Origin of the sequence: Streptomyces sp. NPDC053560 (assembly GCF_044544605.1) — a bacterium.
Classification (GTDB): domain Bacteria; phylum Actinomycetota; class Actinomycetes; order Streptomycetales; family Streptomycetaceae; genus Streptomyces.
On record NZ_JBITXI010000001.1, the window covers coordinates 706995 to 764119 of the forward strand.

Below are 57125 nucleotides of genomic sequence, written 5' to 3' on the forward strand. Positions count from 1 at the left end.
CCGGGTGGGCGGGGGGGGGGGGGGGGGGGGGGGGGGGGGGGGGGCGGGGGGGGGCGGCCCCCCCCCCCCGCCCCCGTAGGACCGCTCCCGCTCGGTACTCGTAACGCCGAACCCGCTCGGTACTCGTGCTCCACACCACCACAGACTCCGCACCACACACCTCGAGGTGAACATCCATGGCCACCGTGCTGTCCCTCTCCGGGAGCCCCTCCCCCACATCCCGTACGGCGCGACTGCTGCGCCACCTGGACGCCACACTCGTCTCACAGGGACACGAGGTGATCCCGCTGGACGTCCGGACGCTGCCCGCCGAGGCGCTGCTGGGCGCGGACTTCGGCCACCCGGCGATCGTCCGGGCGGCCCGGCTCGTCGAGGCCGCCGACGGCATCGTCGTCGGTACGCCCGTCTACAAGGCCGCGTACTCGGGGCTGCTGAAGTCCCTCCTCGACCTGCTGCCCCAGTACGCGCTTTCGGGGAAGACCGTGCTGCCGCTGGCCACCGGCGGTTCCACCGCGCACGTCCTCGCGATCGACTACGCGCTGCGGCCCGTGCTGTCCTCCATGGGCGCCTCGCACATCGTGCCGGGCTGGTTCGTCCTGGACCGAGACATCACCGTGCAGGAGGGCGGCGGGGTCCACGTGGCACCGGAGACACGTGAGGCGCTGGACGGTGTGCTCGGCCAATTCTCGACGGCGCTGGACCGCGCGCCCCTGCGAGTGGCGGCATGACCGGCACCGCTCATGTGATCGCCGACGACGCGGAGGCGCTGGCGGTAGCCGCCGAGCTGGCGGCGGAGTTCCGCACCGGCGCGGCCCGCCGGGACGCCGAGCGCCGGCTGCCGGGCCCCGAACTGGACCGGCTCTCCGACAGCGGCCTGCTGGGCATCACCGTGCCGCGTGAGCACGGTGGCGCCGAGGTGTCGGCCGAGACGCTCGCCGGGGTCTTCCGGCTGCTGGCCACCGCTGACGCGAGCCTGGCGCAGATCCCGCAGAGCCACTTCGTGTACGTCGCGGTGCTGCGCCGCCAGGGAGACGAGGAGCAGCGGAAGTTCTTCTTCCAGGAGGTGCTGGCCGGACGTCGGCTGGGCAACGCGCAGTCCGAGGCGGGCACCAAGCACGTGCAGGACATCCGTACCCGGCTCGTCCCGCAGCCGGACGGGTCGTACGTCCTGGAAGGCACCAAGCACTACTCCACGGGCGCGCTGTTCGCGGACTGGATCCCGGTGCTGGCCCGCGGGGCCGACGAGGAGCTGTACGTCGCCTACGTCCCCCGGCACGCACCCGGCGTGACCGTCGTGGACGACTGGGACGGCATGGGCCAGCGGACCACCGCCAGCGGCACGGTGCGCCTGGAATCCGTACTCGTCCCGCGGGACCGTGTGGTGCCGCACCACCTCACCTTCCGCGGCCCGCAGCTGCACGGTGCGCTGGCGCAGTTGCTGCACGCGGCCATCGACACCGGGATCGCCGAGGGGGCGCTCTCCGAAGCGGTGGAGTTTGTCCGGGTCAAGAGCCGCCCGTGGTTCGAGAGCGGGCTGGCAACCGCGGCGGAGGATCCGCTGCTCATCCAGCAGTTCGGTGAGCTGGCGCTGGCCGTACGGGCGGCGGGCGCGCTGCTCTCCGAGGCCGCGCGCGCGGTCGACACGGCGGCGGTCGGCCTCACCGACGACAGCGCGGCCGAGGCGTCGATCGCGGTGGCCGCCGCGAAGGTGCAGGCCGCCCGTGCCGCGGTGGAGGCCGGCAGCGCGCTCTTCGAAGCGGCCGGCACCCGCGCCGCACTGAACGGGCTGAACCTGCACCGGCACTGGCGCGACGCGCGTACCCACACGCTGCACGACCCGGTGCGCTGGAAGGTGCAGCACATCGGCCGGTACGTGCTGAACGGCACCCGACCGCCCCGGCACGGCCTCCTCTGAACGGCGGGCGCACCCCCGGTGAACACGCGGATGTGGTCGCAATCGGAGGACGCGCGTGCTTCGCTGGCGGCATGGTGTCGTACGAGGAAGACGTGCCGCGAGACGAAGCGCATTCCGAGGAAGACGTGCCGTACTACGAAGACGTGTCGCCGGGGAGCGGCACTCTGCCGCCCGCCGCGTGGCTGCCCGGGACGGACGCCCGGCGGCTGTCGCTGAACGGGACCTGGCGGTTCCGGCTGTCGCCGGCGGCGACCACGGAGGACGAGACCTTCGCCCGCCCCGAGTACGACGACTCGGCATGGGCCGGGCTGACCGTGCCGGGACACTGGGTGCTCCAGGGGCACGGCGCCCCGGCCTACACGAACACCGGCTACCCCTTCCCCGTGGATCCGCCGCGGGTGCCGGACGAGAACCCCACCGGTGACCAACGGTACGCATTCGACCTGCCGGAAGACTGGCCGGCGGGTTCCACCGTGCTGCGCTTCGGGGGCGTCGAGTCCTGCGCCCGGGTATGGCTGAACGGCGAGGAGCTGGGCCACTTCAAGGGCAGCAGGCTGCCCCACGAGTTCGAGGTGGGGGCGCTGCTGCGGCCCGGGCGCAACACCCTGGCCGTCCGTGTGCACCAGTGGTCGTCCGGCACGTACCTGGAGGACCAGGACCAGTGGTGGCTGCCCGGCGTCTTCCGGGAGGTGGACTTGCTGCAGCGTCCCGAAGGCGCGGTGCGGGACGTCTTCGTACACACCGAGTACGACCACCGCACCGGGAGCGGCAGCCTTCGGCTGGACTGCGCTCCGGCCGGACGGGTGACCGTGCCGGAACTGGGCATGGACCTGGCGACCGGCGAGAGCGTGACGGTTCCCGTCGAGCCGTGGACGGCGGAGACGCCGCGACTGTACGACGCGGAGCTGGCCACCCCCGGGGAGCGCGTGCGGCTGCGCATCGGGTTCCGCACGGTCGCCGTCGAGGACGGCCTGCTGAAGGTCAACGGGCGGCCACTGCTGCTGCGCGGCGTCAACCGGCACGAGTTCCACCCGGCGCACGGGCGCGCGCTGACCACGGACGTCATGCGGCGCGACCTGCTGCTGATGAAGCAGCACAACATCAACGCCGTGCGTACCAGCCACTACCCGCCCCACCCGGCCTTCCTGGAGCTCTGCGACGAGCTGGGGCTGTGGGTGGTCGACGAGTGCGATCTGGAGACGCACGGCTTCGCCCAGCAGGGCTGGCGGGGCAACCCCGTCGACGACGAGCGGTGGACGCCGGCCCTGCTCGACCGGGCCCGGCGGATGGTCGAGCGCGACAAGAACCACCCGTCCGTCATCATGTGGTCGCTCGGCAACGAATGCGGTACGGGCCGCGGGCTGTCCGCGATGGCCGCGTGGATGCGGGAGCGCGACCCGTCCCGGCCGCTGCACTACGAAGGCGACCCCAGCTGCGCCGACACCGATGTCTACTCCCGGATGTACGCCGACCACGCCGAGGTGGAACGCATCGGGCGGCGTACGGAGGAGCCGCTGGACGACGCGGCACTGGACGCCCGGCGCCGCAACCTGCCCTTCGTGCTGTGCGAGTACGCGCACGCCATGGGCAACGGGCCCGGCGGGCTGCGTGACTACCAGCGGCTGTTCGAGACCTATGAGCGCTGCCAGGGCGGCTTCGTGTGGGAATGGATCGACCACGGGCTGCGGCAGGAGACCGCGGGCGGCGTCCCTTACCACGCGTACGGGGGCGACTTCGGGGAGGAGCTGCACGACGGCAACTTCGTGTGCGACGGGCTCGTGTTCCCGGAGCGCACACCCTCGCCGGGGCTGATCGAGTACAAGAAGGTCATCGAGCCGGTGCGCATCGAGGCGGCCGGGCCGGACGCCGCCCCGGGAGCGGTGCGTGTCACCAACCTGCAGGACTTCGCGGACCTGTCGGCGCTCGTCTTCCCGTGGCGCTACGAGGTGGAGGGCCGCGCCGTCACGGAGGGGACGCTCGCGGTGCCGCCGCTGCTGCCCGGCGAGAGCGCCGAGCTGAAGCTGCCGCCGCCCGCCGACGGGGCTGCGGCCGGTGAAGCACTGTGGACGGTACGCGCGGTCCTGGCCGAGGACACCGCCTGGGCCGCCGCCGGGCACGAAGTCGCGTGGGGCCAGCTGCCCGCCGGGCCGCGCCCGGTACCGCGCCCGGTCGTGGCGGCCGTGGCACCGCGGTGGGGCGAGGACGGCACGATCGCGCTCGGCCCGGGTGTCTTCGACGCCGCCACCGGGGTTTTGAGCGGGCTCGGCGGCCGGCCGGTGTCCGGCCCGCGGCTGGACATCTGGCGGGCGCCCACGGACAACGACGAGGGCGCGCCCTGGCAGCCGGGGCAGCGCTGCGGTCCCGAGTGGCGGCGGATCGGCCTGCACCGGATGCGGCACCGCACGGACGCGGTGGTGGCGGACGGGGACACGCTGATCGTCCGCACCAGGGTCGCGCCGGCCGCCACGGCACTGGGCTTCGCGGTGGTGCATCGCTGGATCTCGGACGGCGTCGCGTTGCGGCTGGAGGTGGCCGTGACGCCGGAGGGCGACTGGCCGGTCGCGCTGCCCCGGCTAGGGCTGCGGATGGGCGTCGGCGGCGATCTGGGCGCCGTGCGGTGGTTCGGCGGCGGTCCGGGTGAGGCGTACCCGGACACGTCCGCAGCGGCCCGCGTGGGCCGTTGGGTGCTGTCGGTCGACGAGTGGCAGACCCCGTACGTGCGACCGCAGGAGAACGGTGCGCGCATCGGCGTGCGCTGGGCGGAGCTGACGCGCCCGGACGGGACCGGGCTGCGCGTCGAAGGGGAGCCGGACTTCTTCCTCACGGCCCGGAGGTGGACCACGGAGGAGCTGGACGCCGCCCGGCACGCGCCGGACCTCGTCCCGGGCGACCGCGTGTGGCTCCACCTGGACCACGCGCAGCACGGGATCGGCAGCCAGTCGTGCGGCCCCGGGGTGCTCCCCCGCTACCGCCTCGAAGCCGCTCCGGCCGCGTTCGCCTTCACTTTCCGGACGGTGGAATGACAGGCTTCACCGTATGAGCACTACCTCCCCCTCCTTCGTGGCCGCCCTGGCCGGCGGCCCCGTCGTCCTCGACGGCGGACTCTCCAACCAGCTGGAGTCGGCCGGGCACGACCTCAGTGACGAGCTGTGGTCGGCCCGGCTGCTCGCCGAGCAGCCGGAGGCGATCACCGCCGCGCACCAGGCGTACTACGAGGCGGGCGCCCGGGTCGCGATCACCTCCAGCTACCAGGCCACGTTCGAGGGCTTCGCGCGGCGCGGCGTCGACGGAGAGACGGCGGCCGGGCTGCTGCGCCGCAGTGTGGAGCTGGCCCGGGAGGCCGCCCGGCGCGCCATGAAGAACGGCGTGCCGGGCCCTCTGTACGTCGCGGCCTCCGCGGGCCCCTACGGCGCGATGCTCGCGGACGGTTCGGAGTACCGCGGCCGGTACGGACTGAGCGTCGGCGAACTGGAGCGGTTCCACCGGCCGCGGCTGGAGGTGCTGGCGGCGGCGGAGCCGGACGTACTGGCGCTGGAGACGGTGCCGGACGCGGACGAGGGGCGGGCGCTGGTGAGCGCGGTGCGCGGCCTCGGGGTACCGGCCTGGTTGTCGTACAGCGTCGAGGGCGGCCGGACGCGGGCCGGGCAGCCGCTGGAGGAGGCCTTCGCACTCGCCGCCGAGGCGCCGGAGATCGTGGCCGTAGGGGTCAACTGCTGCGTGCCGGAAGACGCGGACGCGGCGGTGGAGACGGCGGCGCGCATGACCGGCAAGCCCGTCGTGGTCTATCCGAACAGCGGTGAGGAGTGGGACGCGCAGGCGCGTGCGTGGCGCGGTCGCGCGACGTTCACGGCGGAACGGGTGACGGCGTGGGCGGCGGGCGGCGCACGCCTCATCGGTGGCTGCTGCCGCGTGGGCCCCGACTCCGTCTCCGCCCTCGCCGGCCTCCTCACGCCCTGACGCTCCCCCTGCAGAGCAGCGGCCCCGCCCGTGTACGGCGGGGCCGTTCCCCGTGCGTGGCGGATCAAGGTCGTTATGCAGACGCAACCCTCACGGCGGAGACAGCGGACACGGCCGGTGGCAGGATTCAGCGCAACTCGCCGTCAGCAGACTGCTGTTGATCTTCACCTTTCCCTGGAGGACCGGTGTCAGCTCGCTCGTCGCTGCCTGTCATAGCCGCCGTCGCGGCCGTCGCCCTGGCGGCCGGCTGCACCAGCACGAAGTCCGAGGGGAACCAGGGCTCCGGGTTGCAGCTGGTGTCCAAGGGGACGCTCAAGACCTGCACCCACCTGCCGTACGCGCCCTTCCAGGTCAAGAAGGGCGGCGAGATCGTCGGATTCGACGTGGACCTGATCGACCTCGTGGCCAAGGACATGAAGGTCGAGCAGGAGGTCGTGAACACGCCCTTCGAGGGCATCGAGACCGGCCAGGACTTCAATATTCGCAAGTGCGACCTGGCCGCGGCGGGCATGACGATCACGCCGGAGCGCAAGAAGGTCATGGACTTCTCCGACCCGTACTTCAACGCCACGCAGGCGCTGATCACGAAGAAGGGCGAGCCCTACAAGAGGATCGAGGACCTCAAGGGCCGGAAGCTCGGCTACCAGAAGGCCACGACCGGCGGCATCTACGCCAAGGAGCACGCCGGCAAGGACGTGGACCTCGTGGAGTACGAGGACCTCGGGCTGCTGCTCACGGCAGTGAAGACCCGCAAGGTGGACGCCGCCATCATGGACAACGGCGTGCTGCTCGACTACGTCAAGTCCAACCCCGACACCAAGGTCACCGCCGAGTTCGACACGGGTGAGCAGTACGGGGTCGCAGTGCGCAAGGGCAACGGCGCACTCCTGAAGCAGATCAACGCCTCCCTCAAGAAGGCCAGGTCGGACGGCAGTTACGACCGCATCTACAAGAAGTGGTTCGGTACCACCCCGCAGAGCTGATCCCCACCGCCCACCCTGAGGAGCTCTGCCCGCATGCCCCTGACCAAACGGCAGCGGACCCGCGCGGTCCGCGGGTCGCAGTACGCCCTTCTGGTCCTGGTCGTGGTCGTCGTGGCGCTGGTCGCCGACTGGGGCCAGCTGCAGCGGGCCTTCTTCGATGTCGGCATCGTGGCGGACCTGTTCCCCGACATCGTCACCACCGCGCTGGTCAACACGGTGCTCTACACCCTGCTCGGCTTCGGATTCGGGCTGGTGGTCGGGCTCGTCCTGGCGCTGATGCGGCTCTCTTCGGTGCCGCCGTACCGCTGGATCGCCGTCACGTACATCGAGTTCTTCCGGGGCGTGCCCGCCCTTCTGGTCTTCATCGCGCTGGGCTTCGGTGTGCCGCTCGCCTTCGAGGTCGCACTGGACCAGTACGTCACCGTGATGCTCTCCCTGGGACTGGTCGGCGCCGCCTACATGGCGGAGACCATCAGGGCGGGCATCCGGGCCGTGCCCAAGGGCCAGACCGAGGCGGCCCGCTCGCTCGGCATGTCGCACGGCCGGGCGATGGTCTCCATCGTCATCCCGCAGGCGTTCCGCATCGTCCTGCCGCCGCTCACCAACGAGCTGATCCTGCTGACCAAGGACTCCTCGCTGGTGTACCTGCTGGGGCTGTCGCTCGGCCAGTACGAGCTGGCCAACTTCGGACGGGACGCACTCAACGAGTACAAGAGCCTGACCCCGATCCTCGTGGCCGGCCTGCTCTACCTCGTCATCACCCTCCCGCTCGGCCACCTGGTCCGGCGGCTCGAAGCCCGTACCGCGAAGGCCAGGTGACCGGCATGACGACCGACTCGGCGGCGACGGGCCGGGCGCCCGCGGCCGGGAACCCGACCGCCATCGAGGTCACCGGGCTGCACAAGGCCTTCGGCGACCTCGAAGTGCTCAAGGGCATCGACTTCACGGTGCGGCGCGGCGAGGTGGTGTGTGTCATCGGCCCCTCGGGGTCGGGCAAGTCGACGCTGCTGCGCTGCGTCAACCTGCTGGAGGAGCCCACCTCGGGGACGGTCGTGGTGGCCGGCACCGAGGTGACCGACCCGGACGTGGACATCGACCGGGTGCGGCGCCGGATCGGGATGGTCTTCCAGTCCTTCAACCTCTTCCCGCACCTGACCGCGCTGGAGAACCTGACGATCGCCCAGCGGCGTGTGCTGCGCCGCGAGAAGGCCGAGGCGGAACGGGTCGCGCGGGCGAACCTGGCGCGCGTCGGACTGAGCGACAAGGAACGCTCCTACCCCGCCCAGCTCTCCGGGGGCCAGCAGCAACGGGTGGCCATCGCCCGCGCGCTCTCGATGGACCCGGAGCTGATGCTGTTCGACGAGCCGACCTCCGCGCTCGACCCGGAGCTGGTGGGCGACGTGCTCGCCGTCATGCGGTCGCTCGCCGACGAGGGCATGACCATGCTAGTCGTCACGCACGAGATGAGCTTCGCGCGGGAGGTCGCTGACCGGGTCGTCTTCATGGACGGCGGGGTGATCGTCGAGCAGGGGCCGCCGGACCGTGTGGTGGGTGCCCCGCAGCACGAGCGGACGCGTACCTTCCTGGCCCGCGTGCTGGACCCGGCGGCGGCCCAGGTCGGCGAGGTGGCCGACACCGGCCCGGAGGGCAAGCGCGTGGACCGCTGAGCCCCGCGGAAGGCCGGAGCGGCCCCCGGGCCGGTTGAGGGGCCGTACGGACGCCCCCGGCCCGTACGCGGCCGTACGGACGGGTGGCGCGCGGAGACGCGTGGCGCCCGCCCGTGGCCGTACCGGCCGCCCACCGGGCATGGTGTCCGGTGATCGGTTTTCCCCGAGCCTCAGGAGCCCGCCGGTGTTCGTCGACATGCCCCTCGAAGACCTGCGCACCTACCGTCCCGCCCGGCCCGAACCGGCCGGCTTCGACACCTTCTGGCAGCGCACCCTCAAAGAGGCGCGCGCCTTCCCCCTCGACGCACGCTTCACCCCCGTCGACGTGGGCCTGGACCTGCTCGACACCTACGACCTGGAGTTCTCCGGGTTCGGCGGGCACCGTGTCCGCGGCTGGTTCCTCGTCCCGAGGGGCGCTGGACGGCCGCTCCCCTGTGTCGTGCGGTACCTGGGCTACGGGGGCGGACGCAGCCTGCCGCACGACTGGCTGCTCTGGCCGGCCGCCGGGTACGCCACCCTCGTGATGGACCCCCGGGGCCAGACCGGCCCGAACCGGTCAGGCGACACCCCCGACCCGGTGGGCTCCGACAACCCGTCCGTCGGCGGCATGATGACGCGGGGCGTGCTCGACCCCGACGCGTACTACTTCCGCCGGCTCTACACGGACGCCGTACGGGCCGTGGAGGCCGCGCGGGAACACGCGGCGGTGGACCCGGACCGCATCGTCGTCGAGGGCAACAGCCAGGGCGGCGCGCAGGCGCTCGCGGTGGCGGGGCTGGTGCCGGGGCTCGCCGCCGCACTGGTGCGGGTGCCGTTCATGGCCCACATCCGGCGCGCCGTGGAGGTGGCCGAGACCGGCCCGTACACCGAACTGGCCGCGTACTTCGCCGGGGAGCGGCTGCACATCGACGCCGCGCTGGACACGCTGGACCACTTCGACGTGCTGAACTTCGCCGCCCGTGCGGAGGCTCCCGCGCTCTTCGGCACGGGCCTGGCCGACACCGTCACTCCGGCGTCCACCGGCTTCGCCGCGTACCACCACTACGCGGGCCCGAAGGACCTTCGGGTGTGGCGGTTCAACGGCCACGAGGGCGGCGGGACGCACCATCAGGCGGACGAGATCATGTTCGTACGGGAGCTGTTCGCATGAGGCCGCGTCCGCGGGCCCATGAAGTACCGGCGCAGGCCGGGCACCTGAGGGAGGAGTGGCGATGAGCGCGTGGGGAGCGGGACCTCTGGTGGTCGGCGTGGACAGTTCCACGCAGTCGACCAAGGTGCTGGTCGTGGACGCGTCGACGGGTGAGGTCGCGGCACGGGGCCAGGCGCCGCACACCGTCACCGCCGGCCCCGGCAAGGAGAGCGGCCCCGAAGAGTGGTGGGACGCGCTCGGGCAGGCGCTGGAGGCCTGCGGTGACGCGGCGCGGCAGGCGTCCGCCGTCTCCGTCGCGGGCCAGCAGCACGGACTGGTGACGCTGGACCCGGCCGGGCGTCCGGTGCGGCCTGCGCTGCTGTGGAACGACGTACGGCCGGCGCCGCAGAGCCGCCGCCTCATCGAGGAGCTGGGCGGCCCGGATGCCTGGGCTCAGCGGGTGGGCAGTCTGCCGGGCCCGTCGTTCACCGTGGCCAAGTGGGCCTGGCTGCGCGACCGGGAGCCGGCGGCGGCGCGGGCCACCGCCGCGGTACGGCTGCCGCACGACTACCTCACCGAGCGACTGACCGGCGAGGCCGTCACCGACCGCGGGGACGCTTCCGGGACGGGCTGGTGGTCCTCGGCCACCGGGAGCTACGACAAGGAGATCCTGGACCACGTGGGGCTGCGGTCGGAGATGCTGCCCCGTGTCGCGCGCCCCGGTGAGGCGGCCGGGACCGTACGGCCCGGCTCGTTGCCGCTGCCGCGCGGCGCACTCGTGGCGGCCGGTACGGGCGACAACATGGCGGCGGCGCTCGGCCTCGGGCTGCGCCCCGGCCACCCGGTGATCAGCCTCGGCACCTCGGGGACGGTGTACGCGGTGACCGGGCGGCGCCCGGCCGATCCGACCGGCACGGTCGCGGGGTTCGCGGACGCGCGCGGCGACTGGCTGCCGCTCGCCTGCACGCTGAACTGCACGCTCGCGGTGGACCGGATGGCGGCGCTGCTGGGCCGGGGCCGGGAGGCCGTGGAGCCGGGCGGCTCGGCGGTGGTGCTGCCGTTCCTCGACGGCGAGCGCACGCCGAACCTCCCGGAGGCGACGGGTCTGCTGCACGGCCTGCGGCACGACACCACGGGCGGGCAGGTGCTGCAGGCGGCGTACGACGGCGCGGTCTTCGCGTTGCTGCGGGCGCTGGACCTGGTGGCGGGGCCCGAAACGGCGGCGGACGAGGCACTGCTGCTGATCGGCGGCGGGGCGCGCGGGCAGGCCTGGCGGGACACCGTACGTCGGCTGTCGGGCCGGCCCGTGGTGGTACCGGACGAAGGCGAACTGGTGGCGCTGGGCGCGGCGGCGCAGGCGGCGGGGCTGCTGCTGGGTGAGGATCCGGCGGCGGTGGCGCGCCGCTGGGGAACGGGCCGGGGCGAGCGGTTCGAAGCGGTCGAGCGGGACGCGGCGGCGTGGGAGCGGCTGACGGGGACCCTCACGGCGGCGGGGCCCCTCTTCGGGGCGTGAGGTTCCCCACGCACGAAGGGGGCCGCCGCGGGCGCCGCCCATAGAAGCCCCGTGGGCGCCGCCCCGCACAGCCCCGCGGGCGCCGCCCTTCGTGCGTGCAGTCGTACGCCAGCGCATATTTGCACCCCGACCGGCGGGTGCACACCCGGGGATACAGCTATTCCGGCGAGCCTATCCAGTCAATTCCTATTTCATGCCACTCATTTGAGGGATTGTGCAGATAAAATCAGTGCGACTACCTTCTCTGTTCGGCGGATAGCCGATTTCAACTTCTTCCAGAGATGGGTGGGGCAGCTGTGACGGTTCCGGAAGAAACACTCTCCGACACCGCGGGCGAAAGCCAGAATGTGAACCTGACCAGTCTGGCCACGACTGCCGCGCGCAATCTGGCGACCACCACCAAGACCGTGCCACAGATGCAGAACATCACCTCGCGGTGGCTGCTGCGTCTGCTGCCCTGGGTAGAGGTCTCCGGTGGCACGTACCGGGTCAACCGGCGCCTGACCTATGCCATCGGGGACGGACACATCGAGTTCGCCTCGGAAGGCGGGGACCTGCGCGTCATCCCCGACGAGCTGCGCGAGCTGCCGGCACTGCGGAACTTCACCGACGGCGAGGTGCTCACCGCGCTCGCCGAGCGGTTCGAGCGGCGGCAGTACGCGGCGGGTGATGTGATCGCCGAGGCCGGGGGGCCCGCCGACCGCGTCGTGCTCGTCGCGCACGGCAGGGTGGACCGGATCGGCGCGGGCAAGTACGGCGACGAGACCGTGCTCGGCGCGCTGGCCGGCGGCGATCACCTCGGTGACGAGCCGTTCACCGACACGGACGCGACCTGGCAGTTCACCTACCGCGCGGTGACCCGGGTGACCGTCCTTTCCCTGCCGAGCAGCGCGCTGGCCGAGATCCGGGACCGCTCGGAGGGGCTGCGGGACCACCTCGAAGCGCAGCAGTCCGGAGCGCCGACGCCGCACAACGAGAGCGGCGAGGCGGCCATAAAGATCGCTTCCGGCCACCGCGGCGAGCCCCTCCTGGACAGCACGTTCGTGGACTACGAACTCAAGCCGCGGGAGTACGAGCTGAGCGTGGCGCAGACCGTGCTGCGCACGCACACCCGCGTCGGGGACCTCTACAACGACCCGATGAACCAGGTCGAGGAGCAGCTGCGGCTGACCATCGAGGCGCTGCGCGAGCGGCAAGAGCACGAGATGATCAACAACCGCGAGTTCGGCCTGCTGCACAACGCCGACCCGCGGCAGCGCATCCCCACCCGGAGTGGCCCGCCCACCCCGGACGACCTGGACGAACTCCTGTCCACCGTATGGAAGGAGCCGTCCTTCCTGCTGGCGCACCCCAAGGCCATCGCGGCCTTCGGGCGGGAGTGCAGCAAGCGTGGCCTGTACCCGACCGCCGTGGACTTCATGGGCCACTCCCTGCCGTCGTGGCGCGGGGTGCCGATCTTCCCCAGCGGCAAGATCCCGGTCGGCGCGGACAACACCACCTCCTTCATGGTGATGCGTACCGGCGAGGAGCGTCAGGGTGTCGTCGGGCTGCACCAGACCGGAATTCCCGATGAATACCAGCCAAGCCTCTCCGTCCGTTTCATGGGCGTCGACGACAAGGCCGTCATGAACTACCTCGTGAGCGCCTACTACTCCGCGGCCGTGCTCGTCCCGGACGCGCTCGGAATTCTCGACGACGTGTCCATCGGCCACTGAGGCAAGTAATTCAGGCCACCGAGGCAGCAATTTCAGCCGCCGCGCGGCACACACCGGGGGACGGTACCCCCGCCGAATGCCGCCCGCCCCACCGGGCGGCCCCGCGGCCGCACGTTTCACACCGGCACAGGAATAGGTGAGCTTCTCCATGACCACTTCGCTCGACCCGGCATCCGGCCTCGACGACTCCGCGAACGAACAGGCCCGGTCGAGCCTCGCCACGGCGGCGGCCCGGAATCTGGCCACCACGACGAAGACCGTGCCGCAGATGCAGGGGATCTCCTCCCGCTGGCTGCTGCGCGTCCTGCCCTGGACGGAGGTCTCCGGCGGTACGTACCGGGTGAACCGGCGGCTCTCGCACACTCTCGGCGACGGCCGGGTGGAGTTCACCAGCACGGGCAGCGAGGTCCGTGTCATCCCCGTCGAGCTGCGGGAGCTGGCGCCGCTGCGCGGACTGACCGACCAGGCCGCGCTGGAGGGCCTGGCCGGCCGCTTCGAGCAGCGCGACTTCGCACCGGGTGACGTGCTCATCGAGCGCGGCACGCCCACGGACCAGGTCGTGCTGATCGCGCACGGCAAGCTGGAGCGTGTGGGCGAGGGGAAGTACGGCGACGACACCGTGCTCGGCGTGCTCGCCGACGGCGACCACACGGGCGCCACGGCGCTGCTCTCCGGGGACGGCACCTGGGAGCACACCGTACGCGCCGTGACCCGGGGCACCGCACTGGTGCTGCCCCGCTCCGCATACGAGGAAGTCGCCGGGCAGTCCGACGCGCTGCGCAGCCACATCGAGCAGTTCCGCAGCGCGCTGATCCCCGCGCAGAACAAGCACGGCGAGGCGGCCATCGAGGTGACCTCCGGCCACGTCGGCGAGCCGCAGCTGCCGGCCACGTTCGCGGACTACGAACTGTCGCCGCGGGAGTACGAACTCAACGTCGCGCAGACCGTACTGAAGATTCACAGCCGGGTCGCCGACCTGTACAACGACCCGATGAACCAGCTGGACCAGCAGCTGCGGCTGACGGTCGAGGCGCTGCGCGAGCGGCAAGAGCACGAGATGATCAACAACAAGGAGTTCGGCCTGCTGCACAACGCCGATCTCAAGCAGCGCATCCACACCCGCTCCGGCCCGCCCACCCCGGACGACCTGGACGAGCTGATCTCCCGCCGCCGGAAGACCCAGGTCCTGCTGGCGCACCCGCGCACCATCGCGGCCATCGGCCGGGAGTGGAACGCCCGCGGCATCTATCCCACGGGGGTGGAGTTCGGCGGCCAGGAGGTGCGGGCCTGGCGCGGCATTCCGCTGCTGCCCTGCAACAAGATCCCGGTCAACCCCGACCAGACCAGCTCGATCATCGCCATGCGTCTGGGCGCGGAGAACCAGGGTGTGGTGGGTCTGCACCAGACGGGCCTTCCGGACGAGTACCAGCCCGGCCTGTCGGTGCGCTTCATGGGCATCAACGAACAGGCGGTCATCAAGTACTTGGTCAGCGCGTACTTCTCGGCAGCCGTGCTGGTGCCGGACGCGCTGGGCGTCCTGGAGGACGTCGAGATCGGGCACTGAGGGGCCCGCCGGTCCCTGCGGGCTGTGCGGTGCCGCAGCAGGGGCCGGACACCTCCCCGTAGGAGTTCTTCCGCCTCCCCGGCGAGAGGCGCTCTTCGGGAGTGCGACGGCGATGGTGCTCACGGTGCCGTCGCCGTACTCCTGTTGTGGCGAAGGTGTGGACGGAGCCGGGGCGGTGCGGCGCCGGAAGTTTTTGCGCCGTTATTGGTCGAGCCAGTGGCGGACCGGGAAGAACCTTGGCAATGGGCGTGCGGTTCCGCATCATGGCGGAGCCGCATGTCCATGACATTACGCCATGGCGCGTGAGCCGTGGCAGGTACGCGAGCTTCCCCCTCCCCCCATGGTCCTCTGGCAGGAGATCGCATGCAGCACGACAGTCCTCAGCCGTCCCGCCGCAGACTGCTCACCGGCGCCGCCGCGGCCGCCGCCCTCCTCCCCCTCGGCACCGGCCAGGCGCACGCCGCCCCCCACCGCGCCGGCAGAGCCCTCCGTGCCGGCTACCCCGACGTGCACTGGACCCCGGCCGCCGCCGCCAACTTCACCGCGGCCAACCGCCCGTCCCAGTACGGCATCGACAGGGTGATCGTCCACGTCACGCAGGAGACGTACGCCGACACCGTGAAGATCTTCCAGAATCCCAAGAAGCAGGTCTCCGCGCACTACTGCGTGCGCTCGGCCGACGGATACATCGGCCAGTTCGTCCGCGAGGACGATGTGGCCTGGCACGCGGGCAACTGGGGTTACAACACCCGCAGCATCGGCATCGAGCACGAGGGCTGGGTGGACCAGCCCAGCTGGTTCACCCAGGCAATGTACCGGCAGTCGGCGCTGCTCACGGCCGCGGTCTGCGTGCGGTACGGCATACCGGTCGACCGTGAGCACATCATCGGGCACGTGGAGGTGCCCGGGACCGACCACACGGACCCGGGCCGCTACTGGGACTGGTCGCGCTACATGAGTCTGGTGAAGGCGTCCCTCCGGTAGCCGGTGTCCGCGCCTCCGGGCATCACCGGCCGGCCGCGCGGAGGAAGCGCTCCAGCCCCGCGAGGTCATCGGTGTTGAGGTGGTCCACGCCCGCCGCCAGCAGTTCCCGCCACACCGCGTCGCGTTCGGGGCCCGGTGCGTCGGGCGTGGCCCAGAACCGCAGCCGCCGTCCTTCCCCATGGGCGGCGGCCACGATCCGGTGCAGTTCGGCGCGCTCTGCCGCGGGCATCGGCCCGGCGCCCACCCAGCGGAACCGTTCCGACCAGTTCGCGGAGACCAGCGGGATGAAGGTGGCGGGTGCCGCGGTCCCCAGGTCGGTGAGCCGGCCGTCGTAGAAGGCGCGGCGCACCCGCTCCGCCGCCATCGGCGCACGGGCCCCGCGGTCGCCCGAGACCACGGCGGTGACGGCACGCGTACGGACCCGGCCCGCCGCGCAGACGCTGAGCATCGGCGCGTACGGCCGCAGGCGGCGGGCCAGCTCCTGATAGGCCGGCGCGCCCGCCGTCTTGAGGTCGACGAGAAGCTGCAGGGACAGCGGGTGGTCCTTGAAGACCGTGCCGCCGTTGGCCGCGACCAGCGACCGCAGCGGATCGAGGTACAGGGCTTCCAGGGTGCGCCGCGGGTCCAGCTCCGCCTCCTCGTGGGCGACCAGCAGGCGGCCGTCCACGAGCCAGACATCCGCCTCCACACTGCCGAAGCCGTGGTCCAGCGCGTCGCGGAGCGGACGGTCGTGCGCGTAGTCGTTATGGGCGTGCGCCCGGCGCAGCGGTGCCGGGCCGCGCTCCGCCGTCCGGTGCGGACCCGTGCCGCTGGCGGCGGCCGGCGGCACCGCCCCCGCCAGCAGAGCGGCGCATATCGACGCCACGGCGCTTCTGCGCGTGAACGGGCCGGCGCCGGTGTACGAACGACTGCGGAGGGACGGTTTTCTCGGAATGGAGTGATTCATGACATCTCCGGGATTCCCGATGGCTTCGGTCAGTGGTGTACTTCGTTGGCCCAAAGGACAGTTGGCGTGACAACTGGGGTGATCGTGAAGCAGCGATTCGGTCGTGTTCGCGCGGTTCTGACGGTTCTGGTGGCGGCCGGTGCACTGGCCGGCGGAGGGGTGGCGGGCGGGGGGAGCGCCGCCGCCTCGGTGGATGTGCTCCGGACGGGCCGGGCGGCCCCGGCGGCGTCCGGGGTGACGTACCGGCAGTTCTCGATGGCGGTGCCGCGCGGCACCGTGCGGGGGCATCTGGTGACGGTGGACCTGACCAGACCGGGCGTGTCGGTCGGTCTGCTGGACGCGGGCGCTGTCGGGGCACGGCAGGCGGTGTCCGCGATGGCCGGGGCGCGGGGCGCGGTGGCCGGGGTGAACGGTGACTTCTTCAACATAACGGAGACTCAGCACCCGGGCGTCGAGCCGACGGGAGCCGCTGTCGGGCCCGCGATCTCCGAGGGACGGCCGCTGAAGTCGGCGGTGCCGGACGGGCAGCGGTTCGGGCCCGCGCTGCCGCCCGGCACGACGACCGAGGACGTGCTCACGGTGGACGCCGACCGGCGGGCCCGGCTGGACCGGCTGTCCCTGCGGGGCTCGGTGACCACGCCGGGCGGAACGGTTCCGCTGCGTGGCCTGAACCTGTACGCGCTGCCGGTCGGCGGCATCGGCGCGTACACGTCGCAGTGGGGCACCACGTCGCGGGTCCGCGCCACGTGCGGTACGGACACCGACCGGGCGGCGCCGTGCAGTACGGACACCGCGGAGGTCACGGTGCGCCACGGCCACGTCGAGCGGATCGCGGACACGCCGGGGCGCGGCGGAGTGGCCGACGGCACGACTGTCCTGGTCGGCCGCGAGGAAGGGGCTCAGCAGCTGCGGAAGCTGTCGGTGGGCGAGCGGGTACGGATCACCGAACGGCTGGTGGGGCAGCGGCCGGCGGCGTTGCGGTTCGCGGTGGGCGGCTTCCCGATCGTGCGGGACGGCGCCCCGCTTCCCGGCCTCGACACCGTTGCCTCGGCGGTGCGTACCGCGGCGGGCATCGGCGTAGGCGGGCATGTGCTGTACCTGCTCGCGCTGGACGGCACGAAGGGGAACGCCGGTCTGACGATCGGTGAACTCGCCGGACTGATGCAGCGGCTCGGCGCCCGGGACGCGATGAACCTGGACGGCGGCGGGTCCACGACGCTGGTCCTGCGCGAGCCGGGGAGCGCCACGGCGACCGTGCGCAACAACCCCTCGGGCGGCGCGGAACGCCCGGTGCCGAACGGGATCGGGGTGTTCGCACGGCAGCCCTGACCGCGGCCCGCCCCCACCCGTACGCGTACGGCCCCGAGGGGTGCTCCTCTCAGGGCCGTACGCTGCTGACCAGGTCGGCGGCGCCGGACAGGCCGTTGCTGATGTCCGGGGCGATGCTGCTGCCGGCCAGGAAGAAGCCGAGGAGCATGCACACGATGGCGTGCGAGACCTTGAGCTGGCCGCTGCGCAGGAAGACGACGGCGAGCACCACAAGCAGCACGAAGACTGAGATCGAAATGGCCATGGCGAACCTCCCTCGGTGGCCCGAACGGGCCATCAACGGCGCCAGTTTGGCGTATTTCGCGCCCTTCGCCCGGCTGTCGGGCGTCCGCCGAACGGGTGATCACTGCGGGTCACCGGACAGCGTCGGCGTCGCCCGCCAGCGCCTCCCAGCGGACCGTGCGGTCGCACCACCGTTCCAGCAGCACCCGGTCGTGGCCGACGGCCAGCAGGCCGGCGCCGGTCATCCGCCGGTACTCCTCCACCACCGCGACCAGTGCGGCCGTGGTGGACGCGTCCAGCATCGCGGTCATCTCGTCGCAGATCAGCCAGCGCGGCCGGAGGATCAGAGCGCGGGCGAGGCAGGCGCGTTGCAGCTGGCCGTCGCTGACCTCGTGCGGACGGCGGCCGAGGAAGTCGGGGCTCAGGCCCACGCGCGGCACCAGCTCGGCGAGCCGCTCGGCCGCCTCACCCCGGCTGCCGTTCGCCCGCAGCGGCTCGGCGATCAGGTCGGCGAGGCGCAGCCGGGGATCGGCGGCGAGGCGGGGCTGCTGGAAGACGACGCCGAAGGCGGTGCGGAGGGCGCGCGGTGCGCGATGCCGCCAGCCGGGCGCGGCCTGCCCGTCGACCACGACGCTGCCCCGCTCCGGCCGGTGCAGCAGGGCGGCGACCCTGGCGAGCGTGGACTTGCCGCAGCCGCTGGGGCCGAGCAGCCCGACCGCTTCACCGGGCGCGACACGCAGGGAGACATCACGGACGACGGGGCTGCCGCGGTCGTAGCCGGCGGTGATGTCCGACAGTTCAAGCATCGGCGGGCTCCTGTGCGCGGGCCTGCGCGTCCGTCGGTACGTGGTGGCAGGCCACGCCGTCGACCGGCTCGGGGACGGTCTCGCAGGCTGCTGTGGCGTGCGTACAGCGGGCGGCGAACGCGCAGCCGTCCGGGAGCGCGCCGAGCTCGGGCGGCTGTCCGGGGATGGGCGTGAAGGCGCGTTCGGGGAGTGCGTCGAGCAGCCCATGCGCGTACGGATGCCGGGGCCCGGGGGCGCCGAAGAAGTCCTTCGCGCCGCCGAGTTCGACGATCCGCCCGGCGTACATGACGGCGACCCGGTCGGCGATCCGTTCGGCCGCCGCGAGGTCGTGCGTGATCATCAGCAGCGCGCGTCCGTCCTCGGCGTGCCGGCGCAGCTCGTCCGCCGTGCGGTCGACCAGGTCGCGGTCCAGCCCGGTGGTCGGCTCGTCGGCGATCAGCAGGGGCGCCTCGCCGACCAGCGCGAGCGCGGTGGCCGCGCGCTGCGCGAGGCCCCCGGAGAGCTGGTGCGGATACCGGTCGAGGTGGTCGGCGGGGAAGGCCGCGCGCTCGGCTGCCCCCTCTGCAGCCGAGCGCAGTTCATGGCGGGGGACGTCCGTCAGCTCGCGGACGGTCTCCTCCAGTTGGGCCCGTACGGTGCGTACGGGGGTGAGGTGCGCGGCCGGGCTCTGCGGGACCAGGCCCACCCGCCGGCCGCGCACGCTCCGGGCGAGTTCGCGCTCGCCTGCGGTCAGCAGGTCGACGGCGGGTCCCCGGCCGGCGTCGGCCAGCAGGGCGGAGCCGGCGGTCCGCGCGTTGCCCGGCAGCAGGCCGAGCAGCGCGGAGGCCAGCACGGACTTGCCGCAGCCGCTCTCGCCGACCAGGGCCAGGCACTCGCCGGGCGCGAGGTCGAAGGAGGCGTCGGTGACGGCGGCGATGTGCCGGCCGCCGCGCATCCGGAAGCGTACGGAGAGCCCCCGTACGGACAGCACGGGCCGGGGTGGCGCGTCTGCGGTGGTCACAGCATCAGCTCCGATCGGCGGCGCGGGTCGATCCGTTCCCGCCAGGCGCCCGCGAGGCCGGCGACGGCGAGGGTGGGGACGATGATGAACAGGCCGGGGAAGAGCGTGGGCCACCAGTCGCCCGCCAGCAGGGAGCTGCGCGCCGAGTTGACCATGATGCCCAGGCTCGCTTCGTGGGCGGGCAGGCCGAGCCCCAGGAAGGACAGCGCGGACTCGTGCCAGATGGCGTGCGGCACCATCAGGACGGCGGCCAGCCCGGCCCGCGGCAGTACGCCGGGGAGGAGGTGGCGTACGGCCACCCGCCACCGTGAGGCGCCCCCGGAGACCGCGGCGTCCACGAACGGCCGGCCGCGCAGCGACAGCACCTCGGCCCGCACGATGCGCGCGGTGGACAGCCAGTGGGTGAGCCCGACCGAGATGATCACCGGCCAGACGCCGGGCCGGAACATCGCCACGATGAAGATGCCCAGCAGCAGGTGCGGGACGGACGAGAAGAGGTCGACGACCCGCATCACGGCCCGGTCCGCCCAGCCGCCGAGCGCGCCCGCCAGCGCGCCGACCGCGGTGCCGATGACGGTGGCGGTGAGCGCGGCGACCACGCCGACCAGGAGGGAGACGCGCAGCCCGTAGACGCAGCGCAGCAGCAGGTCCCGGCCGACCTCGTCGGTGCCGAAGGGGTGCGCGAGGGAGGGCGGTTGCAGCTTGGCGGCGAGGTCGACGGCCTGCGCGTCCACGGGGACGAGCGGCGGCACGAGCAGTACGGCGAGCAGTACGGCGGCCATGAGGACGGCCGAGGTGACCAGCCTCAGGGTGCGGTTGCTCCGGTCCCGGCCGGTGCCGGGCCGCGCGGGGTGCCAGGTGAGCTCAGCCATCGAACGCCACCCTCGGATCGGCGAGGCCGTACAGCAGGTCCGAGAGCAGGTTCCCGATCAGCACCGCGGCCGTGGCCAGCACGGTCAGTGCGGCGAGCAGCGGGAAGTCGACGCTGGTGGCGGCCTGGACGGTGGCCGCGGCGATGCCCGGCCAGCTGAAGACGGTCTCCACCAGCAGCGCGCCGGTGATCAGTTCGGGCACCCGGGAGCCGATCAGGGTGAGCACCGGCAGCAGCCCGCTGCGCAGCGCGTGCTGCAGCAGAACGGTGCGCTCGCGCAGGCCCCGGGAGCGCGCGCCGCGCACCGGATCCTCGGCGAGCGCGTCGCCGACCCCTTGGCGCACGTACAGCACGAACCACGGGAGCTGCGAGACAGCCAGCACGAGGGCGGGCAGGACCACATGGCGGGCGACCTGGCCGGCGGTGGCGACGGTGCTCCCGGTGTCGGTGAGGCCGCCGGCCGGCAGCACTCCGAGCTTGAGCCCGAACAGCCAGACGGCCAGCAGGCCGAGCCAGAAGGGCGGCGCGGCCTCCAGCGCGTACGCGGCGCCGCTCACCGCACGGTCGAACATGCCGCCGCGCCATCGGGCGGCGAGTACGCCCAGTACGGTGCCGAGCAGGACGGCGACCACGAAGGCGAGCGCGCACAGCAGGACGGACCAGCCGAGGCGTTCGCCGATTACCTGGGAGATCGGGGCGCGCAGCGAAGCGGAGTCGCCGAGATCGCCGGTGAGGGCGCCGGTCAGCCAGTCCCACCAGCGGGTGAGGAGCGGCTGGTCGACGCCGAGGTTGTGGCGGATCTGGTCGAGGTTCTCCTGGGACGCGGTCAGGCCCGCGGCCCCGGCGTACGCCTTGACCGGGTCGAACGGCGAGGCCGCCGCGACGGCGAACACCCCGAAGGTGACGGCGAGGAGGACCGGGACGGCGAGCAGCGCCCGCCGGCCGGTCATCCGTGCCATCGGCCCCCAGGGCAGGGACTTCAGGGCTCTCACTTCTCGGGCTGCCAGTCCTCGACGTTCCACCAGGGCCCGGAGGCCAGACCGTGGTCGTGCGGCTCGACCTGGGTGGACAGGCCCTTCTCGCCCGGGACCTGCCACTTGTCGCCGACGACGTAGAGGTGGTCGATGTGGGTGAGGAAGATGTACGCCGGGTCCTTCCGCAGCTCGCGCTGGACGGTGTCGTACCCGGCCCGGCGGCGGTCATGGTCGTCGGTGCGGCGGGCGTCGACGAGCGCCCGGTCGACCTTGTCGTTCTCGTACCGGGACATGTTGTTGAAGCCGTCGCCCGCGAGCGAGGAGTGCAGCAGCAGGTACTGGTCGAAGTCGGGGTCGGCGGGGCTGCCGCCACCCGCGAGCACCGCGTCGTGCTTCATGCGCGGCTCGATGACCTCCCACGTGCCGGACTCGACCTTGGCCTCGATGCCGGCCTTCTTGGCGTCGGAGGCGAAGGCGAGGGCGTGCTCCTGGCGGAGCTTGTCACCGGAGAGGTACCAGAGGGTGAAGGAGGCGCGCTGCTTCCCCTTCTCGCGGATGCCGTCCGGGCCCTTCTTCCAGCCCGCGTCGTCAAGGATGCGCGTCGCCTGCTTCAGGTCGTGGGCGCGCTCGGTGCCCTTGGTGAACCAGGGGCTGTCGGTGGGCACGGGCCCGTAGGCGGGCTTGCCCGCGCCGTTGAGGATGCCCTTGACCATGGCGTCGCGGTCCACGGCGAGGTCCAGGGCGCGGCGGACGGCCTTGGCGCCGGTGACCGGGTTCGCGCTGGGCAGCGTGACGTTGCGGTAGTCGAAGGTCTTCGCGGTGTACGTCTTCTGGTCCTGGGCGGACTTGAAGGCGGCGGCGAGGTTGGGCGGCAGGATGGCGCCGTCGAGGTCGCCGGAGCGCAGCCGGGTGGCGCGCACGTCGTCGTCCTTGATGATCGCCATGGTGAACTTCTTCACCTTCGGCGCGCCGCCCCAGTAGTGGGGGTTGGCCTTGAAGGTGAGCTTCTCGCCCTTGGACCAGCGGGTGAGGACGTACGGGCCGGTGCCGACCGGATGGGTGGTGAAGGACCCGTTGTTCACGTCCTGCCTGCCGGCGATGTGCTGCGGCGCGATGGGCAGGACGGTGCGCTCGGCGAACGGCGCGTAGGGGTACTTGAGGCGGAAGACGACGGTGTGGTCGTCCTTCTTCGTCACGCTCTTGATCGCGTCGAGCTCGGCCTTGGAGGCGTTGTTGGTCTTCGCGTCGAGGATGGTCCGGTAGGTGAAGACCACGTCGTCGGCGGTGAAGGGCTTGCCGTCACTGAACTCCACGCCCTTGCGCAGGGTGTAGGTGTAGGTCCGGCCGTCGTCCGTGACCTCGGGGAGCTTCGCGGCGAGCGCCGGCTTGAGCTTCATGTCCGCGTCGTGGGTGAGCAGTCCGTCGAAGATCTTGGAGTTGCCGTCCTTGCCGTACCCCAGCAGCGGGCTCAGGCTGTCCGGCTCGTACGCGATGCCGACCACGGCCGAGTCCTTCGCGCCCGCGGCACCCTTGCCGTCGGACGGCGTGGAGCAGGCGGCGGCGCCGAGGGCCAGCGTCGTCGCCAGGGCCACCGCCGACACGCCTCGTATGGACCGCGCTGACATGCACCACTCTCCTCTTGCCTCATGTCATCTCATGCCGACGCAAAGCTTTTGCGAACGGATTGCAATTAAACAACATGTAAGAGAGTGCTGACAGACGCGGTCCTTACCGCTTGGTACTCACCGCTGGACACGCACCGCCTGGTGCTCACCGCTTCGGAACGGGCGGTGCGGCGGTCAGTCGCCGAAGCCGCCGCCGAATCCCCCGCCGTCACCCCCGAGTCCCCCACCGCCCCCGAAGCCGCCGCCGAAGTCGCCACCGCTGAAGTCGCCGCCGGAATAGTCCCCGCCGCCGAGCTCGTCCCCGTGCCCGCCGTCGCCCCACCCGTAGGCGGCCGGGCCCGTCATCGAGGAGCCGAGCAGCGTGCCGAGGAAGAGACCGGGCAGCAGCCCGCCGCCGAGCATGCCGTAATAGCCGCCGGCCCAGGGGGCGTAGACGGAGCCCGCTTCCCAGTACGGGCGGTCCTCGCCGTACGGGGTGCGCACCGTGCGCGCCATCGGTTCCTGGCCGTCCGCCAGCCGCGCCTTGTCCGCCGCGCACACGGGCACGGTGCGCTCCGAACCCCTGGGCGGCGCCCAGCGCGCGTCGGCGACGGCCGGACCGTGCCGCGGGTCGAAGAAGCACGGCGGGCGGCGCTCCGGGAGCTCCCGGCCCTCGCGCCTGGCCTCCAGCGTGGCCAGCGCGAAGCGGCCGTCCTCCAGCGCCTCGGTCACCTTTCGCACGTCCTCGGGGCGGCGCGCCCGCCCCATGGCCTGCTTGGCGTTCTCGTACGCATCCAGGGCGTGCGCGTAGTCCGCGCGCATCGCGTCGTCGGCGCCCGGCTCGCCGGGCCGGAAGTCCAGCCGGTCCAGCTCCTCGCCGTACGCGGTGATGTCCTCGTCGACCACCACCCGCAACGACTCCAGCGCGGCCTGCTCCTCGGCCTCCCGGCGGCGCTTGGCCCGCCGGTGGACGGTGTACGCGCCGCCGGCACCGAGGACGACCAGCGCCCCGAGCCCGACCAGTGCGCCACTGCTGACGCCGTCGCCGCCCGGGTCCTGCCAGGACTTCGGCGTGCCCTTCCCGACCTGCTTCGTGGCCTGCGCGGTGAAGTCCTTCAGCTGAGCGGTGGCGTCACCCGGGTGTGCCCGCTGGGCCGCCCCCACGAGGTGGCGCACCGACTCGCCCGACATCACGTCGCCGTCGGCCCGGGCGTCGAAGCGGTCGCCGAGCTGCACCGCGTAGACGCCCTTGATACCGACGCGGGTGCGCAGGTCCTCGAAGAGCGTCGCGGGCGGGTACTCGGAGGTCTCGGGCAGCACGGCGACGAAGACGGGCTTGCCGGCGTCCTTGATGTCCTTCGCCAGCGCGTCCGCCTGTCCGGGCGGCAGCTGTGCGTCGGCGCGCGGGTCGACGTACACGGGTCCCTTGGAAAGCGCGTCGGCCGCCGCCTGCAGCCCTTCGTCGGCCGCCGCGCTGGACTGCTCGTCCGCCCGCGCCACGGCGCCGGTGGCGGCCGCCCGGCCCGGCTGAGGGCCCACGGCAGCAGCAGGCCCCACCGCGAGCAGCAGCGCCGCGGACGCGGCCGTCAGGGCCGGGGCCGCCCGGTGCAGGGGTCGTCCGGGTGCGACCTTCATGCCTACGACGCTACTCCGAAGTTCACTTTTCCGACATGCAAGACGAGACACCCGCAAAGGCCGTCGGTCCGGTACGACGACGCCGGCCGACGGCCCCACAGCCGCCGGTCGGCGTCCGTTCGTACCCCGCGGCCCCGGTCCGGCTCGGGTGCCGCCTCCCGATTCCCTACGGGGCCGTGAGGTCCACCAGTTCGGCGAGGGCCGCCCGGTGGTGGCCGGGGGCGCCCAGGGCGATCTCGTCGCTCTTGGCGCGCTTGAGGAAGAGGTGCAGCGGGTGCTCCCAGGTCATGCCGATGCCACCGTGCAGCTGGAGGCACTCCTGTGCGGCCCGGACCGCGACCGGGGCGCAGTACGCCTGCGCGACGGCCACCGCCACGGGGGCGTCGGGGCTCCCGGCCGCCAGCGCGTCCGCCGCGTTGCGCGCCGCTGCCCGTGCCGAGACCACCTCCAGCCAGAGCGCGGCCATCCGGTGCTTGAGGGCCTGGAACGAGCCGAGCGCACGGCCGAACTGGTTGCGCTGCTTCGTGTACTCCACGATCTCGGTCAGGCACCACTCGGCGATGCCCAGCTGTTCGGAGGCGAGCAGCCCGGCCCCGGTGAGCAGCCCCTTCCGTACGGCCGCGCCGGCCCGGTCGGCACCGGCGAGCCGGCGGCCGGCCGCCCCGTCGAAGGTGACGCGGGCGAGCCCACGGGTGAGGTCCAGCGGGGTGACCGCCTCGATGTGCAGCCCCGGCGCACCGGCGTCCACGGCGTACAGCTCGATGCCGTCCGCCGCGCGTACCGGTACCAGCAGCACGTCGGCGGCGGCCGCGTCGGCGACCGAGGTGACCGTGCCGAGCAGGACGCCGTCGGACCCGGCCCTGACGGTCGGCTCCAGCGGACCGCCGGGCGCGGCCGTCAGCGGCAGCGCGAGCACGCCCACGCGCTCGCCGGCGGCCAGCGCGGCCAGCAGCCCGGCCGGCTCCTCCTCGTCGGTGTCGCAGCCGAGCAGGGCCGTGACCGCGAGGACGGCGCTGGTCAGGTACGGCACGGGCGTCACGGCCCGGCCCAGCTCCTCCAGGACGACCGCGGCCTCTCTGGGGCCCGCGCCCTGGCCGCCGAGCTTCTCGGGGACGAGCAGCCCGGCCGCCCCCATGTCGGCGGCGAGCGAGCGCCAGAGGGCGGCGTCGTGGGTGCGTCCGGACTCCAGCTCGGCGAGCACTCCGGAGGGGCCGCCACGGTCGGCCAGCAGGGACCGTACGGCGGCGCGCAGGTCGTCCTCGTGCTCGGAGTAGAGCAGGTCCGGGCCTTCGGGCAGGTCGGCCGCCGCGGTGTCCGCGAGCGTCGGCTGGTCGGTCATCGGGGCAGGTCCTTCCACGCGACGTCCTTGTCGGTGCGCGGCTCGGACGGCAGGCCGAGTACGCGTTCGGCGACGATGTTGAGGAGCACCTCGGAGGTGCCGCCCTCGATGCTGTTGCCCTTGGCCCGCAGGTAGCGGTAGCCGGCCTCGCGCCCGGTGAAGTCCACGCCTTCGGGGCGGCGCAGCGTCCAGTCGTCGTACGTGAGGCCGTCCTCCCCGAGGAACTCCACCTCCCAGCCACTGATCTCCTGGGCGAGCCGCGCGAAAGAGAGCTTCATGCCGCTGCCTTCGGGGCCCGGCTGGCCCTTCGTGAGCTGCTGGCGCAGCCGCTCGCCGGTGAGGCGGGCCACCTCGGAGTCGACCCACAGGCGCAGCAGCCGCTGGTGCATGTCGTGCGTGCGCAGTTCGGGCCGCTCGCGCCAGTCGGCGGCGGCGACGCCGATCATGCCGCCCTCACGGGGGATGCGGGCGCCGCCGATGGCGACGCGCTCGTTCATGAGGGTGGTCCGGGCGACCTTCCAGCCCTCCCCCACCGCGCCGAGCCGGTGCGCGTCGGGGATGCGGACGTCAGTCAGGAAGACCTCGTTGAACTCGGCCTCACCGGTGATCTGGCGCAGCGGCCGGACGTCCACACCGGGGTCGGTCATGTCGCACACGAAGTACGTGATGCCGCGGTGCTTCGGGGCCTCGGGGTCGGTACGGGCGATGAGGATCGCCCAGCGGGACTTGTGCGCGCCGGAGGTCCACACCTTCTGGCCGTTGACCACCCAGGTGTCGCCTTCGCCTTCCCGTACCGCACGGGTGGCGAGGGCCGCGAGGTCGGAGCCGGCGCCGGGCTCGCTGAAGAGCTGGCACCACACCTCCTCGCCGGTCCACAGGGGCTTGAGGAACCGCCGCTTCTGCTCCTCCGTGCCGAAACCCAGGATGGTCGGCGCCGCCATGCCCAGGCCGATGCCGATCCGGCGCGGGTCGTTGTCCGGCGCGCCGGCCGCGGCCAGCTCCGCGTCGACGACGGCCTGGAGGGAGCGGGGGGCGTCGAGGCCGCCGAGCCCTTCGGGAAAGTGGACCCAGGCGAGCCCGGCGTCGAAGCGGGCGCGCAGGAAGTCCATGCGGTCGGTGGTGGCGGGCGGGTGTGCGGCGAGCAGCTCGGCGGTGCGCCCGCGCAGGTCCTCGGCTCCCGTGCTCATCGGCCCGCCGCCTCTCCGGGGACGACGACGAGGCGCCCTGTGGTGACGCCGTCGGCGACCCTCTGTACCGCGTCGGCCGCGCCCTCCAGAGGGACGCGGTCGCCGATGAGCGGCTTGATGACGCCCTGTGCCGCGAGCTTGGTCAGCTCTTCGTGGCAGGCGCCGATGGAGGCCGGGTCCTTGGTGTTGTACAGGCCCCAGTGGAGGCCGACGATCGAGTAGTTCTTGACCAGCGCGTGGTTGAGGGCGGGGCTCGGAATGGTGCCGCTGGCGAAGCCGACGACGATGATGCGGCCCTCGAAGGCCACGCACTTGGCGGACTGGGCGTACGCGTCGCCGCCCACCGGGTCGTAGATCACGTCGGCGCCGCGGCCGCCGGTGGCTTCCTTGACGGTCTTGATGACGTCCTCACTGCGCCGGTCGACGACCACGTCGCAGCCGAGTTCGCGGGCGACCGCCGCCTTCTCGGGGCCGCCGACGACGCCGATGACGCGGGCGCCGGCCGCCCGGCCGAGCTGGACGGCGGCGCTGCCGACGCCGCCCGCCGCCGCGTGCACCAGCAGCGTCTCGCCGGCCTGGAGGTGTGCGCGGCGGTGCAGCGCGAACCAGCCGGTCTGGTAGCCGATGTGCAGCGCGGCGGCCTCGGCGTCGTCCAGCGCGTCCGGCGCCGGCAGGACGGTCTTGGCGTCCACCACGGCCAATTCGGCGAACCCTCCGTCGGGCAGCGGCGGCTGGGCCAGTACCCGGGTGCCCTCGGCCACGCCGGCGCCCTCACCGGCGGCGAGCACCTCGCCGCAGACCTCGACGCCGGGCGTGAAGGGCAGCGGCGGCCGCACCTGGTACTGGCCGCGGCACAGCAGGGCGTCGGGGAAGTTGACGTTCGCGGCCTTCACCCGGAGGAGCAGCTGCCCCGGTCCGGGCTGCGGGTCGGGGACCTCGTCCAGTCGCATCGCCTCTCGTGGCTCGCCGTTCGCGTGTACCCGCCATGCCTTCACTGAGCTTCCCCTCACCACGTCGGTCGGCCTCGGTGCCATCGGCATACTAAGCGGTCGGTATGGCTGAGGGAACAGGTGCCGGGGAGGCAATCGGGGCGGGCGGCCGGCCCGCCCCGTGAGTGGCGTACCGGGCCGGTCAGCCCTTCAGGCGCCGCGCCTTGACCGTGTTGTCGGTGCGGACGGCCGGCTGCCCGTCCGGGGCGGTCTGGACGCGCTCGTGCTCCGCGCAGACCAGTACCTCCCACTCCCCCTCGGCCAGCCGGAGGTCGGCGAGCACCTCTTCGGGGCCGGGCAGGTGCACGTCCGGATGCGCCTCGGTCTCCCACGGGGGCATGCCGGAGTGACCGACCACGAGGAGCGTCCCGCCCGGCGCCACCGCGCCGGCGGCGGTCCGCAGCACCTCCGCACGCGGCAGCGGGCCGTAGGTGTGCAGGAAGTGGGAGGAGACCAGGTCGTAGCTACCTTCGGGGAAGGTCTCGCCCAGGGTGTGGCGCTGCCAGTCGATCCGGTCCGCGACGCCTGCGGTGGCCGCGTGCCCGGCCGCGCGCTCCAGAGCGACGCCGGAGACGTCGACCGCCGTGACCTGCCAGCCCTGCCGGGCGAGCCAGATCGCGTCGCCGCCCTCGCCGCAGCCCACGTCCAGGGCCCGGCCCGGCTCCAGCCCGGCCACTTCACGGACCAGCGCGGCGTTGGGCTCGCCGCTCCAGATTCGCTCGCTCTCGCCGTACCGGGCGTCCCAGAACTCCTCGTCCGAGATCTGCATTTCGGTCATCTGCGCATTCCTCCGTGATCGTGTCGGTGTGTCACTCACCGCTGCCGATCGTCCGGCGCCCGGCGCCGCTTGACAAAGTTTCTTGCCGGGGCAGCAAATAGCCGTATGCCGGACCACGACCTCGCACACGTCCTGGCCGCCGTGGGGCCCCGCCTTCGGGCGCTGCGCCGGGAACGGGACACCACCCTGGCCGCGCTGAGCGAGCGCACCGGCATCTCGCCCAGCACGCTCTCCCGCCTGGAGTCCGGGCAGCGCAAGCCCACCCTGGAGCTGCTGCTGCCGCTGGCGAGGGAGTACGGCGTGCGGCTGCACGAGCTGGTCGGCGCGCCGGCCACCGGCGACCCACGTGTCCACCCGAGCCCCGTCACCCGGGACGGCCACGTCTTCGTGCCGCTCACCGGCCGGCTCGGCGGGCTCCGCGCCTACAAGCGGATCCTGCCCGCCGGACGGCCCGGCACCGGGCGGCCGGCGCAGCGCGCCCACGAGGGCTACGGCTGGCTCTACGTGCTCTCCGGCACGCTGCGCCTGGCCCTGGCCGAGCACGACCTGCTCCTCGGGGCGGGCGAAGCGGCCGAGTTCGACACCCGCACACCGCACGGCTTCGAGAACGCGGGCCAGGAACCGGTGGAGCTGCTGCACCTGTACGGCCCCCAGGGCGAGCGCATCCGCACCCGCAACGGGCCCGCCGACGGCGCCTGAGCGGGCCGTCGCGCGCTCCTGGTCCCGTACCGCGCGGGACATGGCCGCAAGGCGTCTGGAGGGCCGTCGGCGCCGCGCCCATAATGCGCAGCAGGCCGGTCCGCGCACGGCCGGGTCGCGGCGTGCGGGGCCTGCCGCACCCGCGTCGGCCCGCGCTGCCGGAGGTGTCCGACCATGACGGCGAACAGCACCCTCCGACGGCGCGCTGCCCAGGGCCGAGATCAATGGCGGTTCCTGACCGGCCGGACACCGCACCGGCAGCCGGCCCCGCGGCCGTCACGGCGGTTCGGGTGCGCCACTGGGGCCGCTACGCCGTCGCCGTGCTCGCCGTCGCGGCGTTCGCCGTGCTCGTCGCCGCCTTCGCCCGGGGCAGGATCAACCGGGGCGCTGTCCCCGGTTACTTCTTCGACCGGCGCATCCTCGAAGGCGTGGGGCAGACCCTGCTGCTGACCGTCCTGTCCATGGCGATCGGCACCGCCGGGGGCATCACGCTCGCGGTGATGCGGCTGTCCGGGAATCCGGTGACCGCGTCGCTCGCGTGGTTCTACATCTGGTTCTTCCGCGGCACTCCGGTGCTGGTCCAGCTGATGGTCTGGTTCAACCTGGGGCTGGTCTTCGAGTACGTGCGGCTCGGCCCGCTGTACAGCGGCGAGTGGGCCGGCTTCATGACCCCCTTTCTGACGGCGCTGCTGGGGCTCGGGCTCAACGAGGCCGCCTACATGGCCGAGATCTGCCGCGCGGGTCTGCTCGCGGTCGACGAGGGCCAGACGGAGGCCGCCCACGCCCTGGGCATGCGCCACGGGAAGACCCTGCGCCGCATCGTGATCCCGCAGGCGATGCGCGTCATCGTGCCGCCCACGGGCAACGAGGTCATCACCATGCTGAAGACGACCTCGCTGGTGGCGGCGGTGCAGGACTACGAACTGCTGCGGTACGCGCAGGACATCGGGCAGCTCTCCGGCGCCCCCGTGGAGATGCTCTTCCTCGCCGCCGCCTGGTACCTGGTCCTGACCTCGGTCCTCTCCGTAGGCCAGTTCTACCTGGAGCGGCACTACGCGCGCGGCTCGTCGCACCGGCTCCCGGCCACTCCGTGGCAGAAGGTCAGGGCGCACGTGCTCACGCTCCGTCGCTGAATCCGGCCCGTCCCAGGGCCGCGGGACCTCTCAGGTGCGGCCCTCGCGCTCCTGGGCGTCCTTCAGGGCGGCCGAGCGGGTGGCCCAGTCGGCGCGTACGACCCGGAAGCCGGCGGCCTCGACGGCATTGCAGACCAGTTCGTCGTCGTCCACGACCACCCGGACCTCGCGGCCCCTGGCGAGCTTGCGCAGCAGCTCCAGCTTGGTGTGGCGGGCCGGGCGGCGGTCACCGGAGGGGCGCATCCGGACGCGGCCCTCGGGGAGGCCGTGCCGGGCCAGCCACTCCAGGGTGTCGGCGCGGCACTTCTCGGGCCGCCCGGTGAGGTACACGATCTCGCACTCGGCGGCGTTCTCCAGAACCAGCGCGATGCCCTCGGGCAGCGGCGGGTCATCCGGTGCCGCGGCGAAGAAGCCCTCCCAGTCGCGCGGCCGCCGCTCCAGGAAGTGCTGCCGGTGCGCCGTGCCCGCCAGCGTGTTGTCCAGGTCGAAGACCGCCAGGGGCGCCTTACCCACGTGTCATCCCGTCTTCCCCATGCGTCATCCCGTCGCCGTGCTCGCGGGCGCCGCGGTGACGCCGGCCGGCTCGCCGCGGGCCGTCACCCGGATGCGGCCGGTGCCGATGCCCTGGGCGAGTGACAGCCGATCGTAGATCACCTCGGCGCAGGCCGCCGTGTCCAGCTCCAGGACGGCGTCGGGCGCGGGGGCCGGCCCGTCCTCGTAGCCGTAGGCGTCCGTCACGCTTCCCTGTGCGGCCGCCTCCTCGTCCAGCGTGACGTGAAACGTCCCCTCGTCCAGCCGCACCTCCACGACCCGTACGGGCCCCTCCTCCGCCCGCCGGTCGGCGAAGTACCGGGCCAGCCGGGGCATGAGCGGTACGGCGAACCAATGCGCACGCACCGCGTCGGTCGGCCGCGGCGCGCCGAGCTCGGGCGCGCCCCAGTCGGCCAGTGCGGTGAGGACGGGCAGCAGGGCCCGGCCGCGGTCGGTGAGTTCGTACACGAAGGCGGCGGCGGGCGGGTCGAGTCTGCGGCGGACGGCCAGGCCGTCGCGCTCCATGTCCTTCAGGCGCCCCGCGAGCATGTCCGTGCTGACGCCCGGCAGGTCGGCGTGCAGGTCGGTGTAGCGCCGGGCCCCGGCCAGCAGCTCCCGGACGATCAGCAGGGTCCAGCGGTCACCCACGGAGTCCAGGGCGCGGGCGACGGAGCAGTACTGGTCATAACTTCGGCGCGGCATGATCCCCAGCATAGACAAGAAGTTGGACTTTCCAAGTGGCAGCTTGGTAAAACCAAGTCACTGCAATAGACGCGCCGCACCGCGGCGAGCGAGGGACCGGGAGGCCGCCGCATGGAGTTCAAGCAGTCGAACAAAATGGCCGACGTCTGCTACGAGATCCGCGGGCCGGTGATCGAGCACGCCGACGCGCTGGAGGAGGCCGGGCACAGCGTGCTGCGGCTGAACACCGGCAACCCCGCACTGTTCGGCTTCGAGGCACCCGAGGAGATCCTGCAGGACGTGCTGCGCAATCTGTCCCGCGCGCACGGCTACACGGAGTCCCGCGGCATCCTCCCGGCGCGCCGGGCCGTCGCCCAGCACTACCAGTCGCTCGGCCTCACCGAGGTCGGCGTGGACGACATCTACCTGGGCAACGGCGTCTCGGAGCTGGTCTCGATGGCGGTCCAGGCGCTGCTGGACGACGGCGACGAGGTGCTGATCCCGGCCCCGGACTTCCCGCTGTGGACCGCGGTGACCGCGCTCGCGGGCGGCAAGCCGGTGCACTACCTGTGCGACGAGTCCGCCGACTGGCTGCCGGACCTGGACGACATGGCCGCGAAGATCACCGACCGGACGCGGGCGCTGGTCATCATCAACCCGAACAACCCCACCGGTGCCGTCTACCCGCGCGAGCTGCTGGAGGGCATGCTCGACCTGGCCCGGCGGCACGGCCTGATGGTCTTCGCGGACGAGATCTACGACCGGATCCTGTACGACGACGAGGTGCACCACAACGCCGCTGCGCTCGCCCCCGACCTGGTCTGCCTCACCTTCAGCGGGCTGTCCAAGGCGTACCGCGTGGCAGGTTTCCGCTCCGGCTGGCTGGTGGTCACAGGCCCCAAGCAGCACGCCGCCGACTACCTGGAAGGGCTGGGCACGCTGGCCTCGATGCGGCTGTGCCCGAACGCCCCGGCGCAGTACGCCATTCAGGCGGCGCTCGGCGGCCGTCAGTCGATCAACGACCTGGTGCTGCCCGGCGGCCGGCTCCGCGAGCAGCGCGACCGGGCCTGGGAGCGACTCAACGAGATCCCGGGCGTGTCCTGCGTGAAGCCCAAGGGCGCGCTCTACGCCTTCCCGCGCCTGGACCCGGCCGTGCACAAGATCCACGACGACGAGAAGTTCGTCCTCGACCTGCTGCTTCGCGAAAAGATCCAGGTGGTGCAGGGCACCGGGTTCAACTGGCCGCGCCCCGACCACTTCCGTATCCTGACACTCCCGTACGCCGACGACCTCGACGCCGCCATCAGCCGCATCGGACGCTTCCTGGCGGGGTACCGGCAGTGAGAGACTCCCGTGCGGGCGCGCCGTCGTACACCGGCGCGACCGCAGGCGGGCCGTGCGCGGCTCCCGCTCCCCGGGCGCTGATGCGCCCTTGAGTGCGCCGCTCGCACCCGCTTAGGTGGGAGGCCTGCGTCCGGTCGTCCGGCCACGGAGGGAGTGAGGTCCATGCCCGCACACCACGCGGTCACGGAACAGGAACTGACGGCGCACCTGCACGGCATATGTTTCAAGACCGGACCGCCGCGGCGCATCGGGGTCGAGATCGAATATCTCGTCCACGACTCCCGCAACCCCCGATGTCCCCTGCCCCGCGAGCGCGTACGCAGCGCGATGACCGCCCTGCACGCGCTTCCCCTGCACTCCGCCCTCACCTTCGAGCCGGGCGGGCAGCTGGAGCTGAGCTCGCTCCCCGCCGCCTCACTCACCGAGTGCATCACCGCCGTCTCCGCCGACCTGGCCCTGGTCCGCACGGCCCTGCGCGCCATGGGCCTGAGCCTGGCCGGCCACGGCCACAATCCCTGGCACCCGCCGCACCGCATCCTCGACGAGCCCCGGTACGACGCCATGGAGGCGTACTTCGACCGCTGGGGCCCTGCCGGGCGGTCCATGATGTGCGGCACCGCCTCCGTACAGGTCTGCCTCGACGCCGGCTACGAAGAGCCCGGCCCGCTCGGCCACGGACGGCGCTGGCGGCTGGCCCACCTCCTGGGCGCCGTGCTCACCGCGGCCTTCGCCAACTCACCCACCAGCGAGGGATGCCCGACCGGCTACCGCTCCACCCGACAGGCCGTGTGGTCGCAGCTCGACCCGGCCCGCACCCTCGCGCCCGCCGACGGCGCCGACCCGCGCGCCGCCTGGACCGCGTACGTCCTCGACGCACCCGTCATGTGCCTGCGCACCCCGGGCGGCCCCTGGGACGCCCCCGAGGACCTGACCTTCCGCGACTGGGTGCGCACGGGCGTCCCCAGGGTGCCCACCCAGGAGGACTTCGACTACCACGTCACCACGCTCTTTCCCCCGGTCCGGCCGCGTGGCCACCTCGAACTCCGCATGATCGACGCGCAGCCGGGCGACGGCTGGATCGTCCCGCTGGCCGTGACAACGGCCCTGTTCGACGACCCCGAGGCCGCCGAGACCGCGTACCGCGCGGTCAAGCCGCTCGCCGAGACCGCCGGCGAGCGCCCCGCGCCGCGCAACCCCCTGTGGCGGCGCGCCGCCCGGCACGCGCTGACCGATCCGGAGCTGGCCGCCGCCGCGACGGCCTGCTTCGCCGCGGCCCGTGAGGCGCTGCCCCGGCTCGGTGCCGGGCCGGACGTCCTCGCCGCCGTGGAGGAGTTCACCGAGCGCTATGTCGCGCACGGCCGCTGCCCGGCCGACGACGTGCTGGATGCGGCGTACGCGGCGCCCGAGTACGCCGCGCCGGACACCGGGAGCGCGGCGGCCCGGCGCGAAGCCGACGCACAGGAAGCGGCGCTCGCCGCGGAGTACGCACGCACCGTCGAGCGCATCCCAGGGAAGGACAGCCAGTGAGCCACGATCCCGAAACGCTCCGGGACCGCGCGGCGTCGGCACTGCTCGCCGCGCGCGCCCGTACGCAGACGCTGACCACCTGTGTCGACGAGCCCGACCTGACCGCCCAGCACTCGCCCCTGATGTCGCCCCTGGTGTGGGACCTCGCCCACATAGGCAACCAGGAGGAGCAGTGGCTGATGCGGGCGGTGGGCGGCCTCGAAGCGCTGCGCCCGGAGATCGACTCGGTGTACGACGCGTTCGAGCACCCCCGGGCCGAGCGGCCCTCGCTGCCGTTGCTGGCCCCCGCCGAGGCGCACAGCTACGTCGCCGAGGTACGCGGCCGGGTGCTGGACGTCCTGGAGAAGACCCCGCTGCGCGGCGACCGGCTGGTGGAGCAGGCGTTCGCGTTCGGCATGGTCGCGCAGCACGAGCAGCAGCACGACGAGACGATGCTCATCACCCACCAGCTCCGGCGGGGCCCCTCTGCCCTTACCGCTCCCCCGCCGCCGGACACCTCCGGCGGCGTGACGGAGACCGAAGTGCTGGTGCCCGCAGGGCACTTCACGATGGGCACCTCCAGCGAACCGTGGGCGCTGGACAACGAACGCCCCGCGCACCACCGCCTGCTGCCCGCCTTCCACCTCGACACCATGCCGGTGAGCAACGCCGCGTACCTTCGGTTCATCGAGGACGGCGGCTATCGGGAGCCGCGCTGGTGGGCCCCCGAAGGCTGGCGGATGGTGTGCGAGAACAGCCTCAAGGCGCCGCTGTTCTGGCGGCAAGAGGGCGGCGAGTGGGTCCGCCGTTCCTTCGGTGTCACCGAGCCGGTCGCTCCTGAAGAACCGGTTCTGCATGTGAGCTGGTACGAGGCCGACGCCTACGCGCGCTGGGCCGGGCGGCGGCTGCCTTCGGAGGCCGAGTGGGAGAAGGCCGCCCGCTGGGACCCGCGTACCGGACGCAGTCGCCGCTACCCGTGGGGCAACGAGGACCCGGGCCCCGAGCACGCCAACCTCGGCCAGCGCCACCTGCGCCCCGCGCCCGTCGGCAGCTACCCCGAGGGCCGGTCGCCGCTGGGCGTCCGGCAGCTCATCGGGGACGTGTGGGAGTGGACCTCGGGTGACTTCCTGCCCTACCCGGGCTTCCAGGCGTTCCCGTACCCCGAGTACTCCGAGGTGTTCTTCGGCGGCCCTTACAAGGTGCTGCGCGGCGGGTCGTTCGCGGTGGACCAGGTGGCCTGCCGCGGCACGTTCCGCAACTGGGACCATCCCGTCCGGCGGCAGATCTTCGCCGGCTTCCGCACCGCCCGCGACGCCGGCCCGGAGGAGGCGTGAGAGCGCCGGAAGCCGTACGCGCCCCGGCCGCGCGCCGCCACCGTGCCCGGCGGTGGCGCTGATGTGCCGCCATCTCGCCTACGTAGGCCCCGAGGTGCCGCTCGGCGACGTCCTCACCGCGCCCGACCACAGCCTGTACCGGCAGTCCTGGGCGCCGCGCCGGCAGAAGTACGGCACGGTCAACGCGGACGGCTTCGGCGTCGGCTGGTACGCCCCCGGAGACCCCGTACCGGCCCGGTACCGCCGCGCAGGCCCGATCTGGGCCGACGCCTGCCTGCCCGACCTCGCCAGGGTCGTCCGCAGCGGCGCCGTGCTCGCCGCCGTACGGGACGCCACGCTCGCCTGCCCGGACGGCGAGGCCGCCGCCGCGCCGTTCGCCGACGGGCCCTGGCTGTTCAGCCACAACGGCGCGGTCAGCGGCTGGCCCGGCTCTCTCGGACCGCTCGCTGCCGCGCTGCCCTCCGAAGCGCTGCTCGGCCTGGAGGCCCGCTGCGACGCGGCGTTCCTCTGGGCGCTGGTGAAGCACCGCCTGGAGCAGGGCGCCGACGCGTCCGAGGCGCTGTCCGAGACGGTGACCGAGGTGGCCGCCGCCGCGCCCGGCTCCCGGCTGAACCTGCTGCTCACCGACGGCGCCACGATCACCGCCACCACCTGGGGCGACACGCTCTTCCACCGCGCCCTTCCGGGCCCCGCGCCCGGCATGCTGATCGCCTCCGAACCCTCCGACGACACGGACGACTGGACCGAGGTCCCCGACCGCACCCTGCTGGCCGCCACGGCCGGCGATGTCCTGCTCACCCCGCTCAAGGAGCCCGCCGCGTGAGTCCCCTCGCCGTCACCCGCACGCTGCCCCTCGACGCCACCGCCGCCGCCCTCCGCACCGACGTCGCCCACGGCCTGACCGGCAGCCCGAAGACGCTGCCGCCCAAATGGTTCTACGACGCCCGGGGCAGCGACCTCTTCGAGGACATCACCGCACTGCCCGAGTACTACCCGACCCGCGCCGAGCGGGAGATCCTGGTCGCCCGCGCCGCGGACATCGCCGCCGCCACCGGCGCCCGCACCCTGATCGAACTGGGCTCCGGCTCCTCGGAGAAGACGCGGGTCCTGCTGGACGCGCTCTCCGAGCTGCACACCTACGTCCCGGTCGACGTGAGCGAGAGCGCGCTGGCCGCCGCCGGCGAGGCGCTGCTCGCCGAGCGCCCCGGGCTCACCGTGCACGGCCTCGTGGCCGACTTCCAGCACGGCCTGGGGCTGCCCGAGACCCCCGGCCCCCGGCTGCTGGCGTTCCTCGGCGGCACGATCGGCAATCTGCTCCCCGCCGAGCGGGCCGGCTTCCTGCGCTCCGTGCGCGACCTGCTGGAGCCCGGGGACGCGCTGCTGCTCGGCACGGACCTGGTCAAGGACGAGGCGACGCTGGTGGCCGCCTACGACGACAGCCGGGGCGTCACAGCGGAGTTCGACAAGAACGTCCTCGCGGTCGTCAACCGCGAGCTCGCCGCCGACTTCGACCTGACGCAGTTCGCGCACCGGGCGGTGTGGAACGCCGAGCACGAGTGGATCGAGATGCGGCTGCGGTCCCTGAAGGAGCAGACCGTGAAGATCCCGGCGCTGGACCTCGCGGTGCACTTCGACGCGGGCGAGGAGATGCGTACGGAGGTCTCGGCCAAGTTCCGCGAGGAAGGCGTGCGCACGGAGCTGAAGGGCGCCGGGATGGCACTCCGGGAGTGGTGGACGGACGAGGCGGGCCGTTTCGCGCTGTCCCTCGCCGTACGGAGCCGGTAGCGCCCGTACGGAGCCGGGCGCGGGCTTACGGAGCCGGGCGCGGACTTACGGGATGAGCCCGAGCTCCGGGATCGGGATGCGCTGCTGGGCGGCCTGGACGGCGGCGGCGTAGCGGGGGTCCGGGCGCAGGCCGTTCTCCCGCAGGCACGCCTCGGTGAACTTGATGACGTGCTCGTCCTTGTGCTCCACGGCGCGGGCGGTCAGCTCGGCGAACGGCGGGGCCCCGGCCCGCAGCGCGGTCTCCCGGGCGGTGGCCTCGCCGCGCCGCCCACCGGTGAAGGAGAGCAGCAGCGCCACGTGGAGCTGCCAGACGGCCGCCACGGTCGGCAGGTGCATGTCGCCCGGCAGGTGCGGCAGGACGAAGCGGACGGCGGCCGGCAGCGTCACGCCGTGCAGCAGCGGAATGGGGTAGATCTCGGTGTGGACGAGGTAGAGCCCGGCGAATTCCGCGGTCATGTCGCTCAGCAGCAGCTGCGGGTCCTTCGGGGCCACCGCCCGCAGCGCCTCGGCGTATCCGGGGATCGCGTCGATCCGGTGGAGCCGCTCCCGTGAGACGACCCGCGCCTCCGGCGGGTGCAGGGAGTCCGCCATCAGCTCACGGGGGAGGTCCGCGACGGCCTGCGCCAGGTCGGCCGTGCCCCGGAAGTCTGCGCTCCCCGGGAGGGCGCGGTACCGGGCCGCCCAGTAGGCCAGCCCGCGCGCGAGTTCGGTGAGCTGCGCGGGGCCGGGCTTCGGGGTGCCGGACAGGCTCCGTACGGCGTGGGCCGTGCGGATCGCGCCGTGCGTGATGCCCGCCAGCAGTCCGGAGATGAGCCGCGGCCACCACTGGACGAGCACGTCGCGCCACGGGGCGCCGGCCAGTTCCCGGGCGAACAGCTGCTCCCAGTCCCCGGCGCGGGTGAAGTCGCCGAGCGCGGCGCGCCAGGAGCCTTCCTCCGACGCGTCGAGCGGGAATCGGGGCGCGGGCCGGTCGTGATGGGGTTTGGCCCGGTAGACCTCGACCCAGTTGCCGATTTCCGCGCCGTGGCCGAGGGTGGCCAGCACCTCCGCCGCCATCGGGCCGTGATTGACCAGTTCGTTGCGGTCGCCGCGCTCGAATCCCAGATCGTCCAGGCGCTCCAGCGCTTCATTCACGGCGTCGAAATAGGTGACCACGGTGCTCTCCGCTTCGTCTCGGGTGTCGGTGGCTTTCGGGTGCGGTCGGGAAAACAGCGGTCAGGAGAACAGCGGAACGATTTCCCCGGTGAAGAGCTCCATGTTGCGTACCACCAGGTCGTCGGGCATTCCGGCGATGCTCGCCCAGAAGATGAGGTGTGCCACGGGCAGGTCACGCGTCATCGTCCGGATTTCCGCCGCTGCCTGCTCCGGGGTCAGGACCCGGAGGAATGCGCGGAGTTCGGGGGATTCGGGGTCCGGCTCCAGCCACGGCAGAGCCGGCCGGTCGCTGCCCTCGGACCAGCCCCGCCGGTAGGTGTTCTTCTGGTGGGCCAGGTGCGGCGCGATCCGCGCCCAGGCGGCCTCGGGGTCGTCCGCCAGCACGATGGGCACCAGGCCGCCGACGCGCGCCGCGTCGGCGCCGTGGCCGCCCTCTTCGAGCCCGGCCGTGTACTCCGCGTACAGGGAACGGGAGACGTGCAGGTGCCCCATGCCGAGCCGGCCCGCCATCCGCGCGCCGCGCGGCCCGTAGAACCCGCCCCACACCGGTACGTCGGCCTGGAGCGGCAGCGGCGTCACCGTCCGTTCGCGCCACAGCCGGCGCACCTCCGCGACAGCCTCCCCGGCCCGCGTGACGCGGCGTTCGTACGGGACGTCGAAGAGCTGGAATTCCGGGACCCGGTAACCGGCGCCGATGCCCAGCTCCAGGCGGCCTCCGCTGATCAGGTCGACGACCGCCGCTTCCTCCGCCAGCAGGGCGGGATGGCGCAGTGCCGGAATGACGACCGAGGTGCCGATCCGGGCCTGCCGGGTGCGCGCCGCGGCCGCGGCGGCGAAGGTGAGCGGCTGCGGCAGATAACCGTCCTCGAAGCGGTGGTGCTCGGTGAACCACAGTCCGCCGATACCGAGCCGGTCGGCCTCCTCGCAGAATTCCAGCGTCCGCGCGTAATGGTCGGCCCACGGCCGTTCCCATTGCGCCGGATTACGCAGATCGAAAAGGAGCCCGATCCTCATCGTCGTTCTATCCTTCCCGGAGACCGGCGCGCGCAGCACGGAATTACTGGCAAATAGCCTTGTGTGTCCGGGGGTCGGCGTCAACGTTTCCTGTGTCAGCTCTCCGCAGGGTTTGTCATCTCGACGTCAAATCGGCCGCGCGGGCGTTACCGGGCCACCCGTACCGGCAGGTGCTTGAGTCCGTTCTGGAAGTTGGAGACCAGCCGGACGGGCGGTCCGGCGATGCCGAGGCCGGGCAGCCGGTCCAGTACGTGCGTCAACACGGCCCGCATCTGGACCCGGGCGAGATGCGACCCGAGGCAGAAGTGCGGGCCGAAGCCGAAGCTGACGTGGTCGTTGGGGCGGCGGGCGACATCGAACCGGTCGGGATCGGCGAAGACGGTCCCGTCGCGGTTGGCGGAGGCGTGGTAGACCACGACCTTCTCACCCGCCCTGATGCGCTGCCCGCCCAGTTCCACGTCCCGTACCGCGGTGCGCCGGAAGTTCATCACCGGCGGCCAGTAGCGCAGCATCTCCTCGACGGCGATGGGGACCAACTCCCGCTCTCTCTGCAGCCGTTCGAACTGGTCCCGATGGCGCAGCAGGGTGCAGAGCCCGCCCGGAATGCCGTTGCGCAGCGTTTCGTTCCCGGCCACCGCGAAGAGGAAGAACATGTTCTCGAACTCCTCGCGGGTCAGGCCGCCCTCCCGCATGTGGGCCATCACCGTGCCGGGGCGCGGGTGCGCGGAGAGCGCGTGCGCGTAGGCGAACATGTCGGCGAGCGCCTCGCGGGAGCGCGGGTTGACCGGCCGCCCGTCGGGGCGTACCGCGGTCCCGGGCCGGTGCTGGAGCGCGGCGCGCCCCATCGGGCTGAGCGTCGCGGGGTCCGCGGTGCTCAGCCCGGCGTACTCACTGTCCTGGTAGCCGATGACGCGGCTCGACCAGTCGAACAGCAGCCGCCGGTCCTCGTCCGGCACGCCCATGACGTGTGCCAGCGTCCACACCGGCAGGTCGGCCGCGACCTCGACGAAGTCCGCCTCGCCCGCCTCGGCGACCTGCCCCACGAGCTGTGCCGCCCGGGCGTCGATGACCGCTTCCAACTCCCTTATGGCGCGCGGCGTGAAGGCCGCGGCGACGACCTTGCGGATGCGGGAATGGTCCGGCGGGTCCTGGTTGAGCATCATCGCCCGGACGAACGCGAGGTCCCGGGCGCTGTCGGGGTCCCGGATCTGCGTCGCACCCGCGTACGAGGAGAACACTTCCGGGGTACGCAGCACGTGCTTCACGTCCGCGTGCCGGAGCACCGCCCAGTAGCCGGGACCGGCCGGCCAGCCGCCCGTCCCGGGCTCCTCGATCCAGCAGACCGGGCTGCTCAGGCGCAGTTGACGGAAGAGTTCGTAGGGAACGCCGGTGGCGTAGGTAGCGGGCGTGAACACCTCGGCAGCCGTCACGCACCCGACCGTAGGGTAATTCGCACTATCAGGGGAATCCCCCGCCCAGCAGGCTTGAGGCGCCTCGGGCTGCGCAATCTCCTGGCGTGTACGGATCGCATCGCGCGGGACTGGCCCTGGCCGTCGCCGCGTTCGTGGCAGGGGTGGGCTGGGCGCCGACGGCGGCAGCGCAGGGCGACAACTGTTCCTACGCCGGGACGAAGCCGCCGGCGACGGCGCCGACCGGAGTGCCCGGCCTGCCGGACGGCTGGCACTGGCCCTGTACGTCACCGACGCCCCGGCCGCCCGCGCCGAAGCCACCGCCGCCGAAGCCCGCGCCACCCCCGCCGAGCCCCGCACCGCCGGAGCCGGCACCGCCCCCGCCGGTCACCACGCCGCCCGCGCCGCCACCCCCGAAGCCCGCGCCGCCGAGACCCGCACCACCCCGGCCGGCCCCGTCGAAGCCCCCGCCGACGACCGAGGCGCCGAAGCCCTCGCCGTCCCTGACACCACGGTCGTACGCCGTCAGCACCAGACCCCCCGCGAACGGCCGCTCGCTGGTCACCAACATGCTCCTGCTCACCGCTCCGGCCGTGCTCGCCGCCGCCGCGCTGCACCCCCGCGGCTCGTCGGGCTCCGGCGGCCGCCGCTCCTGACCACGAGCCCGCCACCACTGTTGTTTCTCTGGAGGTTTTGATGTCGGACTGGCTCGTGCTGGCCATCGCCATGGCCGCGACCTGCGGTGTGGTCCTGCTCGTCACCGTGCTGCACCAACGGCGCATCGACGAGGAGGAGGACGATCCGACCGAGACGCCGGACGTCATGGAGTACATGACGATGATGGTCGGCGTGGTCTACGCGATCGTGCTGGGCCTGGCCATCGCGGGGGTGTGGGAGTCGCGCAGCGCAGCGGAGGACACGGTGCGCACGGAGGCGCAGGCGCTGCACGAGGTGAGCGCGCGGGCCCGGGCGTATCCGGAGCCGGTGCGCGACCGGATCCGGTCCGACGTGAGCACTTACGCCTCGTACGTGGTGCACAAGGAATGGCCGGTGATGACCGAGAAGAGCGAGCTGACGCCCCGCGGGGACGCGCTGATGCTGAAGGTGCGCGCCAGTGTGTCCGACTATCACCCGCGCAACGACTTCGAGAATCAGACCTACCAGCCGCTGGTGGACCAGGTGGCGGTGGCGGACGGCGCGCGGTCGGCCCGGGGCCTGGGCGCCGGGCCGACGCTGCCGCTGGTGGTGTGGTTCGGCCTGCTCGCCGGCGCCGTGGTCACGGTCGGCCTGATGTTCACACTGCAGATCCGGCGGTCCGGGCGGGAGCTCCTGATGGCGGGAGTCTTCACCGCCCTGATCGCCTTCCTGCTGTTCCTGGTGTGGGAATTCGACGATCCATGGCTGCGCAGCGCCGACGCGATCCAGCCCCTGAAGGATCTGCTGCCGTCTTCCGGGGGCTGACCCTCAGGTGGCGGAGCCCGCCGCGGCCCCGGTCGCCAGATCGGGGCCCCAGCGGCGCAGCGCCTCGTCCAGGTCGAGCGGGAGGACGCGGCCGCCGCCGTCCTCCGGGCCCGGCCAGTCCTCGCGGGGCACCCGCCACATCACCTCGAACTCGATGCCGTCGGGGTCCTTGGCGTACAGGGACTTGGAGACGAGGTGGTCGCTGGCGCCGACGAGCGCGCCGGCGGCCCGCAGCCGCTCGGCGGTCCCGGCCAGCTCGCCGAGCGTGCCGACCTCCCAGGCCAGGTGGTACAGGCCCGCGCGGCCGGACTCGGGGCCCGGTGCCTGGTCGCCGACCGCGAAGAGGCCGAGGTCGTGGTCGTTCCGGGTGCCGTGCGCTCGCAGGAAGGCGGCGCGCCCCGGGATCTCGGTGTCCACGGTGAAACCGAGGACGTCGGTGTAGAAGGCGACGGAGCGCGGCAGCTCGCGCACGTAGAGGACCGCGTGGTTCAGGCGGCGTACGGACATGGGGAACCTCCCTGGGGCGTCACTTGCGCAGCAGCAGGACGACGAAGGCCACGATCAGGCCGAGGGCGAGGGCGGCGATGCCGTAGGCGGCACGGTCACGGCGCAGACCGGGCAGCAGCCGGTCGACGGCCCAGCGGCCGGGGCCGGTGAGGGTGAGCGCGGCGGCGGCCGCGGTCAGCAGCAGCTCGTACTCGATGCCCTTCGGGGCGAAGAAGCCGCCGCCCCACTTCACGGCGAGCGCGTTGACCATCGTGCCGAGGACGGCGGCGCCGGCGAGCGGGGTGAGCAGGCCGAGCGCGAGGCCCAGGCCGCCGAGGGTCTCGCTGAGCCCGGCGACCACGGCCATGGCCTTGCCGGAGGGGTAGCCGCTCATGGTGAAGAACTGGCCGGTGCCGTCCAGCCCCGGCCCGCCGAACCAGGCGAAGAGCTTCTGCGAGCCGTGCGCCGCCATGGTGAGGCCGACGGCGAGCCGGAGCACCAGCAGGCCCAGGTCGTGGGCGGGCGAGGGCGTGGACGCACCGGTTCGGGCGGCGGTCGCGGCGGGGGACGTCATACAGGCTCTCCCTGTCGGATCGGAAGTACTTGAAACTTCAAGTCACACTCCGACCATACACAGTGCTTGAAACCTGTACAACACGCGGCCGCCCGCCGCGCCGCCCGCCCGTCACATCTCAGCCACGCGGCGTCACCGTGCCCAGCACGCCCGGCAGCGGGTACCAGTCGGCGGTCAGCACGCTGGCGTGCGCCTTGGCCAGCAGCGCGACCCGGTCCTTGGCCTGCTGCTCGGTCGGCTTGGTGCCGTCGATCGCCGGGGCCACCTTGTGCGCGTCCGTCATGATCACGAGGTAGTGGCGGGTGTCGTACCAGGCGGTGTCGATGCCGCCGGTGTAGGCCGAGGCGTCCCCGTCGAAGACGACGAACCACGGGCGCAGCGCGGCGTCGGCGTAGCGGGAGCGCGGGTCGCCGGCCTCGGCACCGTGCACCGCGGGGAAGGCGGTGGCCGAGGCCAGCTTCCCCTGGCCGGCCAGGGTGCGCAGGTGGGTGGCGTACTCCCGGTCGGTCCAGAGCTTGTCGGCCGGATTCCCCTCCTCGACGGTGCCGGGTATCAGCTCGATCAGGAACTTTCCGGCGAGCGCCGACCGCTCCGGCCAGCCGTCGGCCCGTACCGCCTCGTCCAGCGTCGCGTGATCGCCGATCAGGTCACCGGGCCCGAAGGCGGCGTCCCCCAGCTTCTCGCGCACCAGCGTGTCGAACTCGTCCGGTCCGCGGCCGCCCTTGTCGTTGAAGCCGTCCTTCAGCTCCATCTTGAGCAGCACGGGACGGTGACCGGGGTGCGCGTCGTGCCAGGCGCGGAGGTCGGCGAGGCAGCCGCCGAGGTCCTGGTCGCGGGACTTGGTGCGCAGCTCCGCCGGCGTCCTGGCGTTCTCGCAGTTGTTGTTGTTGCCGAGCGGGTTGCCGTGCGAGACCCGCCAGGACTTGCCCAACCCGTTGGTCCACACGTCCAGCTCCAGCAGCCCGGCACCGGAGTCGAGCGCGTCCGCGAAGTAGGGGTACTTGTCCTTCTCGTACGCGTTGTGCACGCCCACCGCCGTGGTCGTGTCGTACGTCGTGTTCGCCGCCTCCGCGGTACCGGTGGCGGCCGGCCAGACCACCGCTGCCGCCACCAGTGCCGCTCCCGCCACACCCGCCACCATCGTCCCCGTACGCCGATGCGCGCCCATGTGCCCCTGCTTTCTCGTTGGCCAGTCGATCAGGCGGCAGCGTACGGGACTTGGGGGACGCGGGGGACGCCTCGAACGCACGTCCGTCGCCCCGTTCCCAGACGTTCCACGGCCGTCTACGATGGCGCCATGGCCGGCAGAAGATCAGCGGCGGCGCCCACCCTCGCCGCCGGCATTCTCACGGGCACGGTCGCGCTGTACATGGCGCTCGTCGCCTTCGGTAACATCACCGACTTCGGCACCAACCAGGCGTTCGTCCAGCACGTCCTCGCGATGGACACGACCTTCAAGGACCCCGACCTCATGTGGCGGGCCATCACCTCGCCCCGGCTCCAGAACGCCGCCTACCTCGCGATCATCGTGTGGGAGACGGCCGCCGCTGCCGTGCTGGTCCTGGCCACCGTGTTGTGGGCGATGCGCCGCGAGCGGGCCCGCCGGCTCAGCACTCTCGGGCTGCTGATGGTCGTGCTGCTCTTCGGCGCCGGCTTCCTCGCCATCGGCGGCGAGTGGTTCGCGATGTGGCAGTCCGAGGACTGGAACGGGCTGGAGGCCGCCACCCGGAACGTACTGCTCGCGGGCGTGGCCCTGCTGTTCGTGCAGTCCACCTCGCCGGGCGGCGGGCGGAAACCCACCGGCACCTGAAGCTCCCGTGGAATAGCCGTCCCGGCGCTCCGGTTGCCGCCCGTATGCGAGTCATCGGAGTGGAAGAATTCGGCGGGCCCGACGCGCTTCGGGTCCTGGACGTGCCGGAGCCGCAGCCCGGCCCCGGCGAGGTGCGCATCCGGGTGCACGCCGTGGCGGTGAACCCCACGGACACGCTGCTGCGGTCCGGCGCGCACGCGCAGCGGCTCACGGACCGCGAGCCGCCCTACGTGCCGGGCATGGACGCGGCGGGCGTGGTCGACCTGCTCGGCCCGGACAGTGACGGCCGGCTCACCGTGGGGCAGCGGGTGGTGGCCCTGGTGGTGCCCACCGGCCCGCGCGGCGGCACGTACGCGGACAAGATCGTGGTGCCCGCCGCCTCGGTGGTGCCGGCACCGGAGGGTACGGACTTCCCCGCCGCTGCCACCCTCCTGATGAACGCGCTGACCGCCCGGCTCGCCCTCGACGAACTGGCGCTCTCGCCCGGTGACACGCTCGCCGTGACCGGCGCGGCGGGCGCCCTCGGCGGGTACGTGATCCAACTGGCGAAGGCCGACGGGCTGCGGGTGATCGCCGACGCCAAGCCGGCCGACGAGAAGCTGGTGCGTGAGCTGGGCGCCGACGAGGTCGTGCCGCGCGACGACGAGGTGGCGCAGCGCATCCGGAAGCTGGTGCCGGACGGCGTGCCGGGGCTCGTGGACGGGTCGTTGCAGGGTGAGAAGCTGTTCGACGCCGTCGCCGACGGGGGCCGGGTGACGGTGTTCCGCGGCTGGTCGGGCGGTACGGAGCGGGACATCGAGGTACGCCCCGTACTGGTCTCGGACGCCGCCACGGACACCGAGCGCCTGGACCGGCTGTGCCGCCAGGCCGAGGAGGGCGTCCTCACGCTGCGCGTCGCGGAGGTCTTCCCCGCCGAGCAGGCGGCCGACGCACACCGGCTGCTGGAGGCCGGCGGCGTGCGCGGACGCCCGGTGATCGACTTCTCCTGACCCGCTGTCAGGGGCCCCGCTCGCCGTGCCGGGCGGGCGGGGACGCGGTCACCACTCGATCCGGTACGACGTGAGCCAGTCGGCGGCGCCGGCCTCGCTGCGGCGGGCACGGTGCGGCAGCACGGTGTCGCGGACGACACGGCGTACGGGGCCCACCGCGGTCCGCCGGGCCATGTGCGCGCTGGCCGCGACCACCTTCTCCACGCGCTCGCGGCGCAGTTCCTCGTACGCCTTGAAGGCACGGCGGTTGCCGGCCTGGTCGCGCAGTGACTTGGCCAGCACGATGCTGTCCTCGATGGCCATGGACGCGCCCTGGGCGGCGTTCGGCGCGGCGGCGTGCGCGGCGTCCCCGATGATCACCATGGTGTCGGTCCACCAGCGCGGAGTGGAGGCGATGTCATAGGAGTTGGAGCCGATGATGGTTTCGCCGGTGGACCGGATGATGTCGGCGGCCGGGGTGTTGTCCTCGTCGAAGAGCCCGGCGAGCCGGTGCCGCCAGTGGTCGGGAGTGGACGCGGCGAGGTCCTCCCGGGAGAGTTCGGGGCCCGGCGCGTTGGCGAACCACCAGGTCTCGCCGTCGGGTGCGCGGGTGCAGCCGAAGAACGCCTTCTTGCCGAAGATCATGTGGTAAGTGCCGTGCTCGGGCGCGTTCTTCGCGTCGCGGGTGTAGCCGCAGACGGTGTTCTGGCCGGTGTACCGGGGCCGGGCGGCGGCCGGATCGATGAGCTTGCGGGTGACGGAGTGGATGCCGTCGGCGCCGATGAGCAGGTCGCCCTCGGCGCGGGTGCCGTCGGAGAAAGTGGCGACGATCCGGCCGTTCTCCACCGTTTCGGCCGCCACCAGCCGCTTCCCGTGCTGGACGGCGATGCCGCGGCGGGTCGCCTCGTCGTGCAGTACCCGGTACAGGGTGGCGCGGCGCATCGTCCGGGGGCCGGCTCCGTCCGGCGCCGCGCTCTCCGTCCCGTCGGCTTCCTGGCGGTCGGCCCCGGTCATCGGGCGCTCGCCCAGCCGCTTGCCCGTGTAGCTGAGGAACTCCACCCGGCCGGCCGGGAAGGAGTTCTCGATCACTGGTCCGTCGGCGTCGATGACGCGCAGCGCCGCCAGACCGTTCTCGAAGACGACGAGAAAGGCCCCGACGTCGTCGGCGCCGCTCGCGTACGCCTCGAAGACCTCCGATTCGATGCCGGCTTTCTGCAGGGCCATCGCGGTCACCGCTCCCGCGATGCCACCACCGATGATCAGGGCGTGGGTCATGACGCTCCAAGGTCGGACGGCCGGTCTCCGGGGCGCGGGTCGTGACGCCCCGGCGGCGGGTGCGGCCCCCTCGGCGCCTGTGTCCGAGGGGGCCGCACCCGTCGCACGGGTCCACCTTGGCGCGCCGGGCGCGCCGGGGCCAGAGCGGGAACGGGCATGTCTGCGCACTTCTCGTCGTACGCGTGGCGGTCCCACGCCGCCCCCGTCAGCCCCCGCGCGCCCCCGGGGGTCAGCCCGCCGCGTACACGTCCTCGATGTAGCGGCCCTCGGTGGTCAGCCCGGTGAGCCAGGCCTCGGCCTCCTCTGCGGTGCCGCCCCCGAACCGCACGTACAGCTCCCGGAAGGCGGTGCGTACGCCCGGTGCCATACGGCTGCCGTCGCCGCAGACGTACACCCGGGCGCCCGACTCCAGCAGCCGCCAGACCTCTTCGCCGTCGGCGGCGATGCGGTGCTGGACGAACCGGCGTCCCTCCTCGGGCCGTTCACTGAAGGCGGGGCGCACTCCGACGGCGCCGGCCGTCTCCGCGGCGCGCAGCTCCTCGGCGTGCAGGAAGTCCGCGTCGGGCGCGTCGCAGCCGAAGAACAGCAGCGCCGGGGCGAGCGGTCCGGCGGCCGCCGTGCGGTCGGCGACGGCGCCGCGGAACGGTGCCAGGCCGGTGCCGGCCGCCACCATGATCACCGGGGTGGGATCGGCCGGATCGATACGGAAGGCGTCCCGGCACGGCTGCACGCGGGCGAGCACCGTGTCCCCCGCCTTCAGGGTGTGCAGATGGCTCGAACCCGTACCACCGGGCAGCAGCGAGACCATCAGATCGGCGTGGCGGCCGTCCGCGGCCGGCGAGGAGGAGACGGAGTAGTGCCGGGTCCGCATGGGCGGCAGCAGGTCGAGCACCACCGGCCAGGGCAGCGCGCCGCGCAGCGCCGGGTACGCCTCGATCAGCTCCAGCGTCGTACGGGTGTCGTCATCACCGGGCGCTTCGAGGGCCGCGCGCTCGGGCGGGCAGGGGTTGTGCGCGGCGAGCAGCGCGCGCTGCTCGGCCGTGGGACGGGCGTTCAACTCCAGGTGGTAAGTCAGGAGTTCGTGCACCGTCAGCGGGCGGTCGACGGGCAGTGCGTTCCGTCCCGCGCCCGGCTGCCGGATGCTGAGGACCGCCGCCGGGTCCACGCCGAGCGCCTGCGCGGCGCGGGCGACCCGCTCCGGCGCGTTGGCGGGCAGCACGCTCAAGTGGTCGGCGGTGCGGTAGGTGACGCCCTCGGGGAGGGCGAGGCGCAGGAACCGCTTCTTGCGCGGGTAGCCCTCGGCGGTCAGGTCGTACGCCTCGGTGACGGTCATGGCGGTGAGGCCGTGCCGGGCGGCGAGCGCGTCCAGCGGGCCGCCGGTGATCTCGGTGACGGTGCACGCGGCCTCTTCGGGCGCCGCGGTGGTGCCGATGCTCGCCGGGTCGCCGTACCGGGTGAGCAGTTCGGTGCGGAGCGCGGTGGTGAAGTCCTTGACCGTGCCGGCCATGTCGCCGGAGGCGTCGGCCTCGGCGCGCGGCAGCAGCCGGTCGCCGCCGAGCGCGGCCAGTCGGTCGTCCAGGAGGGTGGGCACGCGCTGGTAGGTGGCGGCCCAGTTGCGGTCGCCGACGCCGAGGACCGCGTACGGAACGCTGTCCGCCGCGCCCTCGTGCGCCTCCTCCAGCCACGCCACGAAGGCGGCCGCGTCGTCGGTCGGGCGGCCGTTGTAGGACGCCGCCACGACGACCACGGGGCGGTCGGCGGGCAGTCCGCCGGCGTACGCGTCCAGCGGCGCGACCTCGGTGGCGCAGCCCAGGGACGCGCCTTCGTCGGCCAGTCGCTCGGCGAAGTCCTTGCAGGTGCCGTAGTTGGTGCCGTGCAGGAGCAACAGGCCGGTGTCCTGGTGGACGCGGGTGGGCAGCCCGTCGTCGGTGACGGGGCCCTCGTCCGCGGCGCCGGTGCCGGGCAGGACGGCGAGCGCCGCGCGGTCGGCCGCACGGTGGGCGGCGGAGCGCTCGGCGAGCTTGAGCGTGAACCCGTCCGGCTTCAGCGTCAGCGTCTCCTTGATGGACAGCGCGTAGTCGCCGTGGTCGTCGAAGCGGTACCGGTGCACCAGGAGGGCCAGCAGCATGGTCGCCTCGTGCAGCGCGAACTGCCGCCCGATGCAGGCACGTTCGCCGGTCCCGAAGGGCTTGTACGCGTGCGGGGAGCGGGCCGCCTCCGCCTCCGGCGAGAACCGCGCCGGGTCGAACAGCTCGGGGTTGTCGCCCCACACCGGGTCGCGGTGGAGCATCGGGGTGAGGACCGTGAAGATCTCCCCCACCTTGACGGCGTACCGGCCGCCGAGCACGGTGTCGGCCTTCGCACGCCGGCTGAACGCGGCCGCGGTGGGCCACAGCCGCAGCGCCTCGTTGAGCACCTGGCGGGTGAAGGCCAGCTTGCCGATGTCCTCGAAGGACGGGTCCGGGTCCGCCGCGTCGCCGAACAGCTCGTCGGCCTCGCGGCGCGCCAGCCGCAGCGCGACGGGGTCCTTGAGCAGGTGGTACAGCGCGAAGGAGAGCGCGCCGGAGGTGGTCTCGTGGCCGGCGATCAGGAAGGTGATGACCTGGTTGCGGATGTTCGCCGGGTCCAGCGTGGTGCCGTCCTCCGGGTGCGGCGCGCCGAGCATCAGGCCCAGCAGGTCGTCGGCGGAAGTGTCCCCGGAGGCGGTACGCGCGCTGATCACCTCGTCCACGACGGACGCGAGGTAGTCGGCGTCGGCGCGGAACGCCTCGTCCTTCTCGGAGTAGTCCACACCGGGCTTACGTGCCAGCCGGGTCATGCTCCATTCGAGGCAGCGCACCATCGCGTCCACGAAGGGGTGCGGCTGCTCCCGCCCGAAGGACTCGAAGTCGAAGCCGAATCCGGCGAGTCCGATGGTGTCCAGCGTCATCCGGGTCATGTCGTCCGGCACGTCCACCGGCGCACCCTCGGCGATCCGCCGGTCCCAGCTCGCCATCAGCCGGCGGGCGACCGCGAGCATCGCCGGGTGGTAGGTGCGCATCGAGCCCAGCGCGAAGGCGGGCATCAGGATGTCGTGCGCCTTGGCCCAGTTGGGCTCGTCGTTGTAGGCGGTGAAGAGGCCGTCGGCGGCGAACTCCCGGACGTTCTCCAGCGCCGGGCCGATGGCCTTCTCGAAGCGCGTCTCGTCGGCCAGCTCCGTCACCAGGTCGACGGAGGTGACGAAGGTGGCGTCCCGGCCGTGCAGCCGGCGCCGGAAGACCGGTCCGTGCTCGCGGGCGAGGCCCATGGCCCGCTGGAGGGGGGTACGGGAGAGACCGGCGGCCGTGATGTCCACCACGGGGATGCCGTCGTCGCCGAGGGTGACGGTGTCAGCGCTCTGCAGCTGCGTGTCGCTCATGACTCCACAGTGACCGGCCCGGTGTGCCGCGCTCCCCGCGGTAACTGCATGATTGTGCAGTGTTTTCTTCCGTACGGGTCTTGCGGCCCGGGCGAAGATGATCATTGCGGCCCGGCCGGCCGCGGAGCGGAACGGGACCGATGGACGCACGAGACGAGAGGGACGGGTGCCACCGGCCGATGAGTGACGACCTCTTCGCGCACCCGGCGGTGCCGGGCCCGGCGGCCGCGCCCTGGCACAACTACTTCCTCATCCTGCTGGACCGGATGCCGCTGCCGGTGGCGGTGTGCCGCGCCGACGGCGAAGTGCTGATCGCCAACCCGGCGATGGCCTCGGTCTGGGGCACCACCCGCGGCCAACTGCGCGGCCGCAACCTCCTGGACCACTTCCGCCCCCGCGCGATCTCGCAGGTCGGCCGGCTCGTGGAGGCCGTACGGATGGGCCGCCGCTCCCGCTACCCCGTCGAGGTCCGCTGGCGCGAGGGCGCGGCCGGACCCGAGCGCGAAGGGATGCTCACCCTGGACCCGGTCGGCGACCCCTCCGACGAGCCGCCGGCCCTGCTCGCCATCCTCCGCGTCCACGAGTCCCGCCCGGCGCCGCCGCCGTCCGCGCAGGTCAGCCCCGTCGAGTCCCGCATCCTCGCACTCGCGGCGGCCGGCGCGACCACCGCGGCCATCGGCAAGGACCTCGGCCTCACCGTCGACGGCGTCAACTACCACCTCACCCGCCTGACCCGTCGCTACCGCGTCCCCAACCGCACCGCCCTGATCGCCCGCGCCTACACCCTCGGTCTCCTCTCCCCCACCGCCTGGCCCCCGGCCCCGGCCGAGGACGAGGACGGCTGAGAGCCGCCGGGCGGGCCGGTACGACGAGCGCGGCGTCCGCCTCCCGTACGGTTGCCGGACGCCGGGCTGGACGCCGGTGGCCGCACCGGGACCGCCGCCAGGTCGCTGTGTCCACCCCCGGCTCGGCCCTCCCGCCGAGCCGGCCCGGGCACCCCGCGCAGCGCACCCCGCTGTCCAGCGGCGGCCGGACCGGCGACGGCGAGTGGCGTGACCGGCCGTGTCGCGGGCCGGCGCGAGCCCGGCGGAATCGGCCCGAATCGGACCCTGCCGGGCCGCGCGGGGGCGAGTAGCGTCGGGCGCCCTTCTTCCCGTACGGAGGGTGCGGACCCATGGCCGACACCGTGAGTTACGTGCAGTACGAGACGTACGAAGGCGGCAGTCCCGAAGCGGAGCGACTGGTCTTCGAGAAGCTGGCGCGCGATCTGATGCGCGTCCAGCTGCGCAACAAGGGCAGCGGCGGGGCGCACGGCGTCCGGCGCGCCTTTCATGCCAAGGGCGTGCTCGGCGTGGAGAACGCCCGGCTGCAGTTCAACGACGATCTGCCACCCGCGCTGGCCCAGGGATTCGCCCAGCCCGGAGCCGAATACCCCGCGCTCGTACGGCTGTCCAACGCCAGCGGCATACCGCAGTCCGACGTCTCGCCCGACCTGCGCGGCATCGCCGTACGGGTGGAGGTGTCACCGGAGGAGACCCACGACCTGCTGGGGACCAACTTCCCGGTGAGCCATGCCCGCGACGCCCGCGAGTTCGTCGCCTTCGCCAAGGCCATGGCGGGCGCCAGGACACCCCTGCAGAAGGCGTTCGGGCTGCTGGTGAAGCTGCCGCTGGCGGTCGGCTGGGCCACCGCCACCCGGATGCGCCGCAACGTGCAGGCCGCCGCCCGCCACACGGTCGGCTCGCTGGCCCGCGAGACGTACTGGAGCCGCGGCTCATGTCTGTGGGGCGACGCCGGGCCGGTGCGCTACCAGCTGCGGCCCGCGCCCGGCGGCGCGCCCGCGCCCCGCCCGGACCGGCACGACCCCGACCACCTGCGGCACGAGCTGGCCGAGCGGCTGGCCGCCGCCGACGTCGAATTCGACCTGTGCGTACAGCGGTTCGTGGACGAGAAGCGCACCCCCGTCGAGGACGGCGCCACGGACTGGCGGGAGTCGGACGCGCCCGTCGTTCCGGTGGCCCGGCTCACCGTCCCGCGCCAGGACATCACCACGGCCGAGGCCGCCTCCGCCGCCCGCCGCATCGAACAGCTGGCGTTCAACCCGTGGCACACCACGGAGGACTTCCGCCCGCTGGGCAACCTGAACCGGGCCAGGAAGGCCGCGTACCAGGCGAGTGCGGCACACCGTCTGGGCACCCGTTTCCGGACCGACGAACCACTGCGCAACAGCCTGCTCGGCCGGCCCCTGCGGGCGGTATTCACCGCCCTCAACCGCTACGTGCCCTGGCACCGGCTGCCGCTCAACGCCGGTCTGCTCAACCTGGTAGCGCTGCGCCAGGTGCTGCGCCGCCGCAACCTCATCGACACCGAGATCCCCGAGGCGCCGCCGAAGGCGGTTCCGGTACCGGAGACGGTGGACGAGCGCGCCCGCACGGCCCGCTCGTACGACGGCTCGCACACCGACCTGTCGGCGCCCCGGATGGGCGCGGTGGGCTCGACCTTCGGCCGCAACCTCAAGCCGGTCTACCGCCCCGACCTCTTCGACACCCCGAACCCCGTCACGGTCGCCCGTGAGCTGCTGCACCGCCGCTCGTTCCAGCCCGCCTCCTCGCTGAACATCCTGGCCGCGGCCTGGATCCAGTTCCAGGTGCACGACTGGGTCGACCACCGGCGCTACGCGCTCGCCGAGCGCTCGGTGGAGGTGCCGCTGCCGCCCGGCAGCAGCTGGTACAACACTCCCGGCGGCCCGGCCGAGAACGTCATGCGGATCGCCGAGAACAAGGGGCTGGAGCGCCCCGGCAAGCCGCCGATCCTCTTCGCCAACACCACCTCGCCGTGGTGGGACGGCTCCGAGGTCTACGGCAGCGACGAGCGCACCGCCCGCAGCCTGCGCGAGCCCGACGGCGCGAAGCTGCGCCTGGAGGACGGCCATCTGCCGATGGGCAGCAACGGCATCCCGCTGACCGGCTTCGCCGACAACTGGTGGCTGGGCCTGTCGGTCATGCACACGCTCTTCGCGCGCGAGCACAACGCGGTCTGCGACGCGCTGCACAAGGAGTACCCGAAGATGACCGCCGAGCAGGTCTACCAGACCGCCCGGCTCGTCGTCTCCGCGCTGATCGCGAAGATCCACACGGTCGAGTGGACCCCCGCCATCCTGGCGACGAAGTCCATCGACATCGCGCTGCGCACCAACTGGGACGGTCCGCCGGACAGCTGGCTGCACAAGCTGGGGCTGTGGCTGGTCGAGTCGCACTCGCTGACCGGCATCCCGAAGACCCTCCCCGATCACCACGACGTGCCGTACTCGCTGACCGAGGACTTCGTCACCGTCTACCGGATGCACCCGCTGCTCCCGGACGACTACGAGCTGCGCGAGCACCACTTCGGGCAGCGCCTGGAGGCCCTGACCTTCAACGACCTGCAGGGCGGCGCGGCCGAGTCGCTGGCCCGCAAGACGGGCCTGACGGACTCGCTGTACTCGCTCGGCATCGCGCACCCGGGCGCGATCACTCTGCACAACTACCCGCGCGCGCTGACCCGCTTCGAGCGGAACGGCGAGATCCTCGACCTGTCGGTCGCGGACATCGTCCGGACGCGGCGGCGCGGGGTGCCGCGGTACAACGACTTCCGGGCCGGGCTGCACAAGCCGCGGGTCACCCGGTTCGACGAGATCTCCGCCGACCCGGACACGGCCGCGCTGCTGAAGGACGTGTACCGGAACGTCGACGAGGTCGACACCGTGGTCGGGCTGTTCGCGGAGAACCCGCCGGAGGGCTTCGGCTTCAGCGACACCGCCTTCCGCGTCTTCATCCTGATGGCGAGCCGGCGGATCCAGTCCGACCGGTTCCTGACCGTGGACTTCCGGCCGGAGATCTACACGCCGCTGGGCATGGACTGGGTGGCGCGCGGCGGGATGAACTCCGTCATCCTGCGGCACTGCCCGGAGCTCGCGGCGATGCTGCCCCGCGACGCCAGTGCGTTCGCGCCCTGGCGGCCGGTGCTTCCGGTGCGCGGCGACGGCGCGGGGTCGTGAGGGACCGCCGCCGGGCCGCGTACGCGGGGTGAGCGATCTTGTGATGCCCCGCGGGATCGCTCCGGGGCGCGGGCGTTAACCTCCTCCCTGTGGAGGAGAAGACGCCCGCGCCCTTCGAGCGCGGTACGGACGGCCCCAAGGTCATCGTCGTCGGCATCGACGGCTCGCAGTCGTCGTGGCGAGCCGCCTCGTACGCGGCCGGGCTGGCCCGCCGGCAGAGCTCGAAGCTGGTCCTGGTGTACGTCCAGCCGGTGCTGGCGGCCGGCGCCGCGCTCGGCGCCCCGGTGGCACCCACGACGGACGAGATAGCCGAAGAGCTGATGGCCGAGATCCGCGCCTCCACCGAGCGCCTCCAGGGCATCTACGACCTCCGCTGGGAGTTCCACGTCGTGCGCGGCGACCCGTACGGCGCGATGCTCCGGATGGCTGACGATCTGAAGGCCGACGCGGTGGTGGTCGGCGCGTCGGAGTCCGCAGGTCACCGCATCATGGGCTCGGTCGCGGTACGTCTGGTGAAGGCGGGCCGCTGGCCGGTCACGGTCGTCCCGTAGCACCCCTCTTTCGGGAGGACGGACCGCGACGGGCGGGTGCGCTGTGGGAGGAACTGCCCGGCACGCCCACTCGCGCAGCCACCGCGACGCCGCCGGGACCCGACACGCCGACGAGGGAGTCTGCCGTGACCGACCGGACCTACCGTGTGACAGAGATCGTGGGCACGTCCCACGAGACCGTGGACGCCGCTATTCGCAACGGCGTACGGCGCGCGTCGCAGACGCTGCGCAATATGGACTGGTTCGAAGTGACACAGGTGCGCGGTCACATCGTCGACGGCGAGATCGAGCACTACCAGGTCGGCCTGAAGGTCGGCTTCCGCCTGGAGGACGCCGACTGATCCGGGCGGCCGGTCCCGGGGCCGGTTGCAGGAGCGGGTATCGGGTCACCGCCCCCCGTACGGGGAGTGGCCTTCCGGGTCGCCTTCCGTAAGCGCCGGATAAGGGCCATGATGATCCGCCGTCGGACCGACGAGAGGACATCGCATGGGCCTGCGTGCGGGACAGGGCGTACTGCGCCGCAAACCGATCGAAATGATCCAGGAGACCGAGGGCGGCAAGGGCGAACAGCTCACCCGCTCCCTCGGTCTCTGGCAGCTGACGGCCATCGGCGTCGGCGGCATCATCGGCGCCGGCATCTTCACGCTGGCCGGCACCGTCGCGAACGAGAAGGCCGGCCCCGCCGTCCTGGTGTCGTTCCTCATCGCGGGCATCGCCAGCGCGGCGGCCGCGTTCTCCTACGCGGAGTTCGCCGGGATGATCCCGAAGGCGGGCTCCGCCTACACCTACGGGTACGCGGTCCTCGGCGAGCTCGCGGGCTGGTTCATCGGCTGGGACCTGCTGCTGGAGTACACCGCGATCGTCGCCGT

General features: G+C 72.8%; 51 protein-coding genes (1 of these 51 only partly in view). 28 read left to right on the top strand and 23 right to left on the bottom strand.

What is annotated here, in order from left to right; translation table 11 throughout:
- The first annotated feature begins 176 nt into the window (after positions 1–176).
- From ssuE to ACIGQF_RS02870, 12 genes are all read left to right on the top strand, one after another.
- Positions 177–728 carry an NADPH-dependent FMN reductase gene (gene ssuE / locus ACIGQF_RS02815; protein ID WP_399704550.1) on the top strand — a complete coding sequence of 184 codons (552 nt, stop codon included), beginning with the start codon at positions 177–179 and terminating at the stop codon, positions 726–728.
- Positions 725–1915, top strand: a complete 1191-nt coding sequence (locus ACIGQF_RS02820) for an SfnB family sulfur acquisition oxidoreductase (protein ID WP_399704553.1) — start codon at positions 725–727, stop codon at positions 1913–1915. Before ssuE ends, ACIGQF_RS02820 begins: the two co-directional genes overlap by 4 nt.
- A 71-nt stretch (positions 1916–1986) precedes the next feature.
- Positions 1987–4938, top strand: coding sequence for a glycoside hydrolase family 2 TIM barrel-domain containing protein (locus ACIGQF_RS02825; protein WP_399704556.1), 2952 nt, complete (start codon positions 1987–1989; stop codon positions 4936–4938).
- Positions 4939–4951: 13 nt separating this feature from the next.
- Entirely contained in the window at positions 4952–5872 is a 921-nt protein-coding gene (gene mmuM / locus ACIGQF_RS02830) for a homocysteine S-methyltransferase (protein ID WP_399704558.1), read from the top strand.
- A gap of 185 nt (positions 5873–6057) precedes the next feature.
- Positions 6058–6855, top strand: a complete 798-nt coding sequence (locus ACIGQF_RS02835; RefSeq protein ID WP_399704561.1) for a basic amino acid ABC transporter substrate-binding protein — start codon at positions 6058–6060, stop codon at positions 6853–6855.
- 33 nt (positions 6856–6888) lie between these two features.
- The gene (locus ACIGQF_RS02840; RefSeq protein WP_399704564.1) at positions 6889–7674 is read left to right on the top strand and encodes an amino acid ABC transporter permease; all 786 of its coding nucleotides are present in this window, start codon (positions 6889–6891) and stop codon (positions 7672–7674) included.
- 5 nt (positions 7675–7679) lie between these two features.
- Positions 7680–8522 (top strand): amino acid ABC transporter ATP-binding protein, encoded by an 843-nt coding sequence (locus tag ACIGQF_RS02845; protein ID WP_399704566.1) that lies wholly within the window; start codon positions 7680–7682, stop codon positions 8520–8522.
- Between the two features lie 184 nt (positions 8523–8706).
- Positions 8707–9672, top strand: coding sequence for an acetylxylan esterase (locus ACIGQF_RS02850; protein WP_399704569.1), 966 nt, complete (start codon positions 8707–8709; stop codon positions 9670–9672).
- 61 nt (positions 9673–9733) lie between these two features.
- Positions 9734–11164 (top strand): xylulokinase, encoded by a 1431-nt coding sequence (gene xylB / locus ACIGQF_RS02855; protein ID WP_399704570.1) that lies wholly within the window; start codon positions 9734–9736, stop codon positions 11162–11164.
- Between the two features lie 281 nt (positions 11165–11445).
- A complete protein-coding gene (locus ACIGQF_RS02860) occupies positions 11446–12879 on the top strand; it encodes a family 2B encapsulin nanocompartment shell protein (RefSeq protein ID WP_399704572.1) in 1434 nt (477 codons plus the stop codon).
- Positions 12880–13027: 148 nt separating this feature from the next.
- Positions 13028–14443, top strand: coding sequence for a family 2B encapsulin nanocompartment shell protein (locus ACIGQF_RS02865; protein ID WP_399704574.1), 1416 nt, complete (start codon positions 13028–13030; stop codon positions 14441–14443).
- A gap of 363 nt (positions 14444–14806) precedes the next feature.
- Positions 14807–15427, top strand: a complete 621-nt coding sequence (locus ACIGQF_RS02870) for an N-acetylmuramoyl-L-alanine amidase (protein WP_399704575.1) — start codon at positions 14807–14809, stop codon at positions 15425–15427.
- A 22-nt stretch (positions 15428–15449) separates the two neighbouring features.
- On the opposite strand, the gene ACIGQF_RS02875 is transcribed toward ACIGQF_RS02870, so the two are convergent.
- Positions 15450–16373 carry a phosphatidylinositol-specific phospholipase C/glycerophosphodiester phosphodiesterase family protein gene (locus tag ACIGQF_RS02875; RefSeq protein ID WP_399704578.1) on the bottom strand — a complete coding sequence of 308 codons (924 nt, stop codon included), beginning with the start codon at positions 16371–16373 and terminating at the stop codon, positions 15450–15452.
- Between the two features lie 66 nt (positions 16374–16439).
- On the opposite strand from ACIGQF_RS02875, the gene ACIGQF_RS02880 reads away from it, so the two are divergent.
- Positions 16440–17702 (top strand): phosphodiester glycosidase family protein, encoded by a 1263-nt coding sequence (locus tag ACIGQF_RS02880; RefSeq protein WP_399704580.1) that lies wholly within the window; start codon positions 16440–16442, stop codon positions 17700–17702.
- A 49-nt stretch (positions 17703–17751) separates the two neighbouring features.
- On the opposite strand, the gene ACIGQF_RS02885 is transcribed toward ACIGQF_RS02880, so the two are convergent.
- The 11 genes from ACIGQF_RS02885 to ACIGQF_RS02935 form a co-directional block, all read right to left on the bottom strand.
- The gene (locus ACIGQF_RS02885; RefSeq protein ID WP_399704583.1) at positions 17752–17946 is read right to left on the bottom strand and encodes a hypothetical protein; all 195 of its coding nucleotides are present in this window, start codon (positions 17944–17946) and stop codon (positions 17752–17754) included.
- A gap of 109 nt (positions 17947–18055) precedes the next feature.
- Positions 18056–18730, bottom strand: a complete 675-nt coding sequence (locus ACIGQF_RS02890; protein WP_399704585.1) for an ABC transporter ATP-binding protein — start codon at positions 18728–18730, stop codon at positions 18056–18058.
- Positions 18723–19664, bottom strand: a complete 942-nt coding sequence (locus tag ACIGQF_RS02895) for an ABC transporter ATP-binding protein (protein WP_399704778.1) — start codon at positions 19662–19664, stop codon at positions 18723–18725. The genes ACIGQF_RS02890 and ACIGQF_RS02895 overlap by 8 nt, the downstream gene beginning before the upstream one ends.
- Before the next feature lie 62 nt (positions 19665–19726).
- Positions 19727–20602, bottom strand: coding sequence for an ABC transporter permease (locus tag ACIGQF_RS02900; RefSeq protein WP_361561407.1), 876 nt, complete (start codon positions 20600–20602; stop codon positions 19727–19729).
- On the bottom strand, positions 20595–21551 hold the full coding sequence (locus ACIGQF_RS02905; RefSeq protein ID WP_399704781.1) for an ABC transporter permease: 957 nt from the start codon (positions 21549–21551) through the stop codon (positions 20595–20597). Before ACIGQF_RS02905 ends, ACIGQF_RS02900 begins: the two co-directional genes overlap by 8 nt.
- A 38-nt stretch (positions 21552–21589) precedes the next feature.
- Complete coding sequence (locus ACIGQF_RS02910; protein WP_399704588.1) at positions 21590–23200, bottom strand: ABC transporter substrate-binding protein; 1611 nt, start codon at positions 23198–23200, stop codon at positions 21590–21592.
- 174 nt (positions 23201–23374) lie between these two features.
- Complete coding sequence (locus ACIGQF_RS02915; RefSeq protein ID WP_399704591.1) at positions 23375–24814, bottom strand: hypothetical protein; 1440 nt, start codon at positions 24812–24814, stop codon at positions 23375–23377.
- 166 nt (positions 24815–24980) lie between these two features.
- Positions 24981–26153 (bottom strand): acyl-CoA dehydrogenase family protein, encoded by a 1173-nt coding sequence (locus ACIGQF_RS02920; RefSeq protein ID WP_399704593.1) that lies wholly within the window; start codon positions 26151–26153, stop codon positions 24981–24983.
- Positions 26150–27340: an acyl-CoA dehydrogenase family protein gene (locus ACIGQF_RS02925; RefSeq protein WP_399704595.1), complete on the bottom strand. Its 1191-nt coding sequence runs from the start codon at positions 27338–27340 to the stop codon at positions 26150–26152. Before ACIGQF_RS02925 ends, ACIGQF_RS02920 begins: the two co-directional genes overlap by 4 nt.
- On the bottom strand, positions 27337–28335 hold the full coding sequence (locus ACIGQF_RS02930) for an NADPH:quinone oxidoreductase family protein (RefSeq protein ID WP_399704598.1): 999 nt from the start codon (positions 28333–28335) through the stop codon (positions 27337–27339). The genes ACIGQF_RS02925 and ACIGQF_RS02930 overlap by 4 nt, the downstream gene beginning before the upstream one ends.
- 136 nt (positions 28336–28471) lie before the next feature.
- Complete coding sequence (locus ACIGQF_RS02935) at positions 28472–29107, bottom strand: SAM-dependent methyltransferase (protein ID WP_399704601.1); 636 nt, start codon at positions 29105–29107, stop codon at positions 28472–28474.
- 105 nt (positions 29108–29212) lie between these two features.
- On the opposite strand from ACIGQF_RS02935, the gene ACIGQF_RS02940 reads away from it, so the two are divergent.
- The gene (locus ACIGQF_RS02940) at positions 29213–29806 is read left to right on the top strand and encodes a helix-turn-helix domain-containing protein (protein WP_399704604.1); all 594 of its coding nucleotides are present in this window, start codon (positions 29213–29215) and stop codon (positions 29804–29806) included.
- A 224-nt stretch (positions 29807–30030) separates the two neighbouring features.
- A complete protein-coding gene (locus tag ACIGQF_RS02945) occupies positions 30031–30939 on the top strand; it encodes an amino acid ABC transporter permease (protein WP_399704606.1) in 909 nt (302 codons plus the stop codon).
- Positions 30940–30969: 30 nt separating this feature from the next.
- Here ACIGQF_RS02945 and ACIGQF_RS02950 read toward each other — a convergent pair whose 3' ends face one another.
- Positions 30970–31452 carry a hypothetical protein gene (locus tag ACIGQF_RS02950; protein WP_399704609.1) on the bottom strand — a complete coding sequence of 161 codons (483 nt, stop codon included), beginning with the start codon at positions 31450–31452 and terminating at the stop codon, positions 30970–30972.
- A gap of 24 nt (positions 31453–31476) precedes the next feature.
- Positions 31477–32175, bottom strand: a complete 699-nt coding sequence (locus ACIGQF_RS02955; RefSeq protein WP_399704784.1) for a winged helix-turn-helix transcriptional regulator — start codon at positions 32173–32175, stop codon at positions 31477–31479.
- Positions 32176–32283: 108 nt separating this feature from the next.
- Between ACIGQF_RS02955 and ACIGQF_RS02960 the strand changes: the two genes are divergently transcribed.
- The 5 genes from ACIGQF_RS02960 to egtD all read left to right on the top strand — a co-directional run bounded on the left by ACIGQF_RS02960 (position 32284) and on the right by egtD (position 38120).
- Positions 32284–33495, top strand: a complete 1212-nt coding sequence (locus ACIGQF_RS02960; RefSeq protein WP_399704611.1) for a pyridoxal phosphate-dependent aminotransferase — start codon at positions 32284–32286, stop codon at positions 33493–33495.
- 162 nt (positions 33496–33657) lie between these two features.
- Entirely contained in the window at positions 33658–35022 is a 1365-nt protein-coding gene (gene egtA, locus ACIGQF_RS02965; protein ID WP_399704613.1) for an ergothioneine biosynthesis glutamate--cysteine ligase EgtA, read from the top strand.
- Complete coding sequence (gene egtB / locus ACIGQF_RS02970; protein ID WP_399704615.1) at positions 35019–36335, top strand: ergothioneine biosynthesis protein EgtB; 1317 nt, start codon at positions 35019–35021, stop codon at positions 36333–36335. The genes egtA and egtB overlap by 4 nt, the downstream gene beginning before the upstream one ends.
- A 61-nt stretch (positions 36336–36396) precedes the next feature.
- The gene (gene egtC / locus ACIGQF_RS02975) at positions 36397–37158 is read left to right on the top strand and encodes an ergothioneine biosynthesis protein EgtC (RefSeq protein WP_399704787.1); all 762 of its coding nucleotides are present in this window, start codon (positions 36397–36399) and stop codon (positions 37156–37158) included.
- Positions 37155–38120, top strand: a complete 966-nt coding sequence (gene egtD, locus ACIGQF_RS02980; protein ID WP_399704618.1) for an L-histidine N(alpha)-methyltransferase — start codon at positions 37155–37157, stop codon at positions 38118–38120. The genes egtC and egtD overlap by 4 nt, the downstream gene beginning before the upstream one ends.
- 45 nt (positions 38121–38165) lie before the next feature.
- Here the strand turns inward: egtD and ACIGQF_RS02985 are convergent, their stop codons facing one another.
- The 4 genes from ACIGQF_RS02985 to ACIGQF_RS03000 all read right to left on the bottom strand — a co-directional run bounded on the left by ACIGQF_RS02985 (position 38166) and on the right by ACIGQF_RS03000 (position 42263).
- Positions 38166–39275, bottom strand: a complete 1110-nt coding sequence (locus ACIGQF_RS02985) for a questin oxidase family protein (protein WP_399704620.1) — start codon at positions 39273–39275, stop codon at positions 38166–38168.
- A gap of 60 nt (positions 39276–39335) precedes the next feature.
- Positions 39336–40289: an LLM class flavin-dependent oxidoreductase gene (locus ACIGQF_RS02990; RefSeq protein WP_399704623.1), complete on the bottom strand. Its 954-nt coding sequence runs from the start codon at positions 40287–40289 to the stop codon at positions 39336–39338.
- A 146-nt stretch (positions 40290–40435) separates the two neighbouring features.
- Positions 40436–41719, bottom strand: coding sequence for a cytochrome P450 (locus ACIGQF_RS02995; protein ID WP_399704626.1), 1284 nt, complete (start codon positions 41717–41719; stop codon positions 40436–40438).
- 187 nt (positions 41720–41906) lie between these two features.
- Complete coding sequence (locus ACIGQF_RS03000; protein WP_399704629.1) at positions 41907–42263, bottom strand: hypothetical protein; 357 nt, start codon at positions 42261–42263, stop codon at positions 41907–41909.
- 131 nt (positions 42264–42394) lie between these two features.
- Here ACIGQF_RS03000 and ACIGQF_RS03005 point away from each other — a divergent pair, with 131 nt between their 5' ends.
- Positions 42395–43159 carry a hypothetical protein gene (locus tag ACIGQF_RS03005; RefSeq protein WP_399704631.1) on the top strand — a complete coding sequence of 255 codons (765 nt, stop codon included), beginning with the start codon at positions 42395–42397 and terminating at the stop codon, positions 43157–43159.
- 3 nt (positions 43160–43162) lie between these two features.
- Here ACIGQF_RS03005 and ACIGQF_RS03010 read toward each other — a convergent pair whose 3' ends face one another.
- The 3 genes from ACIGQF_RS03010 to ACIGQF_RS03020 form a co-directional block, all read right to left on the bottom strand.
- Complete coding sequence (locus ACIGQF_RS03010) at positions 43163–43666, bottom strand: VOC family protein (protein ID WP_399704634.1); 504 nt, start codon at positions 43664–43666, stop codon at positions 43163–43165.
- A gap of 19 nt (positions 43667–43685) precedes the next feature.
- Positions 43686–44219: a DoxX family protein gene (locus ACIGQF_RS03015; RefSeq protein ID WP_399704636.1), complete on the bottom strand. Its 534-nt coding sequence runs from the start codon at positions 44217–44219 to the stop codon at positions 43686–43688.
- A 118-nt stretch (positions 44220–44337) separates the two neighbouring features.
- Positions 44338–45387, bottom strand: a complete 1050-nt coding sequence (locus ACIGQF_RS03020; protein WP_399704638.1) for a phosphatidylinositol-specific phospholipase C domain-containing protein — start codon at positions 45385–45387, stop codon at positions 44338–44340.
- A gap of 129 nt (positions 45388–45516) precedes the next feature.
- Between ACIGQF_RS03020 and ACIGQF_RS03025 the strand changes: the two genes are divergently transcribed.
- Complete coding sequence (locus ACIGQF_RS03025; RefSeq protein WP_399704641.1) at positions 45517–46029, top strand: DUF2165 domain-containing protein; 513 nt, start codon at positions 45517–45519, stop codon at positions 46027–46029.
- Positions 46030–46073: 44 nt separating this feature from the next.
- Positions 46074–47018, top strand: coding sequence for an NADP-dependent oxidoreductase (locus tag ACIGQF_RS03030; RefSeq protein WP_399704644.1), 945 nt, complete (start codon positions 46074–46076; stop codon positions 47016–47018).
- A gap of 48 nt (positions 47019–47066) precedes the next feature.
- On the opposite strand, the gene ACIGQF_RS03035 is transcribed toward ACIGQF_RS03030, so the two are convergent.
- Together ACIGQF_RS03035 and ACIGQF_RS03040 are read right to left on the bottom strand one after the other, a co-directional pair.
- The gene (locus ACIGQF_RS03035; RefSeq protein WP_399704647.1) at positions 47067–48272 is read right to left on the bottom strand and encodes an FAD-dependent monooxygenase; all 1206 of its coding nucleotides are present in this window, start codon (positions 48270–48272) and stop codon (positions 47067–47069) included.
- A 229-nt stretch (positions 48273–48501) separates the two neighbouring features.
- Positions 48502–51669, bottom strand: coding sequence for a cytochrome P450 (locus tag ACIGQF_RS03040; protein ID WP_399704650.1), 3168 nt, complete (start codon positions 51667–51669; stop codon positions 48502–48504).
- A gap of 179 nt (positions 51670–51848) precedes the next feature.
- On the opposite strand from ACIGQF_RS03040, the gene ACIGQF_RS03045 reads away from it, so the two are divergent.
- From ACIGQF_RS03045 to ACIGQF_RS03065, 5 genes are all read left to right on the top strand, one after another.
- Positions 51849–52514, top strand: coding sequence for a PAS domain-containing protein (locus tag ACIGQF_RS03045; RefSeq protein ID WP_399704653.1), 666 nt, complete (start codon positions 51849–51851; stop codon positions 52512–52514).
- 329 nt (positions 52515–52843) lie between these two features.
- Positions 52844–55705, top strand: a complete 2862-nt coding sequence (locus tag ACIGQF_RS03050; protein ID WP_399704656.1) for a peroxidase family protein — start codon at positions 52844–52846, stop codon at positions 55703–55705.
- Between the two features lie 89 nt (positions 55706–55794).
- Positions 55795–56256, top strand: coding sequence for a universal stress protein (locus tag ACIGQF_RS03055; protein ID WP_361561382.1), 462 nt, complete (start codon positions 55795–55797; stop codon positions 56254–56256).
- Between the two features lie 125 nt (positions 56257–56381).
- Positions 56382–56597, top strand: a complete 216-nt coding sequence (locus ACIGQF_RS03060) for a dodecin (RefSeq protein WP_361561381.1) — start codon at positions 56382–56384, stop codon at positions 56595–56597.
- Between the two features lie 145 nt (positions 56598–56742).
- A protein-coding gene (locus ACIGQF_RS03065) for an amino acid permease (RefSeq protein WP_399704661.1) crosses the window boundary here: on the top strand, positions 56743–57125 show its 5' end (the start). It continues 1069 nt past the right edge of the window; only the first 383 of its 1452 coding nucleotides appear in the window; its start codon is at positions 56743–56745; its stop codon lies beyond the right edge, outside the window.

Coding starts and splice junctions, on each gene's coding strand:
- ACIGQF_RS02915 (WP_399704591.1), bottom strand. CDS start 24,814: ATGAAGGTCGCACCCGGACGACCCCTGCACCGGGCGGCCCCGGCCCTG.
- ACIGQF_RS03050 (WP_399704656.1), top strand. CDS start 52,844: ATGGCCGACACCGTGAGTTACGTGCAGTACGAGACGTACGAAGGCGGC.
- ACIGQF_RS02845 (WP_399704566.1), top strand. CDS start 7,680: ATGACGACCGACTCGGCGGCGACGGGCCGGGCGCCCGCGGCCGGGAAC.
- egtC (WP_399704787.1), top strand. CDS start 36,397: ATGTGCCGCCATCTCGCCTACGTAGGCCCCGAGGTGCCGCTCGGCGAC.
- ssuE (WP_399704550.1), top strand. CDS start 177: ATGGCCACCGTGCTGTCCCTCTCCGGGAGCCCCTCCCCCACATCCCGT.
- ACIGQF_RS03045 (WP_399704653.1), top strand. CDS start 51,849: ATGAGTGACGACCTCTTCGCGCACCCGGCGGTGCCGGGCCCGGCGGCC.
- ACIGQF_RS03020 (WP_399704638.1), bottom strand. CDS start 45,387: ATGGGCGCGCATCGGCGTACGGGGACGATGGTGGCGGGTGTGGCGGGA.
- ACIGQF_RS02825 (WP_399704556.1), top strand. CDS start 1,987: ATGGTGTCGTACGAGGAAGACGTGCCGCGAGACGAAGCGCATTCCGAG.
- ACIGQF_RS02905 (WP_399704781.1), bottom strand. CDS start 21,551: ATGACCGGCCGGCGGGCGCTGCTCGCCGTCCCGGTCCTCCTCGCCGTC.
- ACIGQF_RS03030 (WP_399704644.1), top strand. CDS start 46,074: ATGCGAGTCATCGGAGTGGAAGAATTCGGCGGGCCCGACGCGCTTCGG.
- ACIGQF_RS02840 (WP_399704564.1), top strand. CDS start 6,889: ATGCCCCTGACCAAACGGCAGCGGACCCGCGCGGTCCGCGGGTCGCAG.
- ACIGQF_RS03035 (WP_399704647.1), bottom strand. CDS start 48,272: ATGACCCACGCCCTGATCATCGGTGGTGGCATCGCGGGAGCGGTGACC.
- ACIGQF_RS02885 (WP_399704583.1), bottom strand. CDS start 17,946: ATGGCCATTTCGATCTCAGTCTTCGTGCTGCTTGTGGTGCTCGCCGTC.
- ACIGQF_RS02820 (WP_399704553.1), top strand. CDS start 725: ATGACCGGCACCGCTCATGTGATCGCCGACGACGCGGAGGCGCTGGCG.
- ACIGQF_RS03010 (WP_399704634.1), bottom strand. CDS start 43,666: ATGTCCGTACGCCGCCTGAACCACGCGGTCCTCTACGTGCGCGAGCTG.
- ACIGQF_RS02900 (WP_361561407.1), bottom strand. CDS start 20,602: ATGGCTGAGCTCACCTGGCACCCCGCGCGGCCCGGCACCGGCCGGGAC.
- ACIGQF_RS03025 (WP_399704641.1), top strand. CDS start 45,517: ATGGCCGGCAGAAGATCAGCGGCGGCGCCCACCCTCGCCGCCGGCATT.
- ACIGQF_RS03015 (WP_399704636.1), bottom strand. CDS start 44,219: ATGACGTCCCCCGCCGCGACCGCCGCCCGAACCGGTGCGTCCACGCCC.
- ACIGQF_RS02875 (WP_399704578.1), bottom strand. CDS start 16,373: ATGAATCACTCCATTCCGAGAAAACCGTCCCTCCGCAGTCGTTCGTAC.
- ACIGQF_RS02890 (WP_399704585.1), bottom strand. CDS start 18,730: ATGCTTGAACTGTCGGACATCACCGCCGGCTACGACCGCGGCAGCCCC.
- ACIGQF_RS02860 (WP_399704572.1), top strand. CDS start 11,446: ATGGGTGGGGCAGCTGTGACGGTTCCGGAAGAAACACTCTCCGACACC.
- ACIGQF_RS02895 (WP_399704778.1), bottom strand. CDS start 19,664: ATGCGCGGCGGCCGGCACATCGCCGCCGTCACCGACGCCTCCTTCGAC.
- ACIGQF_RS02935 (WP_399704601.1), bottom strand. CDS start 29,107: ATGACCGAAATGCAGATCTCGGACGAGGAGTTCTGGGACGCCCGGTAC.
- ACIGQF_RS02910 (WP_399704588.1), bottom strand. CDS start 23,200: ATGTCAGCGCGGTCCATACGAGGCGTGTCGGCGGTGGCCCTGGCGACG.
- ACIGQF_RS02925 (WP_399704595.1), bottom strand. CDS start 27,340: ATGAGCACGGGAGCCGAGGACCTGCGCGGGCGCACCGCCGAGCTGCTC.
- egtA (WP_399704613.1), top strand. CDS start 33,658: ATGCCCGCACACCACGCGGTCACGGAACAGGAACTGACGGCGCACCTG.
- ACIGQF_RS03005 (WP_399704631.1), top strand. CDS start 42,395: ATGTCGGACTGGCTCGTGCTGGCCATCGCCATGGCCGCGACCTGCGGT.
- ACIGQF_RS02865 (WP_399704574.1), top strand. CDS start 13,028: ATGACCACTTCGCTCGACCCGGCATCCGGCCTCGACGACTCCGCGAAC.
- ACIGQF_RS02870 (WP_399704575.1), top strand. CDS start 14,807: ATGCAGCACGACAGTCCTCAGCCGTCCCGCCGCAGACTGCTCACCGGC.
- ACIGQF_RS02990 (WP_399704623.1), bottom strand. CDS start 40,289: ATGAGGATCGGGCTCCTTTTCGATCTGCGTAATCCGGCGCAATGGGAA.
- xylB (WP_399704570.1), top strand. CDS start 9,734: ATGAGCGCGTGGGGAGCGGGACCTCTGGTGGTCGGCGTGGACAGTTCC.
- ACIGQF_RS02940 (WP_399704604.1), top strand. CDS start 29,213: ATGCCGGACCACGACCTCGCACACGTCCTGGCCGCCGTGGGGCCCCGC.
- ACIGQF_RS02945 (WP_399704606.1), top strand. CDS start 30,031: ATGGCGGTTCCTGACCGGCCGGACACCGCACCGGCAGCCGGCCCCGCG.
- ACIGQF_RS03040 (WP_399704650.1), bottom strand. CDS start 51,669: ATGAGCGACACGCAGCTGCAGAGCGCTGACACCGTCACCCTCGGCGAC.
- ACIGQF_RS02960 (WP_399704611.1), top strand. CDS start 32,284: ATGGAGTTCAAGCAGTCGAACAAAATGGCCGACGTCTGCTACGAGATC.
- mmuM (WP_399704558.1), top strand. CDS start 4,952: ATGAGCACTACCTCCCCCTCCTTCGTGGCCGCCCTGGCCGGCGGCCCC.
- ACIGQF_RS02920 (WP_399704593.1), bottom strand. CDS start 26,153: ATGACCGACCAGCCGACGCTCGCGGACACCGCGGCGGCCGACCTGCCC.